Raw genomic sequence first — 52,446 nt, 5'->3', positions numbered from 1 at the left:
ACGTGATATCGGTGACCCACGCCCGATCAGGATGCGCCACATTGAACTGGCGTTGCAGCCGATTGGGCGCGACAACCGCAGGCTTACCGCCCTTGTAGCGACGCCGAAGCGGAGAGCGCACCGAACGTAGACCATGTTTACGCATCAATCGCTCAACACGCTTCCGACTGATGTGTTCACCGGCCTCGGTCAAGTCACGGTGCACGTTTCGACTGCCGTATACGCCACCTGACGCAAGGTAGGACTCTTCGATGTACATCATCAAGCGAGCGTCTTCCTTGGCGCGCGCTGACAGCGGTTGCTTTAACCATGCGTAGTAGCCGCTGCGCTCGACCTTGAGCACACGACACATCGTGGCAACGCGAAACTGCTGGCTGAGGGCCTGCATGAAGGCGTACTTCGCCCTTACCCCTTGGCAAAGTACGCGGCGGCCTTTTTTAAAATGTCGCGCTCCTCTTCGACGCGACGTAGCTCGGCACGCAGCCGGGCGTTCTCCTGCACCAAGTCGACTTCCTTCTGCGCTTTGCGCGCATCGCGGCTGACGCCGCGCTCACGAAGCCATGCATACAGACTGTGCGATGACACACCGAGGCGCTCAGCCACCTCCGTGACGGGGTAGCCGCGCTCGTTAACTTGTTTGACCGCTTCAGCTTTGAACTCGTCGGTGAAACGTTTGCTGGTCATAGATCCTCCGATCCTCAATAGACACTATCAGGTGTCTACGGAATCGGGGGCGTACCAACTCGTCGGTGAAACGTTTGCTGGTCATAGATCCTCCGATCCTCAATAGACACTATCAGGTGTCTACGGAATCGGGGGCGTACCACACACCCGATATTCGGAGCCAGGACGATCATGATTCCCGGCGTAACTGACAAGCGTGTCGGGCACGTAAGACAGAAGTCCCGGGGATACCTGCAGCCGAACAGGTTGAGGATCCCACCGCAGGACTAAGGGATCGAACTCAAGCAGGACGTAGAAGTCGCGCTCCAGCGACGACTCAAATTTGGCCACTGCCGGCTCTCCCTGCTTTCCCGTGGGCATCATTCCGGCCAAAGCGCGCCGTCCAAGGCCAATTTTTCGGATAGGCGGCAAGAGGCGCGGGAATCCAGTCGCGACGGTATGGTGAAAATTGTAAGGAGTCGCGTTGACTTTAGGGAAGACACGCGACGGCTTTGATAAGTACATGGCGTCGGGCCCTTGAGGCGACGGCACCAGGGTCGCGCGCACTTAGGGAATTGTCATCGGCGGCGGCTCGCAGCCGCGGCCGGGCGAGATTTCGCTGGCGCACCATGGCGTGCTGTTCCTGGACGAACTGCCCGAATTCAGCCGCCACGTGCTGGAAGTGCTGCGGGAGCCGCTGGAATCGGGCTCGATCGTGGTCTCGCGCGCGGCGCGGCAATCCACCTTCCCGGCGCAGTTCCAGCTGGTCGCGGCCATGAACCCGTGCCCCTGCGGCTACGCCGGCGACCCGCGCGAGCGCTGCCGCTGCACGCCGGACCAGGTACAGCGCTACCGCGGCAAGGTTTCCGGCCCGCTGCTGGACCGCATCGACCTGTGCGTGGACGTGCCGCGCCAGCCGCTGAGCGAACTGGGCGCCGCCCGCGGCGAGCACGACGAGGATTCCGCCACCGTCCGCGCCCGCGTGATGAAGGCGCGTAGCCAGGCCTTGCAGCGCGCGGGGCGCAGCAACGCCGAAATCAACACCCGCGAACTGGAACGCGACTGCGCCCTGGCCCCGGCCGAACGCGCCTGGTTCGAGGCCGCGCTGGAGCGGCTCGGCCTGTCCGCCCGCGCCTACCACCGCACCTTGCGGGTGGCCCGCACCATCGCCGACCTCGACGGCGGCGCCGCCTCGCTGGCCCGCGCGCACCTGGCCGAAGCGCTGCAATACCGCCGTTTCTAGCCTTGCTGGCGGGGCCGCCGGGCCGATCCGGCGAATTTGTGTACCGATCAGTATTGACTTGGGTCCGATACGGGCTAATATCTGCACCGACGAGTTCTCTTATGGACTACGTCCCCCGCCACCCCGGTATCGGTCCCTCCCTCCCTCCCCCGTCCGATACCGGGGTTTGGCCTTTCCCCGCCGAACCTTCTCGTTTCGTTCCGGAATACTCCTATAGCGTCCACGCCCGGTGGACTGGAGACTGCGCGCCCGGCTGGCGCCGCTACCCTTGCGCCGCACTCGACGAAGGAACGCGAATGAGCACGCTCCATATCAGCCTGATGCTCGCGGGCATGCTCGGCATCGGCTTTCTGGCGCAGTGGCTGGCCTGGCGCGTGCGGCTTCCGGCCATTCTGTTTCTGCTGCTGGCCGGCATCCTGCTGGGGCCGGTCTCCGGCGTGCTGCAGCCGGACCGGCTGTTGGGCGAGCTGCTGTTTCCGGTGGTGTCGCTGGCGGTGGCGGTGATCCTGTTCGAAGGCAGCCTCACTCTGCGTTTCGACGAATTGCCCGGCATCGGCCACGCCGTGCGTGGGCTCGTCAGCTATGGCGCCGTCGTGGCGCTGGTGCTGTTGGCCGTCGCCGGCCATTACTTCGCCGGACTGCGCTGGGAACTGGCCTGGCTGTTCGGCGCGCTCACCTGCGTCACCGGCCCGACCGTGATCGCGCCGATGCTGCGCACCTTGCGGCCGAACGCGCGCATCGCCAACACCTTGCGCTGGGAAGGCATCGTGATCGACCCGCTCGGCGCGTTGTTCGCCGTGCTGATCTACGAAGCCATCGTGTCCCGCCACCAGGGCCACACCATCGGCGTGTTCCTGGCCACCGTGGTGTGCGGCAGCGTGGCCGGCGCATGGGCCGCGTGGACCATGGGCTTCCTGCTGCGCCGCCAGCTGATTCCCGACTACCTGCAGAACTTCGGCGTGCTCGCCGCGGTGCTGCTGGCTTTCTCATTTTCCAATGCGATCGCGCACGAATCGGGCCTGCTCACCGTGACGGTGATGGGCATCGCGCTGGGCAATATGCGCGGCGTGCATATCGACGACATCCTCGACTTCAAGGAAAGCCTCACCACCTTGCTGGTCTCCACCTTGTTCATCCTGCTCGCCGCGCGGCTGGAATGGCCGCTGCCGGACGGCATGCTGTGGGCCGGCATCGCGATCTTCATTGCGGCGCAGCTCATCGTGCGGCCGCTTACCGTGGCCATCTCCAGCATCGGCAGCGCGCTGAACTGGCGCGAGCGCGCGCTGATCGCCTGGGTGGCGCCGCGCGGCATCGTGGCGGCTTCGGTGTCGGCGCTGTTCGCGTTGAAGCTGGAAGCGCTGGGCATGCACGATGCGCGCGCGCTGGTGCCGCTGGTGTTCATCCTGATCATCGGCACGGTGGTGTTGCAGAGCGCCACGGCGCGTCCGCTGGCGCGCTGGCTCAACGTGTCGGAGCCGGATCCGAACGGCGTGCTGATCGCCGGTTCCGACAACGTCGCGCGCGCCATCGCCAAGGCGCTGAGCGATGCGGGCTTTCGCGTAGTGCTGGCTGACGATGCCTGGGAGGGCGTACGCATCGCGCGCATGGAAGGGCTCGGCACCTTCTTCGGCAACCCCGCCTCCAGCTACGCGGAACGCAATCTCGACCTCACCGGCGTCGGCACCTTGCTGGCGCTGTCCACCCAGCGCGAGCGCAACTCGCTGGTGTGCGTGCACTACCGCCAGGAATTCGGCCGCGGCCAGGTCTATCTGTTGCGCGTGCTGCCGCCGCAGGAATCGAACGGCCGCGCCATGCTCGCCGGCACCTTGATGGCGCCACCGCTGTTTGCCGAAGACATGACCCATGCGCGCTTCGCCGAACTGCTCGCGCAGGGCTGGCGCATCAAGTCCACGCGCCTGTCGGCCACTTTCGACTGGCCGCATTTCATCGAGCAGTACGGCTCCGGCACGGTGCTGCTGTTCGGCGTGGACGAGAAGGGCGTGCTGCGCGTGGTGTCCGCGCATCGCGAGGTGGAGCCGCGCCCCGGCTGGCTGGTGATCGCCCTGGTGCCGGCCGACTGAGCGTCCCTGCATGGCGGGAGCCGGCGGGCGGACCCGCCGGCTCCCGCGCCAGCATCCCTGCCGGCGCCACGCCAAGTGGTGCTTGCGCGATCAGGCCGCCGAAGCGCGCCGTGCGTGGAACTGCGCTTCCTCGGTGGAACCCTTCAAGGCCGTGGTGGACGACTGCCCCTGCTGGATCGCCTGCGTCACCTGGTCGAAGTAGCCGGTGCCCACTTCGCGCTGATGCTTCACCGCGGTGAAGCCGCGCTCGGCGGCGGCGAACTCGCGCTCCTGCAGCTCCACGAAGGCGCTCATCTGGCGGCGCGCGTAGCCATGGGCCAGGTCGAACATGCCGTAGTTGAGGCTGTGGAAGCCGGCCAGGGTGATGAACTGGAACTTGTAGCCCATCGCGCCGAGCTCGCGTTGGAACTTTGCGATGGTGGCGTCGTCCAGATTCTTCTTCCAGTTGAAGCTGGGCGAGCAGTTGTAGGCCAGCAGCTTGCCGGGGAACTGCGCGTGGATCGCCTCGGCGAACTTGCGCGCTTCTTCCAGGTTCGGCTTGCTGGTTTCGCACCACACCAGGTCGGCATGCGGCGCATAGGCCAGGCCGCGGCTGATCGCCTGATCGAGGCCGGGGCGCACGCGGAAGAAGCCTTCCACGGTGCGCTCGCCGGTGACGAAGGGGCGGTCGTTATCGTCGATATCGGAAGTGAGCAGGTCCGCCGCATCCGCATCGGTGCGCGCCACCAGCAGGGTGGGCACGCCCAGCACGTCGGCGGCCAGGCGCGCGGCGGTAAGCTTGTCCACTGCTTCGCGCGTCGGCACCAGCACCTTGCCGCCCATGTGGCCGCACTTCTTCACCGAGGCCAGCTGGTCCTCGAAATGCACGCCGGAGGCGCCGGCCTCGATCATCGCCTTCATCAGCTCGAAGGCGTTGAGCACGCCGCCGAAACCGGCTTCGGCGTCGGCCACGATCGGCACCATCCAGTCGATCTCGTCATTGCCTTCGGCGTGATGCAGCTGGTCGGCGCGCAGCAAGGTGTTGTTGATGCGCTTGACCACCTGCGGCACCGAATTGGCCGGATACAGCGACTGGTCCGGATACATCTCGCCCGCCAGGTTGGCGTCGGCGGCGACCTGCCAGCCGCTGAGATAAATGGCCTTGAGGCCGGCCTTCACCTGCTGCATGGCCTGGTTGCCGGTCAGCGCGCCCAGCGCGTTGACGAAGTCTTCCTGCTGCAGCGATTTCCACAGCCGCTCCGCACCCTGGCGGGCGATCGAATGCTCCACCGGCACGGTGCCGCGCAGGCGCACCACGTCCGCGGCGGCGTAGTTGCGGCGCACGCCGTTCCAGCGCGGGTTGTTCTGCCAGTCGAGGGTGAGCTGGTCGGCGGTGGGCAGGGCGTTCTTCATGAGTGACTCCTGGTAACTAGAGGCTTCGAGACGTTCGCGCTCAGGCGAGGCGGTCGTAGGCGGGCAGGGTGAGGAAGTCGCCGAGCTGCGCGGCGTGCGTGAGCGAGGCGAGCAGCGCGGCGGCGTCGTCGGCGCGCGCGGCGCCGGGATGCGTGCTGGCGCGCAGGCGGTGCGTGTGGGCGGCGAGCGCCTGGTCGAACAGGGCGAAATCGATCGGCGCGTGGTCGGTGAATTCCACGCCGCCGTGATGCAGCCATTGCCACAGCTGCGCACGTGCGATCTCCGCGGTGGCCGCGTCTTCCATCAGGTGATGGATCGGCACGCAGCCCAGCCCGTCCAGCCACGCGGCGGTGTAGCGCAGCGCCACTTCCACGTTGTTGTCGAAGCCGGCGCGGCTGATGGTGCCGGCGCAGGGTGCGATCAGCTGGTCGCGCGACACCTGCACGTCGGCGCGCGCCACGTTGAGCTGGTTCGGCGAGGGCATGTACTTGTCGAAGATCTCGCGCGCCACCGGCACCAGCGCCGGATGCGCCACCCAGGTGCCGTCGTGGCCGGCCTGCACTTCGCGCAGCTTGTCGGCGCGCACCTTGGCCATGGCCGCTTCGTTCGCGGCTTCGTCGCCCTTGATCGGGATCTGCGCCGCCATGCCGCCCATGGCAAAGGCGCCGCGGCGATGGCAGGTCTGGATCAGCAGCTCCGAATACGCCTTCAGGAACGGCACCGTCATCAGCACCTGGCCGCGCTCGGGCAGCAGGCGGTCGCGGTGGCCGCGCAGGGTCTTCAGGTAGGAAAAGATGTAGTCCCAGCGGCCGCAATTCAGGCCCACCGCGCGCTCGCGCAGCGCATGCAGGATCTCGTGCATCTGGAACACCGCCGGCAGCGTCTCGATCAGCACGGTGGCCTTCATGCAGTTAGCCGGCAGGTCGAGTTCCTCCTCGGCGGCGGCCATCGCTTCGTGCCACAGCGCGGCTTCTTCCATCGCCTCCAGCTTGGGCAGGTAGAAGTACGGGCCGCGGTCGCGCTGCTGCAGGCTGCGGGCGTTGTGGAAGGCGTACAGGCCGAAGTCGACCAGGGCGCCGGACATCGGTTCGCCGTCCACCGTCAGGTGACGCTCCGGCAGGTGCCAGCCGCGCGGGCGGACCACCAGCACGGCCGGGTCATGGCCGACGCGGTAGGTCTTTCCCTCCGGCGAGGTGTAGCCGATGGTGCCGTTCACCGCGTCGCGCAGGTTGATCTGGCCGTCGAGCTGGTTGGCCAGCGTCGGCGCGCTGGAATCCTCGAAGTCGGCCATGAACACCTTCGCGCCGGAATTGAGCGCGTTGATGATCATCTTGCGTTCGACCGGGCCGGTGATCTCCACGCGGCGGTCCTGCAGGGCGGCGGGGATCTTGCCCACGGTCCAGTTGCCCTCGCGGATGGCGAGCGTGTCGGCGCGGAAATCCGGCAGCACGCCGGCGTCGTAGCGGGCCTGGCGGGCGCGGCGGGCGGCCAGCAGGTCCAGGCGGCGCTGGTTGAAGCGGCGGTGCAGGCCGGCCAGGAAGGCCAGGGCCGCCGGGGTCAGGATGCTCTCGTGGCCGGGGCCGGTCTTGCCCTCGATCCGGACGGACGGCTGGGGCAGGCGTTCTTGGGGGACGGCCATGGCGCTTCTCCATCGATGACGATGGGGCGACACTAGGTCGCCAAGCTTGGCTTTGACAAAGCGAATGTTTCAATTTTAGATATTGGCAATGCTAATGATCTTTCTAACTCATTGAGCCAAAAGCTATGCCGAAGGCGACCGACAAGCTGAACAAGCCTCGCAAAGGCCGAAAATCGACGCCGCGGCGCCGCGCCGGCGACGTCGCCCCGGCCGAGGGCACGGCGCGCTTCTACTACAAGGGCAACCGCCAGAAGCAGCTGCGCGCCTTCGTTTACACCGTGAAGCTGGGCACCCTGACCCGCGCCGCCGAGGCGCTGTACCTGTCGCAGCCCAGCGTGAGCCTGCAGCTGCAGGCGCTGGAGCGGGAGCTGGGCACGCGCCTGCTCGAACGCAGCCGCCGCCGCATCAACCTCACCGACGCCGGCGAAGCCCTGTACGAGCTGGCCCGCCCGCTGGTCGAGGGCTGGGAATCGCTGGACCGCGATTTCCAGGCCAAGGTGAAAGGCCTGCAGAGCGGCCGCCTGACCATCGCCGCCGGCACCTCCACCATCCAGTACCTGCTGCCGGACCTGGTGCGCCGCTACCGCGAGCAATACCCGGCCGTGCAACTGCAGCTGGCCAACGTCACCGGCAAGGACGGCATGGCCCTGCTGCGCGCGGACGAGGCGGATTTCGCGGTGGGTTCGATGCTGGACGTGCCCAACGACATCGCCTGGGCGCCGGTCTACCACTACGACCCGATGCTGATCACGCCGCCGGATCATCCGCTGGCGGGCAAGGACAGCATCCGGCTGGAGGATCTCTCGCCCTACGGCCTGATCCTGCCGCCGCAGCGCCTGTCGACGTACCGCATGGTCGACCTGGTGTTCCAGCAGCGGCAGGTGCCGTACCAGGTGGCGATCGAAGTGGGTGGCTGGGACGTGATCAAGGAATACGTCGCGATGGGCTTAGGGATTTCCATCGTCACGGGCATCTGCATCACCGAGGCCGACCGCGCGCGCCTGGCCGTGCGCAATCTGCGGCAGTACTTTCCGCAGCGTGCTTACGGTGTGGTGATGCGCAAGGGGAAGTTCTTAAGCGCGGAGGCGCGGGCGTTTATCGACCTGATCCGCCCGGGCTTGCTGACCCATCGCGATTACGACGAATCGGGGCATTCCGAACGGTAGGTCGGGGTGAGCGTTACTGCTGGCGCTGCATCGCCAAGCGGATGCCGAAGCCCAGCAACACCGTCCCGCAGGCACGATCCATCCACTGCCCGAAGTGCGGCCGCGCATCCAGCAGCCGGTGCACCTGGCCGCCCAGCATCGCCAGCACCATCGACCACACCAGGCCGACGCCGATAAAGCTCAGGCCCAGCACCGCCAGTCCCCATTGCGGATGCGCCGCCTGCATCGACACGAACTGCGGCAGGAAGGCGAGGAAGAACAGCGCCACTTTCGGATTCAGCACATTGGTGAGCATGCCCTGGCGGAACGCCGCGCCCAGGCCGCGGCCGCGCGTCACCGTCGGCTGCCGCGTGTTCTGCTTCGCCAGCAGCATGCGCACGCCCACCCACACCAGATAGGCCGCGCCCAGATACTTCAGCGCCGCGAACGCCAGCGCCGAGGTCATCAGGATCGCCGAGATGCCCAGCACCGCCGCCAAGGTATGCACCAGGCAGCCGGTATTGACGCCCAGCACCGCCGCCATGCCCACCGTGCGGCCTTCGCGGCCGCTGCGGGCGAGGATGTAGAAGGTGTCCAGGCCGGGTGTCAGCGCCAGCGCGATGCAGGCCAGGACAAAGGCGCCGAAATGCTGGATGCCGAGCGCTTCCATCGGGTCACTCCGTGTTGCGATGCTTGCCGCGATAGGGACGGAACAGGGCGCGGATTTTCAGCATGTCCGCATCGTGGTCGCCGGTGGCGTGCACCACCGGGCCGAGCGTGAAAGTCTTGCTGGGGTAGTCGATAAACAGCGTCTGGATCGGCACGTTCGCCTCGTGCGCGATGCGCAGGAAGCCGGACTTCCATTCCTTCACCTTTTTGCGCGTGCCCTCGGGCGTGATGCCCAGCCACATGCGCTCGTTCTGCTGGAAACGCTCCACCATCTGCCCCACCACGTTGAGCGCGGCCTTGCGGTTGATCGGGATCATGCCGATCGGGCGCAGGATGATGCCGAGCGGGCCGTCCAGCACCTCGCGCTTGATCATGATGTTGATCTCGGCGCCCACGCCGATCTTCATCAGCAGGCCCCACAGGCCGTCCCAGTACGAGGAATGCGGCGCACCGATCAGGATCAGCTTGGGCACGTCCGGCAGCTCGCCCAGCAGGCGCCAGCCGCTCAGCCGCAGCACGCCGCGCGACAGCCACGGCCAGAAGCGGCTCTTGAGCCTGGGCGCCGAGGGCGGCGTCGGCGGGACCACTGGCTGGCTCATTCGGGGCTCCAATGGCGCGAACGCGTCTGCTTGATCTTGCCGCGCTGCTGCTTGCCGACCAGCCGGCGCTCCTTGGAAGCGCGTGACGGCTTGGTGGCCACGCGGGGCTTGGGCGGCACCAGCACGTCGCGGATGATCTCGACCAGACGCTCGCGCGCGTCCTCGCGGTTGCGGCCCTGGTCGCGGAAGCGGCGGGCCTGGATCACCAGCACGCCGTCGTCGGTGAGGCGGCGGTCGCGGCGCGCCAGCAGGCGTTCGCGCACGGCGTCGGGCAGCGACGGCGAATGCGCCACGTCGAAGCGCAGTTCCACCGCGCTTTCGGTGCGATTGACGTGCTGCCCACCGGGGCCGTCGGCGCGCAGGAAGCGCTCGGTCAGCTCGGTCTCGGGCAGCGCTAGGGATCGGCTGACGATAAGCATGGCGCGCAGTGTAGCGGGGGCCGGGCGGGCCGCCCACCGGCGCTCAGGGAATCTCGGGCAAGGCCCAGCCGAAGCGTTCCAGCACGCCGGCGAAGGCGGCATCGAGCGGCGCTTCCAGCCGCATCGGCGCGCCACTGACCGGATGCGCGAAGCTCACCCGCCACGCATGCAGCAGCATGCGGTGGCAGCTGAAGTACTGCTTGTACAGGCGATTGTGGTCGCTGCGCCCGTGCTGGCAGTCGCCGATAACCGGATGGTGGATATGCGCCATGTGCTTGCGGATCTGGCGGAAGCGGCCGGTCTCCGGTTCCGCCAGCACCATCCCGTAGCGCTGCTGTGGATAGCGGCCCAGCGCGATCGGCACTTCCACCGTGGCCAGGCGGCGATAGCGCGTGCGTGCGTCGCGGCGCGGGCCGGTGTCGCGCGAGCCGGGCAGCGGGTAGTCGATCAGCGCTGCTTCCGGCTCCGGCCAGCCGCGCACCACGGCCAGGTATTGCTTGTGCACGTCGCGGCCCATGAACTGCTCGCCCAGTGCCGCGGCGACTTCCGCCGAGCGCGCCACCAGCAGCACGCCGCTGGTGGCGCGGTCCAGCCGGTGCGCCAGGTTCACGGTGCCGCCGACCTGCTCGCGCAGCAGGTCGATCAGGAACTCGTCGGCGGGGCCGACCAGCTTGGAACGATGCACGGCCAGGCCCGCGGGCTTGTTTACCGCGATCAGGGCGTCGTCCTGGTAGATCAGCTGGAGAACGGTCATGCGTGCTGCGCTGCCGGGTACGTCAGCGCCTCGGCCACGCGGCGGCGAACGCGCACAGGCCGGCCACGGCCGCGGCGATCGGCAGCCACGCGCCATGCTGCGGCGCCTGCGTCCATAACAAGGTGGCGCTGACCAGCAGCGCACCGCCGAGCAGGCCGGCGCCGAGCGCGCGCTGCTGCCGGCGCGAGGCTTCCTGGCGCTGCGCCAGTTCCAGCGGATCGGCCAGCCCGCGCTGTTCGCCGCGCGCCACCTGGCGCAGCGCATCGCGGATCAGCTCCGGAAACTGCGGCGCCGCATGGAACCATTCCGGCAGCCGCTTGCGCACTTCGCGCAGGGTGCGGCGCGGGCTGTAGCGCTCGCGCAGGATGCGCTTGAGCACCGGGTGCGCCACGGCCCAGATATCGATGTCCGGATCGAGCATGCGGCCCACGCCTTCGATATTCAGCAGCGTCTTCTGCAGCAGGATCAGCTGCGGCTGCAAGGTGAGCTCGAAGCGGCGCGCGGTCTGGAACAGCTTGACCACCAGCTCGGCCAGCGAGATCTGCGACAGCGGACGCGTGAAGTAGGGTTCGCACACCGTGCGCACCGCCGCTTCCAGTTCGTCCATGCGCACGGTGTTGGGCATCCAGCCGGCGTCGACGTGCAGCTGCGCGATGCGCGCGTAGTCGCGTTCGAACAGCGCGATGAAGTTCTGCGCCAGCCAGTACTGGTCCGCTTCCGGCAGCGAACCCATGATGCCGAAGTCCAGCGCGATGAAGCGCGGCTCGCCGGTGCGCGCCACGTCCACCCAGATGTTGCCCGGGTGCGCGTCGGCGTGGAAAAAGTTGTCGCGGAACACCTGCTCGTAGAACACGCGTACGCCCTTGGCGGCGAGCGTCTTGCGGTCCACGCCGGCGGCATCGATCGCGGCGATGTCGTCGCAGCTCACGCCGTTGACGCGCTCCAGCGTGAGCACGCGTTCGGCGGTGAGTTCCCAGTGCACCTCGGGCACGTAGAGATCCACGCCGCTGTCGAAATTGCGCCGCAGCAGGCTGGCGCTGGCGCCTTCGCGCTGCAGATCCAGCTCGTTTTCCAGCATCTTCTCGACTTCGGCCACCACGTCCAGCGGGCGGATCTTGTCGGCGTTCGGATGCCAGCGCTGCGCCAGTTCGCCCAGCGAATGCAGCAGGGCGACGTCGCGGGCGATGCGCGCATCGATGCCGGGGCGCAGCACCTTCACCACCACCTCGCGGCCATCCGGCAGCACGGCCGCGTGCACCTGCGCGATCGAGGCCGAGGCCAGCGGCGTTTCGTCGAAGCGCGCGAACAGCTGCGTCACCGGAGCTTTGAGTTCGCGTTCGACGATGGCGCGCGCCTCGGCGCCGGGGAAGGGCGGTACCTGGTCCCGCAGCAGGGCCAGCTCGTCGGCGATGTCGCCGGGCACCAGGTCGCGGCGGGTGGACAGCACCTGGCCGGCCTTGACGAAGATCGGGCCCAGCTCGGTCAGCGCCAGGCGCAGGCGCGCGCCGCGCGGCAGGTTTGCCACGTCCGCGCGCGGTCTGGCCAGGAACGGGCGCAGCAGTTTCAGCGGGCGGAACAGATGGGCGGCGTCGACCAGCTCGTCGAGCCGGTAGGCCAGCAGCACCGAGGCGACGCGCAGCACGCGCGGCACGACTTTCAGCGGCGTCACGCGGCGTTTCCTTTGAGCTTCTGTTCCAGCCGCGCCAGGCGCGATTCCAGGCGTTCGCTGCGTTCGCGCAAGTTGTCCACGCCATCGAGGAAGCCTTCCACTTCGCCGGGCGCCGCGGCCACGCGCACTTCGTCGCGCAGCCAGTCGGCGGTGTCTTCGGCCAGGTGGCTGCCGCTTTCGCGCGCATGCGCCAGCGCTTCGCGCACGGCCTTGGCCAGCGGCACGCCAAGCACGTCGCCGAAGGTGCGGGTGAAGGCTTCTTCGAAATCCGGGGCGAACTTCGCCGCCAGTTTTTCCAGGCGGCGCGCCAGTTCCGCATCGCCGGCGATATCCACCTTGCCCGGCGCCACGCCTTCGTCGTCGCGCCGCAGCGCCATCGCCAGCAGGCTGCCGGGCGTGGCGCGCACGCGCAGCTGGCTGTCGTCGCGGCCGGGGTCGACCTGCAGGCGGCCGTCGTGCACGGTGATCGCCAAGGTCAGCGCGGGGCCTTCCAGATGCAGCTGCACGCTGCGTCCGTCCAGCGCGGACAGGCGCTGCACGGTGTCGGGATCGAGCGAGAGCACGTGGTTCAGCGCGGTCTCGAGCGCGCGGCCGGCGATCACGCGCAGCGGGCGCGGCAGCAAGGGGCGGGGAGCGGGTGCGGTCATGGGCCGGCATTGTAGCGGCAGGGCGCGCGGACTCGCCCTGCGGCATCAGCCCGCGCCGTCGAAGCCCAGCTGGCGCCATGCCTCGTACACGGCGACGGCGACGGTGTTGGAGAGATTCAGGCTGCGGCTCTGTGGACGCATCGGCAGGCGCAGGCGGCAGTCCTCGGGAATCGCATCCAGCACGTCGCCGGGCAGGCCGGCGGTTTCGCAGCCGAACAGGAAGGCGTCGCCGGGCGCGTAGCGCGCATCCACATGGGCGACGCGGCCGCGGGTGGAGAAGGCGAACACGCGCGGATGCGCCAGGGCGGCGAGGCAGGTGTCCAGGTCGTCGTGTACCGCGAGGCTGGCGTACTCGTGGTAGTCCAGGCCGGCGCGGCGCAGGCGCGCATCGTCGAGTTCGAAACCCAGCGGCCGGATCAGGTGCAGCGAGGCGCCGGTGTTGGCGCAGAGGCGGATGACGTTGCCGGTGTTCGGCGGGATTTCGGGATTGAACAGGATGACGTGCAGCATCCGGCCATTATCTGTGCGGGGCGCCCGCCGGAACAGCGCCCCGTCCGGCGTTCAACCGCCCAGACGGGGACAGACCACGCCATCGGCCGGCAGCAGGCACTGCGCATGGGCGGCCGGGGCGAGCTGGCCGGCGCTGCCGCTGGCCGCCAGGCGGATCGCGTCCGGCGAGGCATTGACCATCGCCACCAGCAGCAGCGCGCACACCAGCAGGCAGCCGGCGAACAGACCGCGCAACATCAGGGCTTCGAATTTCATGGGGTGTCTCCGACAGAGCTTTGGGGTCCTACGCCCTTGGAATGGCAAGCGCCGTGCCAAGCCCGGCCAGATCACAAGGTCTTGATTTGGCGGAACTTAGGATGCGCGGCCGGATCTATTCCGCTGTCCGCGGACACTGTGCGCACGCCAGCGGACACTGTCCGGACGCCCGAGGTGTCCGATCGGCCGTCCTTTCGGGTCAATCGGCCGAAGGTCATTTGCGGTTCCCCCCATGCATGACTAGCCTCGGAGGTTCTGTGAAACAGGAGGTTCATCCATGCGCAAGCCCCTTGCCCTGCTTATTGCCGGGCTTCTGTCCGCCGGAGTCGCCATGACAGCGCCCTCGCCATCCCTGGCCGCCCCGGCCACGCAGACCGTCCCCGAGATCGCCTATACCCGCTTCAACCTGCCCAACGGGCTGACCGTGGTGGTGCACGAGGACCACAAGGCGCCGGTGGTGGCGGTGAGCATCTGGTACCACGTCGGTTCCGGCGACGAACCCAAGGGCAAGACCGGCTTTGCGCATCTGTTCGAGCACCTGATGTTCTCGGGCTCGGAGAACCACAAGGGCACCTACTTCGCCCCGTTCGAGCTGGCCGGCGCCACCGACATGAACGGCACCACCTGGTTCGACCGCACCAATTACTTCGAGACGGTGCCGACCACCGCGCTGGACATGGCGCTGTGGATGGAATCGGACCGCATGGGCCACCTGCTCGGCGCGATCGGCCAGAAGGAGCTCGACACCCAGCGCGGCGTGGTGCAGAACGAGAAGCGCCAGGGCGAGAACCGCCCCTACGGCCGCGTGGACCAGAACATCCTGTCCAACACCTACCCGGCCAACCACCCGTACCAGCACGACACCATCGGCTCCATGAAGGACCTCGATGACGCTTCGCTGGCCGACGTGAAGCAGTGGTTCCATGACTACTACGGCGCCGCCAACACGGTGATCGTGCTGGCCGGCGACATCACGCCGGCGCAGGCCAGGGAAAAGCTCACCAAGTACTTCGGCGACATCCCCGCCGGCCCGCCGGTGCCGCGCCAGCAGCCGTGGATCACGCCGCTGGCCAAGTCCAGCCGCGGCGTGCAGCACGACCACGTATCGCAGCCGCGCATCTACCGCACCTGGGTGGTGCCGCAGCTGGGCACCGACGACATGGTCTCGCTGGACCTGGCTTCCACCGTGCTCGGCGGCGGCAAGACCTCGCGCCTGTACCAGCGCCTGGTCTACCAGGACAAACTCGTCGACGACATCTCCGCCAGCGTCTCGCCGTTCGCCCTGGCCAGCCAGTTCCAGATCCAGGCCGACGTGCGCGAAGGCGTGGATCCGGCCAAGGTCGAAGCGGCGGTGGCTGACGAGCTGAAGAAATTCCTCGCCGACGGCCCGACCCAGGACGAACTGGATCGCGCCAAGGTCGGCAACCGCGCCTCCTTCGTGCGTGGCCTGGAGAAGGTCGGCGGCTTCGGCGGCAAGGCCGTGATCCTGGCCGAGGGCCAGGTCTATCGCGGCGATCCGGGCGCCTACAAGAAGGACCTGGAGCGCATCGACGGCGCCACTATCGCCAGCGTGAAATCCGCTTCGGCCAAGTGGCTGACCAAGGGCGATTACCTGCTCACGGTGCTGCCGGCCGGCGACGGTTTCGATCCGGGCAAGGAAGACGCCAAGGTCGTGGCGTTGCCGGATGCGCAGGGCCGCCCCGACGCCAAGCTGCCGGCCGCGCAGCAGTACAGCGTGGGCAAGAACGAAGTCGATCGCGCCAAGGGCGTGCCGCAGGTCAACCAGTTCCCGGACCTGAGCTTCCCCAAGCTGGAGCGCGGCAAGCTGAAGAACGGCATCGAAGTGGTGCTGGCGCAGCGCCACACCGTGCCGGTCACGCAGATCCATCTGCAGTTCGACGCCGGCTATGCGGCCGACCAGGGCCACAAGCTCGGCACCGCCAGCTTCGCCACCACGCTGATGAACGAGAGCACCAAGTCGCTGGACTCGGTGGAAGTGTCCAAGCGCAAGCAGCGCCTGGGTGCGATCACCAGCATCGGTTGCGGCCTCGACACCTGCACCGCCTCGCTCAATGCGCTCAACGATCAGCTGAAGCCGTCGCTGGAACTGTTCGCCGACATCGTGCGCAACCCGGCCTTCAAGGCCGAGGACATCGAGCGCGTGCGCGGGCAGTGGCTGGCCGGCATCGCGCAGGAGAAGACCCAGCCGACGGGCCTCGCGCTGCGCACGCTGCCGCCGCTGCTGTACGGGCAGGGCCATGCGTATGGCATCCCGTTCACCGGCACCGGCACCGAGGCGGCGATCAAGTCGCTCACGGCGGACGACCTGGCCGGCTTCCAGCGCAACTGGCTGCGGCCGGACAACGTCAAGATCCTGGTCGCCGGCGACACCACGCTGGAACAGATCATTCCGCAGCTCGACGCGGTGTTCGACGATTGGAAGGCGCCGGACAGCGCACGGCCGAAGAAGAACATCGCCAAGGTCGCCGCCCAGGCCAAGCCGCGCGTGTTCCTGATCGACCGGCCGGATGCGCCGCAGTCGCTGATTCTCGCCGGCCTGCTGGCGCCGTCCAGCAAGGCGCCGAACGACATCGACATCGACGTGGCCAACGGCGCCTTCGGCGGCAGCTTCACCTCGCGCCTCAACATGAACCTGCGCGAGGACAAGCGCTGGGCCTACGGCGCCTTCAGCTTCCTGCGCGATGCGCTCGGCCAGCGGCCGTTCCTGATGTATGCGCCGGTGCAGACCGACAAGACCGCCGAGTCCGCGCGCGAAGTGGAGAAGGAAGCCGTGGCCGTGGTCGGCGCCAAGCCGCTCACCGCGCAGGAAGTGGACAAGATCAAGTCGTCCAACGTGCGCGGCCTGCCGGGCAGCTTCGAGACCACCGCGTCGGTGCTCGGCGCGCTCAGCGAGATCGTGCAGTACGGCCGTCCGGACGACTACGTGCAGACGCTCAAGCAGCACACCGAGGCGGTGAACCAGGCCAGCGCGCAGAAGGCGATCGGCGAGATCGTCCATCCGCAGGCGCTGACCTGGGTGATCGTCGGCGACCTCAGCAAGATCGAGCAGCCGGTGCGCGCGCTGAACCTGGGCGAGGTGCACGTGATCGACGCCGACGGCAAGCCGGTGGCGGCCAAGGCGGCGCCGAAGGCCAAGGCCGGCAAGTAAGGCTGGCGGCGGGAGGCGCGCTGCCTTCTGCCGTTCAGCCGGGCGTGGGCTGCCGTCATCGCAGCACGTTACGATGGGGGCCGGGCAGGGGACTGCCCGGCCCTTCTTTCTGGACACCCATGGAGTCACCCATGCGCAAGACCCTGCTGCTCGTTCCCGTGGCCCTGCTGCTCGGTGCCTGCACCTGGGGCATCACCCTGGACGATGCCGCCAAGAACGTCCGCACGGTATGGAGCGGCGACACGTCCTCCTGCCATGAGCTGGGCAAGGTCACCGTGTCGGTGATGAACCGCGTGGGGCCGATCAACCGCAACGACATCAAGGTGCGCGACGAGCTGGAAGTGATGGCGCGCAACGAGGCGGCCAAGATGCACGCCGACACCGTCAAGCCGCTGGCCGAGCCCTCCGAGGGTTCGCAGCCCTGGGGCGCCTACCAGTGCGGCGCCAACCGCCCGTCCGCCGGCCGCCCCGGTGCGGTCCCGGCGCCGGCGCAGTCCGCCGGCGGCAATACGGAGACCTTCCCGATCAAGGGTTGAGCCACTCCGCAAGCCGTTGGAAATACGAGAAAAGCGCCCCCATCGTGGGGCGCTTTTTTTGTGCCCTGGAAAAAGCCGGTTGCGCCGGTTATCGCACAAGCATAATATTCACAAATAAGTTGTACATAAATGTACTAACTGATCGATCCCCGCCGAGATCCGCGCATGAGCAGCTTCGCCCCCACCGAGCAGCGCCTGGCCATCACCTGCCGCCGCTACCCCGAATTCCCGCGCGACCCGGCCGTGCTGGTGCGCCTGGTCAAGCACATCTACAAGCGCGTGCACGACGACGCCAACGCCCTGCTCAAGCCGTACGGCATCAACCATCCGGAATACAACCTCCTGATGATGCTGTACGGCACCGAGGGCTATACGCTCAATCCCTCGCAGCTGGCGGACGCGGCGGGGGAGAAGTCCGCCAACATCACGCGGCTGACCAACGAGCTGTGCGACAAGGGCCTGATCGAACGCACCGCCAGCGACGAGGATCGCCGCAAGGTCACGCTTACGCTCACGGCGAAGGGGCTGACGATGATCGAGAGCTTTCTGCCCGGCATCTGCGACCTGCTCGAGCGGCAGGCCGGCGGGCTGCAGCCGCGCGAATCCGCGCAGCTGGAGCGGCTGCTGAAGAAATTCCTCGACCACGTGGACCCGGCCTGAGGCCATGGCTCCCGCCGACTCCACTCCCGCGGCCGCCGCATCGCGTTGGGCCTGGCTGCCCGCCTTCCTCGCCGAGGAGCAGGTGTCGTGGGTGTTCGTGGCCAAGACCCTGCTGGCCATGTACGCCACCTGCTGGCTGGCCATGCTGTTCCAGCTGGAGCAGCCGGCCACGGCGATGATCACGGTGGCCATCGTCATGCATCCGCAGAGCGGCATGGTGCTGGCCAAGAGCTTCTACCGCGCGCTGGGCACCTTCGCCGGCAGCCTGTTCGGCCTGGTGCTGATGAGCCTGTTCCCGCAGCAGCGCGAACTGTTCCTGCTGTGCCTGTCGCTGTGGGTCGCCATGTGCGCCGGCGGCGCCACGCTGTACCGCAACTTCGCCGCCTACGGTTTCGTGCTGGCCGGCTATACCGCGGCCATCGTCACCTTGCCGGCGGTGAGCAATCCGCTCAACGTGTTCGACTCCGCGGTGATGCGCGTGAGCGAAGTGATGCTCGGCATCATCGTTTCCGGCGTGGTCAGCGACGTGATCCTGCCCGAGCGCCTGCGCCCCCTGCTGCGCCGCAGTGCGCGCGAGCATTTCGCGCACTTCATCGACTTCGCGCGCGGCAGCACCGGTGGCGCCATCCCGCGCCGCGAGATGGAGAAGGCGCATCTGCGCTTCGTGCGCGCCGCGGTGCAGCTGGAAGACCTGCGCGCCTCGGTGATCTTCGAAGACCCCGAAGCGCGCGCCCGCAGCAGCCGCATGCGCCTGCTCAATCAGCGCTACATGGCCGCATCCACCAGCTTCCAGTCGGCGCATCACCTGATCAACCGCCTGCAGCGCGCCGGCCGCGACAACGTCGCCGCCGCGCTGATCGCGCTGTACGCGCCGATCGGCGACGCGCTCTCGCCCGACCCCGCGCAGCAGCAGGACCCCGCCGTGCTCGCCCCGCGCTTGAAGGCCTGCGAAGACGTGCTGCCGCCGCTGGCCGCGCGCCTGCGCGCGGAGCTGCCGGCCGACGCCTGGCTGGAATTCGACACCGGCACCGGCCTGCTGCGCCGCTTCTGCAGCGAGATGCGCGACTTCACCGCGCTGGAAGCCTCGCTGCGCGAAGGCAATCTCAAGGGCACGGTGGAGATCGTGCACTTCCGCCGCGGCAACGACGTGCTCGGCGCCGCGGTGAGCGTGCTGCGCACCTTCCTCACCATGGCGGTGCTCAGCGTGTTCTGGCTGAGCAGCGGCTGGACCTACGGCTCCAGCGCCATGCTGCTGGCCACCATTTTCAGCGGCCTGTTCGCGGCATCGGCGTATCCGATGATCGCGGTGACCAACACGCTGGCCGGCTATGTCAGCGGCATGGTCGGCGGCTATCTGGTGACCTTCTACGGGCTGCCCGGCGGCGATGGCTTCGCCATGCTGATCATCGCCACGCTGCCGTTCCTGCTGATCGGCCCCTACCTCACCACGCGCAACCACACGCTGCCGGGCGTGGGTGCGGGCTACACGCTGGGCTATGTGTACATCCTCGCGCTGAAGAACCCGATGGTGTACGACCCCACGCGCTTTCTTAATGACGCCATTGCCCAGGTCGTCGGCATGGCCATGACGGCGGTGTTCTTCATCTTCGTGCCGGCGGTGACCGGATCGCTGTGGCAGCGCCGCCGCCAGCTGGTGCAACTGCGCCACCAGGTGGTGCTGGCGGCGAATGCGCCGCTGCCGGGGCTGCTGTACAGCTTCGAGAGCATCAACCGCGACATCGTCCAGCAGGTGGTCACTTACACGCGCCCCGACACCGACGAGTCGCGCAGCCTGCTGGCCTGGGCGCTGTCGGTGCACGAATGCGGCCGCGCGGTGATCGAGCTGCGCCAGGACGTGGCGCGCAGCGGCATGCCGCATTCGGTGGTGGGTCCGGTGCAGGACGCCGTGCACGCGCTCGGCGCGCTCTACGCGCAGCCCGGCGCCGAGCGCTGGCGCCAGGCGGACCAGAGCGTGACCCACGCCATCGCCATCACCAACGCCCACCTGGCGCAGTCGCCGTCGACCTGCCAGGCCGCGCTCACCCACCTCTACCTGTTGCGCAGCGCGCTGCGCGACGACGAATCGGCCATGGCGCCCTATATCGAGGCGAACAAGGCCGCGGAGACTCCCCATGCTGCATAGATGGATCCCCAATGAAGTCGCGCTCGCCGACGCCCTGGTGCCCGGCCTGCTGGTGGTCTTTATCGGCTGCCTGCTGGCGCTGTGGGTAGTCGACACCGTGGTCGGCCGCTTCGGCCTCTATCGCTTCGTCTGGCATCCGCCGCTGTTCCGGCTGGCCCTTTTCGTGTGCATGTTCGGCACCGCCGGACTGCTGCTGTTTCCCTGAGCCCGCAACCATGAAAATCACCTCGCTGCTCCGTTTCGCTCTTACCGCCGCCGTCGTCGTCATCGCCGCGCTGCTCGGCCATGCGCTGTGGCGCCACTACATGTACTCGCCGTGGACGCGCGATGGCCGCGTGCGAGCCGAAGTGGTGCGCATCGCGCCGGACGTCTCCGGCTTGGTCACCCGCGTCGCCGTGATCGACAACCAGCAGGTGAAGAAGGGCGAGCTGCTGTTCTCGATCGACAAGCCGCGCTTCGAATACGCCGTGGCCCAGGCCCAGGCCAATCTCGCCGCGGCCGAAGCCAGCGCGCGCGCCGCCGGCGCCAATATCAACGCGGCCCTGGCCAGCGCCGCCGCGCGCAAGGCCGACTACGAGATGGCTTCCTCGCAGGCGCAGCGCCGCCAGCGCCTGGGCGACGTGGTCTCGCAGGAAGTGCGCGCCGATGCGCAGTCCTCCGCCAACGCCGCGCGCGCCACCTGGCAGCAGGCCCAGGCCAGCGGCAACCAGGCCAGCGCCTCGCGCCAGCAGGCCGAGGCCGCGGTGGAACAGGCACAAGTAGCGCTGGACCGCGCCAAGCTCGATCTGGAACGCACCGACGTGCGCGCACCGGTCGACGGCTATGTCACCAACCTGGATATCCGCGTGGGCGACTACGCCTCCACCGGCTCGCCGCGGCTGGCCCTGATCGACAGCCACAGCTATTACATCTACGGCTATTTCGAGGAAACCAAGCTGCCGCACCTGCGCGTGGGCGATCCGGTGCGCATCCGCCTGATGGCCGGCGGCGCGCGCCTGGACGGCCAGATCACCGGCATCGCGCGCGGCATCACCGACCGCGACAACCCCACCGGCAGCGACCTGCTGGCCGACGTGAACCCCACCTTCAACTGGGTGCGCCTGGCCCAGCGCGTGCCGGTGCGCATCGCCATCGACACCGAACACCTGCCGCCGGACGTGCTGATCGCCGCGGGCATGACCGCGACGATCGAGGTGCAGCCGCGCGCGGATGAACGCAAGCCGGTCAACTGATCGAAACAGCGGGCCGGGGCAACCCCGGCCCGCTTCGTTATCAGCGCGGCGCCACGTCGCGCAAGCGCATGTCCAGCACCTTGCCGCCATCCAGCGTGAGCTTCAGCGGCGTGCCTTCCGGCAGATTCATGACGGCATCGCGCAGCTCGCCCAGCCCGATCGACTTCGCTGCTTTACCGTTCACCGCGACGATGAAGTCGCCCGCCTTCAGTCCGGCCTCGGCGGCGGGACTGCCGGCCAGCACCCAGCTCACCTTGTAGCGGTCCGGCTGCTCCGCCGGCTTGCCGGCGCGGAAGCCGGCCATCGCGTACTGCCGCGTGACGGCAGGCTTGCGCGGCAGCAGCACCATCTCGCCGCGCCGGTAATCGAAGTGCACGTTGAAGCGCGACAGGATGTCCTGCCCGATATTGCCTGCCTCGGTGGGATTGCCGGTGGCGCCCGCATCGGCGCGGGTCAGCATCGCCACCACGTTGTCCATGCGCTGGCCGCCGAGCTGCAGCGACTGCGCATGCGCGAAGTGCGCCGTGAACAGGCCTCCGACACCGCCGGTCGGCGCCGGCGCGCCATGCTCGTAGTGCGTGACGATGCCGTTGCGCTGCGCCCATTGCGGAAACAGCAGGACCATGCCGCTGTTGCCGGTGTCGATGCCGAACACGCCGGTCTTGCCATCGAGGCTGGCATGGACCAGCGGCATATCGTCGGTGAACTTCAGCGGCACCCGCTCGCCATGCTCCGCTGCCGGTGCCTCGCCGCGGTCGTAGGCCTGCAGTACCAGCTGTTGCTTGTCGTAGTCGAAGGTGACGGCGAAACGCTCGAAGATCTCCAGGCCAAGGATGCCGGCGATCGGCTCGCGGCCTTCGCCGCGTTCGTTGAACTCGTGCGGATACGGCATCACCAGGAAGGTGAGATCGCGGATATCCGCATCCCCCATGCCCAAATGCCCCACCCGCGCGTAAGCCGTGGACATCGAGCCGGGACCGGAGCCGGTGCTGACGCCGGCGCCTTGGGTAGCGATGCCGAGCTTCTTCGCCGCATCCGCGGTAAGGATGGCGTGGCCGCCGGTATCGAGAATGAAAGGCAGCGGCCCTTTGCCGTCGATGCTCGCCTCGACCAGCAGCGCGCCACCGGAAAGCTGCATCGGCACCGTAGTGCGGCGCGCGCCGCCGGCCATGCTCACGTCGCGCACGGTGTTGTCGGGACGGGCCAGCGCATCGGCGGGTGCGCGGTCGAGCCACTGGTAGTTCTGCACGATATCGACGCTGCTGCCGTCCTCGCCGCCAGCGACAGTGGACGCACTGGCCGTGATGCGGAATGGCAACGGCACGCCGTCGACTTCGCGATAGTCGGCATAGGCCTCGCTGGCCAGCAGGAACGAGCTGGCCCAGCTCGCGTGATCCAGGCGATGGGTGGACGGATCGATCCACAGCGTGATGGCGCGGCCATCTTTCGGCGTGGCTTCCAGGCGCTGATAGCGATGGCCGTTCGCCGCGGCATCCGGCAGGCGGCGGTAGCGCGTGCCGTTGTCGGCGGCGAGGAAGCCGAAGCGGCGCAGCCAGTCCTCGTTCGCCGCGACCACCAGGGCTTCGGCCGAGTCGTAGTCGTGGCTCAGGCCGGTGATGTCCTGATGCCAGCGACCCTGTCCGTCCCTGCCGTCGGCGCGGGCGAACAGCGGATTGCGTGCGTGCTCGGCGTAGTGGCCGCTGCGCAGGTCCACCGTCAGCTTCCATGCACCGGCGAGGCCGTCGGCTTCCTCGCGGCCTTCCGCGACGAGGGCACCGTGGCGGCGCCAGGCCTCGGCGCCATGCGCCTCGCGCAGCTGGCGCAGCAGGGTATCGGCATCGTCGGCGCAGGCGAGCGCGGGCAGCAGCAGGCCGGCGAGGATCAGCAGGCGGGGCAGGGATGGTTTGAGCATGGTTCGTCTCCGTGGCGTACGGAACGCATGCTGCCGGGCGGGTCGCGCGCCGACTAGGACGAACCTGAGGTATCAGGACGCGTGTTGCGTTTTATGCCGGTAGTCACGCGGCGTCTGGCCGGTGACGCGCTTGAACACGCGGGCGAAATGGCTCTGGTCGGCAAAGCCGGCGCCAGCGGCGATTTCGGCGATCGGCCGCGCGCTGCCCGCCAGCTCGCGGCAGGCCTGGCGGATGCGCAGCGTGCGCCGGTAGTCGCCCACCGACATGCCCTGCGCCTGCTGGAAGCGCCGCGCCAGATGCGCCGGATGCACGCCGGCCAGCCGGCCCAGTTCCGGCAGCGACAACTCGGCCAGTGGATCGTCGTGCAGGCGCTGCAGCACCTTGGCCAACCAGGCGGGGCGCTTGTCCTCGCGCTCGTTGCGGCAGGCCAGGGCGACCAGTTCGAACACCGCCGATTGCAGCGCCAGCGGCGCGGCATCGTCGTCGGCCGCCAGCTCGCGCTCGATGCGTGCCAGCAGGCGTGCGGCGTCGGGCAGGCGCAGCGCCCGGTAATCGCCGAGCAGCCGCTGCAGGCCGCCGCTGTCGGCCAGTTCCTGCGCCGGAAAGATGCTGAGGCAGCGCGCGCCGCGCGGCGAAAAACGGTTGGCGTGGCGATGGCCCTGCGGATGCGCCAGCAGCAGGCCGGGCGAGCAGTCGGTATCCGCGCCGGACGCCTGCTGCGTATAGGCGCCGTCGGCGACCAGGCACAGATAGGCCTCGTCATGCTCGTGCAGCGGCAACACGCCTTCGCCCGCATACGTAGTGGCGGTGACCAGCATCCCGCCGAACGACTGGCGGTGCTGCGGGGATCCGAAGTTGGCGCGCCCTAGGTGCTGCATGGCTTGCAGTGTACGGAGCCGCGGCGCCGCGCCGCGTGCCGTTGGTCAGGGGGCGAGATGGGCCGACGCCCAGGCGGCGACGGCCTGCGGGTGTTCCAGATGCAGGTGATGGCCGCCCTGCATGTGGCTGACCGCGATGCCGGCGACGCGGGCCGCGCGCTGCATCATCGGGCCGCTGGGCAGGTACGAGGTGGCCGGTTCGGCCAGCAGCAGCGCGGTGGGCGCGGCGATGCCGTGCAGCAGGGCATGCACCTGCGTTTCGGCGAGGCGCAAGGGCGAGGTGCGGGTAAGCCGCGGATCGCTGCGCCAGCACCAGCCGTCCGCCACTTCGGCCAGGCCGCGCTCGACGATCGGCCGCGCCAGTTCCGCGCGCAGGCCGCCGGCGATGGCGCGTGCGGCCACCGCCTGGTCGATATCGCGGAATACGCGCAGCCCCTTGCCGTTCGGCGCGGTGGCGATGCCGTCGCGGAAACGCTGCAAGGTGTGCGTGCCGTCGTCGCCCAGCGGCCCCAGCCCTTCGATCAGCAGCAGGCGATGGATGCGCGACGGCGCCGCGGCCGCCGACAGCGCGGCGATGCCGGCGCCGAGCGAATGGCCGAGCAGGTCGAAGCGCTCCAGGCCCAGTGCATCGGCCGCGGCCAGCACGGCACGCACGTAGTCGACGAAGTGGTAGTGCAGGCCCGGCGGCAGATGATCGGAGTGACCATGGCCCGGCAGTTCCAGCGCAATGACCTGGCGATGTTGCGCCAGCAGCGGCGCGAGGCGTGCATAGCTGCCGGCGTTGTCCAGCCAGCCATGCAGGGCCAGCAGCGGCGGCCGATGGTCGTCGCCCCAGACCAGCGCGCGCAGCGCCAGCGCCGGCAGTTCGATCGCGCGCTCGGCGGGGCCGCTCATGCGCCGCCGCGTTCCGGCCAGCCCTGCATATGGCGCAAGGCCAGTTCGGCCAGGCTGTCCACCTGATGCTGGCTGTGGTTCAGCGCGGGGATATAGCGCAGCTCCTGGCCGCCGGCTTCGAGGAAGAAATCGCGGTTCTGCATCGCGATCTCCTCCAGCGTCTCCAGGCAGTCGACCGCGAAGCCGGGGCAGGCCACGTCCAGCCGCTTCACGCCCTGCGCCGCCAGTTCGCGCACAGTGGCGTCGGTATACGGCTGCAGCCACGGCTCGCGGCCCACGCGCGACTGGAAGCTGACGATCAGCTGCGCCGGCTCCAGGCCCAGGCGCGCGCGCAGCAGCGCCGCGGTGCGCTGGCATTGCAGGAAATACGGATCGCCGGCTTCCGTGTAGCGCTGCGGAATGCCGTGGAAGGACAGCAGCAGCCGGTCGCCGCGCCCGTGTTCGCGCCACCCGTCTTCGATGCTGCGCGCCAGCGCTTCGATATGGCCGGGGTCGTCGTGATAGTCGTTGACCACGCGCAGCTCCGGCGGCCAGCGCAGCGTCTTGAAGCTGTCCGCCACCGCGTCCAGCACCGAGCCGGTGGAGGTGCCCGAGTACTGCGGATACAGCGGCAGCACCAGCAGCCGGCGCACGCCTTCGCGCATCAGCTGCTCGATCTGCGCGGCCACCGAGGGCTGGCCGTAGCGCATGGCCAGGGCCACCTTGACCGGACCGGGCATGCGCCGCGACAGGGTTTCCTGCAGCGCGGCGGCCAGCGCCTCGCTGCCCACCCGCAGCGGCGAACCCTGCGGCGTCCACACGCGCTGGTAGGCATGCGCCGAGCGCGGCGGGCGGATGCGCAGGATCACCCCGTGCAGGATCAGCCACCACAGCCAGCGCGGGTACTCGATCACGCGCGGATCGCCGAGGAACTCGGCCAGATAAGGACGCAATGCGCGCGCGGTCGGCGCTGCGGGCGTGCCCAGGTTGACCAGCAGCAATCCGGCCTTAACCGGCAGGTCATCGGAAAGCCCGGTCAGGCCGGTATAGTGGCTGAGAGGCATGGTGGCGAGGTGGCGAATGCGGCCCCGAAGTCTGCCACAAGCCAAGCGGCGCCCCCTGTGACCCACCGTCGCGGGCGCTACTTAAGGAAACCCCGTAACAGGAGTCACCCATGTTCAAAGCATCGCTGCGCCGCCTGCTGCTCGCCGCCCTGGTCCTGCTGCCGGCCATGGCCGTCCATGCCGAGGATCCGCCGCTGGTGCGCGCCGAGAACTCGGTGCGCGTGCTGAAGGAGATCATGGAGGCGCCGGACAAATCGATCCCGGTCGATCTGCTGAAGGAAGCCCACGCGATCGCGGTGATCCCGGACATGGTCAAGGCCGGCTTTATCTTCGGCGGCCGCCGCGGCGAGGGCCTGATCTCGGTGAAGAGCCCAGACGGCACCTGGTCCAACCCCAGCTTCATCTCGCTCACCGGCGGCAGCGTCGGCTTCCAGGCCGGCGTCTCGTCCACCGATGTGATCCTGGTTTTCCGCACCCAGCGCGGCGTGGATTCCATCGTCAACGGCAAGTTCACCCTGGGCGCCGACGCCGCGGCCGCGGCCGGCCCGGTCGGCCGCACGGCCACGGCTTCCACCGATTCGCAGTTCAAGGCCGAGATCTACTCCTACTCGCGCTCGCGCGGCCTGTTCGCCGGCGTGGCCCTGGATGGCTCCGCCCTGCGCATCGACTACGACGCCAACGAAGCCATCTACGGCAAGGGCATCACGCCGCGCCGCATCTTCGAAGGCGGCGTCAGCAATGTTCCCTCCCAGGTCGTCGATTTCCGCGACCGCCTGGAGGAGTACACTCAGCGATGATTCGGAAAGGCCGGCGTACCCGCGTGCGATCGTTTTCCGGTCTTCTTCCGACTTGAGGCCATCCCCATGAGCATGACCCATCTCCTTATCCTGCTGGTCGTCGTAGTGCTGATCTTCGGCACCAAGAAACTGCGCAATATCGGCTCGGACCTCGGCGGCGCCGTGCGCGACTTCAAGAAGGGCCTGGACGGCGGCGAAGAAGGCGCCGCCGGCAACAGCAAGCCCAAGGACGAGCGCCTGCAGGCCGACCCGCCCCCGGCGAGCGGCCAGAACCAGTCGCAGCACGACCACAGCGAAACCAAGTAAGCCCCGGCGGATCCTCAAGGCATGATCGAGATCAGCTTCGGCAAGCTGGTGCTGCTGGCGCTCGTCGCGCTGATCGTGCTCGGCCCGGAAAAACTGCCCCACGCCGCGCGCACCGCGGGCGCCCTGCTGCGCCGCGTGCGCCTGGGCTGGGACAGCGTGCGGGCCGAGGTGGAGCGCGAGCTGCAGCTGGAAGAAATCAAGCGCCAGGCGCGCGAGGCGGCGGACCGCGCCCAGGCGGCGCAGTCCGAGCTGGACGCTACGCTGCGCAAGGTGCGCGACGCCGGCGCCGAAACGGTCGGGCCCGCCACCATCGCGCCGGCTTCCGGCGAAACCGCGCCTGTGAAGGAGGAGCCGGCCATCGGCTCCGAGACGCCACCCAAGGATCCGAAGGACTCCCCGCATGGCGGCGCCTGAGCAAGAACAAGAACCCGACGCAGTCGAAGAAGGCCTGTTCTCCCACCTGATCGAGCTGCGCTCGCGCCTGATGCGCGCGATCGTCACCATCGCCCTGGTGCTGCTGGCGCTGATCCCGATCGCCAACCGCCTGTACGCGGAACTGGCCGCGCCGCTGGTGGCGCGTTTGCCGCAGGGCGCGCACCTGATCGCCACCGAAGTGGCCAGTCCCTTCGTCACGCCGCTGAAGCTGGCCTTCTATGCGGCGCTGTTCATCAGCATGCCGATGATCCTGTACCAGCTGTGGGCCTTCGTCAGCCCCGGCCTGTACAAGCACGAGAAGCGCCTGGCGCGTCCGCTGCTGGCGGCGGCGCTGGTGCTGTTCTACACCGGCTGCGCGTTCGCCTATTTCCTGGTGCTGCCGGCGGCGTTCCGCTTTCTTACCGCGGTGACGCCGGAAGGGGTGGAGATGATGACCGACATCACCCACTACCTCGACTTCGTGATGCTGATGTTCTTCGCCTTCGGCCTGTGCTTCGAGGTGCCGGTGGCGGTGGTGATCCTGGCCGCGATCGGCGTGGTGAACCTGCAGCAGCTGCGCGATGGCCGCCGCTACGCCATCGTCGGCGCCTTCACCATCGCCGCCTTCATCACGCCGCCGGACATCACCTCGATGATCATGCTGGCGGTGCCGATGTGCTTCCTCTACGAGGTCGGCCTGCTGGCCGTGCGCTGGCTGGTGAAGCCGGCGGCGGCGACGCCGTGAGCGGGTCCGGGCGCGCGGCGGAACTGATCGCCGAGCTGCGCCTGGAGCCGCATATCGAAGGCGGCCATTACCGCCGCTTCCACACCGCCATCGCGCCGCATGGCGAGCGGCCGGCGCTCAGCGCCATCCATTACCTGATCGCCGCCGGCCAGGTCGGCGCCTGGCATGCGATCGACGCCGAGGAAGCCTGGCACTACGTGGAAGGCGATCCGCTGGAGCTGCTGATCTACCACCCGGCCGAGCGCCGGCTGGAGCGCTACCGGCTGGGGCCCCTGGCGCAGGGCGCGATGCCGGTGTGCGTGGTGCCGGCGCATGCCTGGCAGGCGTCGCGTCCGCTGGGTGCCTACACCCTGGTGACCTGCACGGTGGCGCCCGCGTTCGAGTTCGGCGGTTTTCGCCTGCTTACCGACGAGCCGTTCGCCAGCACGTTGCGGCAACAGCTGGCGTAGGTTGGGGTGAGCCATAGGCGAACCCCAACGATGCAACGCGCCTGAAGGTGGCGACGTTGGGGTTCGCCTGCGGCTCACCCCAACCTACGATCAGAACTCCAGCTGCGCACCCAGCATCGCGGTGCGCCCGGGCGATGGTTCGTAATAGCGGCCGTTGCTCTCGTTGACGATCACCGAACCGATCACGCGGCGGTCGAACAGGTTGTCCACGCGCGCGCTCAGGTGCAGCTTCGCCGTGCCCAAGGCCAGGCCGTAGCCGATATCGGCGCCGGTCAGCACATAACCCGGCGCGCGTTCGCTGCCGCGGTCGTCGACCGTCACCGCGCCCACGCCCTGCCACTCCACACCCATGCGCCACCCGAGGGCGCCGCCGCGTTCGATGCGCAGCGAGCCGTAATCGTCGGGAACACCGGGAATACGCGTGCCGGCGGGAATACGCACCGCCGGCGTACCGCTCAGGAACGCATCGCGGAAACGCGCCTGCAGATGCGTCGCGCCCAGCACCATCCGCCAGCCGTCGCCGAGCTCGCCATGCAGCGAAAGCTCCGCGCCCTGCCGCCGGCTGCGCCCGATCGTGCGATAGCTGGAACGCCCGCCGCTGTTGCTGGCCACCGCCAGCTCGTGGCGCGTGTCGGCGCGGAACAGCGCCGCTTCCAGCTGCCAGTCCGCCGCGGCCTGCCATTTCATGCCCAGCTCGCCCTGGCGGCTGCGCGCCGGCTGCAGGTCGAAGGCCAGGCCGGCGCCGCCGTCGGCGCGGTAGCCCAGTTCGGCGAAGGTCGGCGTCTCGAAGCCTTCGCCGTAGCTGGCGTAGAAGCGCAGCCGTTCGCCGGGGCGGTACTGCAGGCCGAGCACCGGCGTGGTCGCGCCGTAGCTCACGCCGCCGCTGTCGTCCGGATTGCCGGGCGCGATGTAGTGATCGGTCGCGCGAAAGCGCACCTCGCTGTGGCGCACGCCGGCCAGCAGCGACCATGACTCGGCGAAGCGCCAGTAGAGCTGCGCGTATGGATCCAGATTCCACACCCGGTCGTCCTCGTCGCGGCGCAGCCGGCCGCTGACGCCGAGCACGCTGCCGGCGAAATTCTCGTAGCCGCGGCGGCGCTGCTGCTGGTCGTCCCAGGACAGGCCGAGCACGGCTTCCAGCGGGCGGCCGGCAAGTTCCATGCGGCGCGTCCAGCGCGCATCCAGGCCGCCGTAGCGGGTGTCCAGATCTACCACGCCGCCGGCACTGAGCGGATTGCGCTGCGCCGCCACCGGTACGGAAAGCATCTGCTGCACGCCGCGCTCGCCGTAGTAGGCCATCAGGCGCCATTGCGTATCGGCATCGGGCGACAGCTCGTAGATCGCGCCGCCCTGCGTCTGGTGCACGCTTTTGCGCGTGTCGAACTGATCGGCGGCGGCGATCGCCTGGCGCGGATCGGCCAGGGCCTGCGCGCGGGTCAGCCCCAGCGGATCCTGCGCCTGCGGCAGGGCCACGGTGTTGAGCACCACGGTCAGATGCCCGCGATTCCCAAGATCGAAACCGAGCCGCGCATTGCCGGATTCCCGCTTTGCGCGGCTGTGCTCGCGATAGCCGTCCGTCTGGAAATGCGACAGCGCGAGGTTGTAGTCGAAGCCGCCCTCCTTGCCGCGCGTCGACACGCCCACCCGCGCCGTGCCGTTGCTGCCGCCGAACAGGCCCACGCGCGTCACCGGCGGGTCGCTGCCTTCGGCGCTCCACAGCTGCACCACGCCGCCGGACGCATTGCCGTACAGCGCCGAGAACGGCCCGCGCAGCACTTCCACCCGCTCGGCCGCATCCAGGCTGAAATGCGAGACCTGGCCCTGGCCGTCCGGCATGCTCGCCGGAATGCCGTCCGCATACAGCCGCACGCCGCGCACGCCGAAGGTGGAGCGCGCGCCGTAGCCGCGCAGCGAGATCTGTTCGTCCTGCGCGTAGTTCTGGCGGTCGCGCGCCAGCACGCCGGGCACGCCGATCAAGGCCTCGGAAAGATTCACGCCCGGCTTGCCGCTGTCGCCCGGCGCCACCGCCACCACGCTGAGCGAGGCGGGCAGGTCCAGCGGCGGAATATCCAGCCGCGTGGCATTGACCCGCACCGGCGGCAGCTCGGTGGTGTCGTCCGCCTGTGCCACGCAGGCCAGGCACAGCAGCAGGGCGCCCGTGACTATCGACTTGCCGCTGCCGCGCATCGCCGCTCCCATCCCATCGATGACATCCAAGAGACCAGCCCGCGATGGTAGGGGATGCGCGGTGACCGATCAGTGGCGGCGGTCCGCCTCTCGCCACGTTCAGCCCGCCCCCGCATAATCGCGCGATGCCATATGCCCGCTGCTCCGTCCGCCTGATCGGCGCCATCGCCCTGTCGTTCGCGGCGCTCGCCGGCGTTCCCGCGCACGCGCAGGAAAAGACCAAGGCCGAACAGGCCGAGGCGCAGAAAAAGCTGGCCGAAGTGCGCAGCAAGATGGAGGAACTGGCCAGGGAGCAGGCCGAGACCGCGGGCAAGCGCGACTCCGCCAATGCCGAACTGGCCAAGCGCGCCAACGCCGTGGCCGGCGCCGCCAAGGCGGTGCGCCAGACCGACGCGGAGCTCTCTTCCAAGCAGCGCGAGCTGGAAAAACTGCAGCAGGACCGCGCCGCCCTGCAGAAGAACCTGGACGGCCAGCGCGCCGCGATTGCCGATCTGCTACGCGCCACCTACACCCTGGGCCGCGGCTCCGACCTGCGCCTGCTGCTGGGCGACGACGACGTGGCGCGGGTGGCGCGCGCGCTGGCCTATTCGAAGTACTTCCAGGAAGACCGCGTCCAGAAAGTGCAGAAGCTGATGGGCGACCTGGCCCGGCTGCAGGACCTGGAAGCGCGCATCGCCACCGAACAGCAGGCCCTGCAGGCCACCAAGGCGCAGCGCCAGGAGCAGGCCAGGACGCTGGAGCAGCAGCGCGCCGAGCAGGCGAAGCTGGCTGCCCAGACCGACGCCCAGTACAAGGACCAGGGCGAGCGCCTGGCCCAGCTCAAACAGAATGCGCAGTCGCTCAACAGCCTGGTCGACAAGCTGCAGAAGGCCATCGACGACGCCGCGCGCGAGGCGGCCAAGGCGGCCCGGGCCAACCCGGCCGCGCCCAGCGTGTCGCCGGGCAAGGGCAGCGCCAATATCCGCGGCAACCTGCCGTGGCCGGCCAACGGCGTGGTCAACACCTATGGCAACGGCGTGCTGATCAAGGCCGGCGGCGGCAGCGAAGTGCGCGCGGTGGCGCGCGGCCGGGTGGTCTACGCGGCCTTCCTGCGCGGCTACGGCATGCTGCTGATCCTCAACCACGGCGGCGGCTGGCTGAGCATGTACGGCAACAACGAGACCTTGCTGCACGGCGTGGGCGACGAAGTCGACGCCGGCCAGGCGGTGGGCACCGCGGCGGCGCCCACCGGCGTCAATACCGGCGTGTATTTCGAACTGCGCCAGAACAACAAACCGGTCGACCCGCGCAGCTGGTTGTCACGCCAGCGTTGACGCCGGGCGTACGCCGCAGCAGGCTAGCCTGCGTTGAATTCCGGTGTCCCCCTGCGGTCCAAGCGGCCTGTCGCCGTCCGCGGTGCACCCCCAAGCTTCCCCGGAGCAAGTTCATGCGGTTTTCCTCCCTGACCCTTGTCGCGCTGCTGTTGGCGGCCCCCGCGCTGCCGCTGCAGGCCCTGCCCGCGAAGGGCGCCAAGCCGGCGGCCGAGCCGGCCAAGGCCGCTTCCGCCGCCGCGCCGGACGCGGTGGACATGGACGACATCCGCAACTTCAGCCGCGTCTACGAGATGGTGCGGCAGGCCTATGTCGAGAAGGTCGACAACAAGACCCTGATGAAGGCCGCGATCAGCGGCATGCTCACCGGCCTCGATCCGCACAGCGAATACCTGGACAAGGACGGCCTGGCGGAACTGAGCGAGGACACCACCGGCCAGTACGGCGGCTTGGGCATCGAAGTGCTGCAGGTGGACGGCACCCTGCGTATCGTCGCGCCGATCGACGACACGCCCGCCTCGCGCGCCGGCATCAAGCCGGGCGACACCATCGTCAAGATCGACGGCACGCCGGTCGACTCGGAAAACATCGACGACATGTTCAAGAAGCTGCGCGGCGATCCGGGCAGCAAGATCGTGCTGAGCATCCTGCACGAGAAGAGCGACAAGCCGGTGGACATGAGCCTGGTGCGCGAGCGCATCTCGGTCACCAGCGTGAAGGTGCGCGAGCTGGAGCCGGGCTATGCCTACGTGCGGCTCAGCCAGTTCCAGGACGACACCACCGCGGACCTGGAAAAGAAGCTCGGCGAACTGGTCAAGAAGAACGGCGCGCAGCGCGGCGTGGTGCTGGACCTGCGTTCCAATCCCGGCGGCCTGCTCACCGCTGCCGTGGGCGTGAGCGACGCCTTCCTCGACAGCGGCACCATCGTCACCACGCGCGGCCGCCTGCAGGACGCCAACCTGAGTTTCAGCGCGCATCCGGGCGACCTGCTCAACGGCGCGCCGATGGTGGTGCTGGTGGACAACGGCACGGCTTCGGCGGCGGAGATCGTCTCCGGCGCGCTGAAGGACAACCACCGCGCCCTGATCATCGGCCGGCGCACCTTCGGCAAGGGCGTGGTGCAGACCGTGCTGCCGCTGGATGCCGAGCACGCGGTGAAGATCACCACCGCGCGCTACTACACGCCCAGCGGCACCTCGATCCAGGCCGAAGGCATCAAGCCGGACATCGCCCTGGCGGACCTGGCCGTGAACAAGGCCGACAGCGCGGCCAGCCTGATCGGTTCGGAAGCGGACCTGCGCAACCATCTCGCGAACGAGGACGGCAGCAAGGACCGCAAGGCGATCGACAACGACGGCAGCGCCGAGAACGCCGAGCTGGCCACCAAGGACTATGCGCTGTCGCAGGCGCTGAACGTGCTGAAGGGCCTGTCGCTGAACCGCGGCAAGGCTGTGCAGACGGCCAAGCAGTAAGGCTCCGGGGTGGCCGCAGCGTGAAAGAAAGCGCCGCTTGCGGCGCTTTCTGCTTGATTACGCCAACCTCCAGTGGGCACGCGTTACCATGCGGGCCTTCTATTGCCCCGGCGCGATCATGGCCAAGCTCTACTTCTACTATTCGGCAATGAACGCCGGTAAGACCACCACCTTGCTGCAGAGCGCCTACAACTACCACGAGCGCGGCATGCGCACGGTCATCCTCACGCCGGCGCTGGACAACCGCTACGGCGAAGGCGTGGTGGCCTCGCGCATCGGCCTGAAGGCCAACGCGCGGCGCTTCCGCCCCGACGAAAACCTGCTGGCGCTGGTGGAGGCCGATATCGCCGCGCGCGGGCCGCTGCATTGCGTGTTCATCGACGAGGCGCAGTTCCTCGCCAAGGCGCAGGTGTGGCAGGCCAGCGACGTGGTGGACAAACTCAATATTCCGGTGCTCGCGTTCGGCCTGCGCACCGATTTCCGCGGCGAACTGTTCGAAGGCAGCCGCTATCTGCTGGCCTGGGCCGACAACCTGGAAGAGATCAAGACCATCTGCCATACCGGCCGCAAGGCCACCATGGTGGTGCGCGTGGATGAACACGGCCGCGCCGTCACCGAAGGCCCGCAGGTTGAGATCGGCGGCAACGACCGCTATGTCTCGGTCAGCCGCGCCGAATTCAAGAAGATCACCGAAGGCCACGGCCGCATCGAATTGCAGCAGCCGGTTTTGCCGCTGGGCGAGCACTGACCCGCGGCGCGGCATGGCCGCCCACCACAAGGAATTCCCCATGAATGCACCGATCCGTATCCCCGCCTGGCAGCGTCCCCACTGGCATCCCGGCGGCGAGGAGATCTACCTGCACTACTACGTGTTCGGGAATTTCCAGAACGTGCGCGTGCCTTCCGCGCCCTATGGCAGCGACGGCCTGCCGCACGGCATCGAGGTGAGCAACCACCATCATTCGGCGCTGCGCTCGTGGGAGGGCTATCCGCTCAAGGGCGAACTCGGCCGTTTGTTCAAGGAAGAAGCGCCGGACGCCTACCGCGCCGCGGTGGATGCGCCGCAGGTGATGATCCTGCGCGGCACCCTGCCGGACCAGGGCGACGTGGGTTATCTGCGCGACACCCTGGGTGTGGTGGCGGGCCTGCTCGATATCGGCGGCGTGGCCGTGCTCGATCCGCAGATCGTCACGCTGTTCGGCGCCGATGCCTGGCGCAGCCATTACCTGGTGCGCGACGGCGCGCCGATCCGCAACCACCTGCTGATCCTGCGCGACGACGAAGACAACGGCGACGGCTACTGGATCCGCACCCGCGGCATGCGCAAGTTCGGCCGTCCGGACGTGAGCCTGCGCCAGGTGCCCGAGAGCGACAGCGACCGCGCCGGCATGCTGTGCGAGCGGCTGGCGGAGATGCAGGCGCTCGGTGCGCACTTCGCCGACGGGCAGTCGCTGGAAGCCGACGGCATGCGGGGTTTCGTGGCCAGGCTCGGCGGCAGTGCGGTGGAAGCGCCGTTCTACAACAGCTACGTCGAGTTCCGCTGGCCGCATTGAGCCTCGCCGCCGAGGTAGGTTGGGGTGAGCGCAGCGAACCCCAACGATGCGCTGCGTTTGAAGGTCGCCATGTTGGGGTTCGCTGTGCTCACCCCAACCTACGCCGGACGTTGCGGGCCGGAGTTTATTTCTGGCAGTGCGGGCACCAGAACGTTGAGCGCTGCCCCAGCACCACCTGGCGGATCGCCGTGCCGCAGGTCCGGCACGGTTCGCCTTCGCGGCCGTAGGCCTGCAGTTCGCGCACGAAGTAGCCGGGCATGCCGTCGGGATTGATGAAGTCGCGCAGCGTGGTGCCGCCGCGCTCGATCGCCCAGGCCAGGATGCGCTTCACCTCGGCGGCCAGGCGCGCATAGCGCGCACGCGAGACGGAACCCGCCGCGCGGCGCGGATCGATGCCGGCGGCGAACAGCGCCTCGCTCGCATAGATATTGCCCACGCCCACCACCACGGCGTTGTCCATCAGGAACAGCTTCACCGCCGCGGTGCGGCCGCGCGACATCCGCCATAGCAGGTCGCCGTCGAAATCGTCGGTGAGCGGTTCCGGGCCGAGGTTTTCCAGCAGTTCGTGGGTGGTGCCCGGCGCTTGCCACAGCAGGCAGCCGAAACGCCGCGCGTCGGTGAAGCGCAGCACGCGCGCGCCGGTGGTGGCGGCTTCCAGCCCGAGATCGACGTGATCGTGCTTGCCCACCGGCGCATCCGCCGGCAGCACGCGCAGCACGCCGGTCATGCCCAGATGCAGCAGCGCGCTGCCCACGGCGGTATGCAGCAGCAGGTACTTCGCGCGGCGCTCGACGTCCTCGATGCGCTGCCCCGGCAGCAGCTCGCCGATCTCCGGCGGAATCGGCCAGCGTAGATCCGGCCGGCGCAGCACCACCGAGGTGATGCGCCGGCCGATCAGATGCGGGGCGATGCCGCGCCGGGTGGTTTCGACTTCGGGCAGTTCAGGCACGGCGTGCGCTGCTCAGGACCAGTCGGCGTGGAAGCTGCCGGGACGGTCGATGCGCTCGAACGTATGCGCACCGAAGTAATCGCGCTGTGCCTGCACCAGGTTCGCCGGCAGGCGCTCGGCGCGGTAGCTGTCGTAGTAGGCGATCGCCGAGGCGAAACCCGGCACCGCCACGCCGGCCTGCACCGCGGCGGAAACCACGTCGCGCAGCGCCTGCTGGTATTGCGCGGCGATATCGCGGAAGTATGGATCGAGCAGCAGATTGGCCAGTGCCGCATCGCGCGCATAGGCGTCGGTGATCTTCTGCAGGAAGCGCGCGCGGATGATGCAGCCGGCGCGGAAGATCTTCGCGATGGTGCCGTAGGGCAGGTTCCATTTGTACTCGTCGGAAGCCGCGCGCAGCTGCGCGAAGCCCTGCGCGTAGGAGACGATCTTGCTCAGGTACAGCGCGCGGCGCACCGATTCGATAAACGCCGCGCGGTCGCCGGTGAACGGCTTCGCGTCAGGACCAGCCAGCACCTTGCTCGCGGCGACGCGCTCGTCCTTCAGCGCGGAAAGCAGGCGCGCGAACACCGATTCGGTGATCAGCGGCAGCGGCACGGCCAGGTCCAGCGCGCTCTGGCTGGTCCACTTGCCGGTGCCCTTCTGCGCGGCGCGGTCGAGGATGATGTCGACCATGGCCTTGCCGGTGTCCGGGTCTTTCTTGCCGAAGATGTCGGCGGTGATGGCGATCAGATAGCTGTCCAGTTCGCCCTGGTTCCAGTCCGTGTAGACCTGGCCCAGCTCTTCGTTGGACAGGCCCAGCACCTGCTTGAGCACGGCGTAGCTCTCGGAGATGAGCTGCATATCGCCGTACTCGATGCCGTTGTGCACCATCTTCACGTAATGGCCGGCGCCGTTCGGGCCCATGTAGGCCACGCAGGGTTCGCCGTCCGGTGCGCGCGCGGCGATCTCGGTCAGCACCGGCGCCACCAGGTCGTACGCATCGCGCGGGCCGCCGGGCATGATCGACGGACCGCGCAGCGCGCCTTCCTCGCCGCCAGATACGCCGGTGCCGATGAAGTGCAGGCCGGCATCGTTCAATTCGCGCTCGCGGCGGATGGTGTCCTGGAAGAAAGTGTTGCCGCCGTCGATCAGCACGTCGCCTTTGTCCAGCAGCGGCTTCAGTTCCGCGATGGTGGCGTCGGTGGGTTCGCCCGCCTTCACCATCAGCAGGATGCGCCGCGGCTTCTGCAGCGAGTCGACGAAGTCCTGCACGCTGTAAGTGGGCACCAGGCGCTTGTCCGGATGCTCGGCCATGACCTCGTCGGTCTTCTCGCGGCTGCGGTTGTAGATGGCCACGGTGTGGCCGCGGCTCTCGATGTTGAGCGCGAGATTGCGGCCCATCACGGCCATGCCGACGACGCCGATGACGGGTTGCTCGACCGAACGATTCATGCGGATGCTCCCAGGGAGGATGACGGGAATGCCTCGGATATGGGGAGGTCGCCGGGGCATGCAAGGTGCCCCGCATCATACGCAGGCCGGTGCTCGCTCAGGGCGCCTTGGCGGTGTTCGCCTTGGCCGGGCGCGGCGTGAAACGCACCGAGACCAGGGCCACGCGATCGCCCGCGCGCACATAGCGCAGCGGGCCGGTGACGGCGACTTCGCCGAAACTCAGCGCCTGTCCGTCCAGCGTCAGCACCACCGGCGGCGGCGCCAGGCCGATCTTCGCCGGATCGAATTCCGCCAGCGGCCGCCAGCTCTGCACCGGTGCGGTGGCGGTGGCGGCGAGATCTTCCAGGCGGCCTTCGTCGACCGGCAGGGTGGTGCCGTCGACGGCCTGCCAGTGGCCGTCGTGTCTGGCGTAGTGCTCGGTGACGCCGCCGTGCCAGGCCAGGTCGATGCGCTGCACCGTGGCCGGATCGAGATCGAGCAGGCTGCCCAGCGCCTGCGCGCGGTCGTGCCGCCATTGCCAGCCGGCGCCGGCCAGCAGCGCCGCGGCGATCACTACGAACACCACCGTGCCGCGCTTCATGCGCGGCGCCGGCGCCAGGCGATCAGTCCGCCGAGCACCAGCAGGCCCAGCGGCAGCACCAGCAGGAAGCCGAACGTGACCGCGTTCAACTGGCCCTGGCTGAGCTGCATCGCGCGGTCCGGCGCGCCGCGCGGCGGCAGGTTGACCAGGGCGTCGTCGCCCAGCAGCCAGTCGAACACGCGCTCGCCCAGCGCGCGGTTGCCGCCGTTGCCGAGGAAGGTGTTGGAGAGGAAGTCGCCGTCGCCGATCATCGCCACGCGCTGCTCGCTCTTGTCCGGGCTGGGCGAGAGGCGCGCGAAGGTGAGGCCGAAATCGAGCGGGCCTTTCAGCTCGCCGGCATCGGCGTCGTAGCGGATGCTGGTGCTGCCTTCGTTGTCGATCGGCTGGAACTCGGTCCAGCTCTGCGGCCCCGAGCGCAGGAATGGCTGCACTTCCCACTCGCCGCGGCGCGCCAGCGCCAGCGCCGAGACCTGCGGGAACAGCGTGGTGAGCGTGAGGCCGCGGGTGATCGCATGCACGGGATAGCTGCCCACGGTGATCAGGCGCGGGTCCTTCAGGCCCAGCGCGGCGCCCTGGCCGTCCACCAGCACGCCGGGCAGCACGTGCACGCCCAGCGTATCGGCCAGCGGCTGCAGGCCGAGATCGTCGTTGGAAGGTTCGGTCAGCCACAGCAGGTTGCCGCCGGCGGCGACGTAGTCGGTGAGGGCCTTCACCGCGCCCTGCGGCAGCGCCAGCGTCGGCCCGGCCAGCACCACCAGGTCGGTGTGCTGCGGCACCGCCGTCACCTGCGCGAAGTTCAGCGGCACCGCGCGCATGCCGCGGCTTTCCAGCTGCGTCATGAACATGCCCATGTCCGCATTGGCCTTGCCGTCCGCGCGGCGCTCGCCGTCGCCGGTGACGAAGGCGACGATGCGCTCGCCGCCGCGCGCCAGGCGTTCCAGCGCATTGGTGAGGCTGCGCTCGGACAGCTCGTCCAGGCGCTCCTCGCGGTTGCCGTAGTGCAGGATCAAGGCGCCGTCGACGGTGATGCCGAGCTCGCGCATCTTCGCCGGGTCCTGCTGCGGATCGACGAAGCGCAGGGTGAGGTCGTGCTTGAAGCGGCGGTAGCGCTCGATAAAGCTGCCCACCGTCTGGCGCAGGTCGCCCTGCGGGTTCGCATAGCTGACGATCTCGACCGGGCCCTTGACTGCGTCGAGCACGGCGCGGCTTTCGGGCGAGAGGCTGGAGCGGCTGTCGTGGCTCCAGTCGGCGACGTAGTCGTGGCGATAGGTGAGATAGCCGGCCGCGCCCGCCGCGGCGAACAGCGCCAGCGCGAACAGCCAGCCGCGCAGGGTTCCGGTCAGGCGCATCAGCCACGCTCCTTGTCGGCGGCGACGCGGCGTGTCGCCAGCGTCAGCGCGATGGCGATCACCAGCGCGAACCAGGCCAGGTCGGCGCTGGACACCAGGCCGCGCAGCAGGGCTTCCAGATGCGTGCTCAGCGACAGCCAGTTCCACAGCCCGTTGCCGATGCCGGCCTTCTGCGCGGCCAGGTTGGCGGTGAACAGCGCCAGCCCCAGCGTGAGGCTGGCGGTGGCGGCCACGGCCGGCAGCGAGGCGAACGCCGAGCAGGCCACGCCGAGCGCGCCCAGCGCGGCCAATGTCAGCGCCAGGCCCAGCACGGCGGCGGCGAACTTGCCCCAGTCCAGCTGGGTGCCGTGCGCCAGGCTCAGCGGCATGGCCACCGTCAGCGCCAGCCAGCCCAGCAGCCACAGCAGCACGGCCAGGTACTTGCCCAGCACGATGGCCGCGGGCGAGGTGCCGCTGGAGGCCAGCAGGGGCAGGGTGCCGTTGGCGCGGTCGCCGGCCAGGGTCGACATGGTGAGCAGCGGCACCACCAGCAGGGCCAGCTCGGTGAGGCCGAACGGCAGCACGCCCATGGTCAGCGTGCTGCCCAGCAGCGGGACGCCGACCAGGTCGGTATAGCCGGGGCCGCCGGGCAGGGCGGCCAGCTTGATCTGGTTGTCGAGGAAGCTGCCCAGCAGCAGCACGAAGCGCCAGGCCAGCTGGGCCAGGGTGAGCGCGGCCAGCACCCAGGCCAGCGGACGGACCAGCAGGCGGCGCAGCTCCAGGCGGGCCACGGACAACATCGAACTCATGCGGCCTGGTCCTTCCCGCTCATCGCGATCTCGAAAAACGTGTGTTCCAGCGCTTCGTGCCCGCCGTCCAGCGCGGCATCGTGGCGCAGCTGGCCCTCGTGCAGGATCGCCACGCGGTCGCACACGGCGGTGGTCTCGGCCAGCAGATGCGTGGACAGGATCACCGCGGCGCCGCCGGCGGCTTCCTCGCGGATGATCTTGCGCAGCGCGGCCACCTGGACCGGGTCGAGCGCATTGCCGGGTTCGTCCAGCACCAGCAGCTTCGGCTTGTGCAGCACCGCGCAGGCCAGGCCCAGCCGCTGGCGCTGGCCCTGCGACAGCACGCCGGCCAGGCGGCGCAGCAGCGGGGCCAGTTCCAGGCGCTCGATGGTGGACTCGCAGGCTTGCTTCAGTCCGCTGGCGCGCAATCCACGCAGACGGCCATGCGCCTTCAGATGTTCCAAAACGGTCAGTTCCGGCCAATGCGGGGCACGTTCCGGCAGCCAGCCGATCAGGCTGCGGGCCCGTTCCGGGTGCTCGGCGAACACCTCGCCGTCCAGCTCGATATGGCCTTCGTGCGGCTTGAGCGCACCGGCGATCATGGCCAGCGTGGTGGACTTGCCGGCCCCGTTGACGCCCAGCAGGCCGAGGATCTGCCCCCGGTCCAGCGTCAGGCTGAGACGCTCCACGGCCGGGCGCCCGGCGCGGAGGCGCCGAACCTGATCAAGCTTTAACAGGGGGTGTGGCAGAGTCATTGCATGATTGTCACGGCGCCCCCACCGTTTGAACAGACGGCGGGGGCGTTCTTGCGCGCTGAAACACGTTCTGCGGCATCGCTACGCAGGCATGATTTCCCATGCTGGTGGGTACGGAAACCCTCGATTAGACTGACTTTTCACCCTACTGAGTGTTTCCCATGCTCGACGCAGTGCTGAACTTCCTGTCCAACGGCCTCACCGGGGCCGGCTGGGTCGCCATGCTGGTCTACCTGCTGGTGATGACGCAGCTCACCATTTTCACGGTGACGCTGTACCTGCACCGCAGCCAGACCCATCGCGGCGTGGACTTCCACCCCGCCCTGGCCAACTTCTTCCGCTTCTGGGGCTGGCTCACCACCGGCATGGTGGTGAGGGAGTGGGTGGCGGTGCACCGCAAGCACCACGCCAAGGTGGAGACCGAGGAAGATCCGCATAGCCCGCAGATCTACGGCATCAAGAAGGTGTTCTGGGACGGCGTGTCGCTGTACCGCGACGCCAGCTACATCAAGGAAGACCTGGAGAAGTACGGCCGCGGCACCCCGGACGACTGGATCGAGCGCAAGCTGTTCGGCGGCCACCCGTACTGGGGTCCGACCCTGATGCTGCTGATCAACCTGGCGCTGTTCGGTGTGATCGGCGCGGCCATCTGGGCGGTGCAGATGATCTGGATCCCGTTCTGGGCCGCCGGCTTCGTCAACGGCATCGGCCACTGGTGGGGCTACCGCAACTTCGAGAGCGCCGACACGGCCACCAACCTGGCGCCGTGGGGCGTGTGGATCGGCGGCGAAGAGCTGCACAACAACCACCACGCTTTCCCGAGCTCCGCCAAGTTCGCCCTGCGCAAGTGGGAGTTCGACATCGGCTGGGCGGTGATCTGCGCGCTGCGCACGGTGGGCCTGGCCAAGGTGATGCGCGTGGCGCCCACGTTGGACATCCGCCCGAACGTGCACCTGCCCGACGCCGAGACGCTGAAGGCCGTGCTGACCCATCGTTTCCAGGCGATGACCGACTACTACCGCGGCGTGATCGTGCCGACCCTGCGCGACGAAGCCCAGCACGCCGGCGAAAGCCTCAAGGCGATGCCGCGCCGCATGCGCCGCTCGCTGGCCGACGGTGGCCGCTGGCTGGACAGCGAAGGCCGCGAGCGCCTGCAGGCCGCCCTGGCCAAGCGCCCGACCCTGCGCACCGTGTGCGATTTCCGCACCCGTCTGGCCGAACTGATGGAACAGCGCGGCGCCGAGCAGAGCCTCAAGGGCCTGCAGCAGTGGATCGCCGAGGCCGAGCAGAGCGGCATCCGCGTGCTGCAGGATTTCGCGCAGCGCCTGAAGGGTTACGCGGTGAGCAGCGCGGCTTAAGCGCAGCGCCTGTCGAAATTAAAAAAGCCCGCCGATCGGCGGGCTTTTTTTATGGGCGCTTGTCCGCCACGCACAGGCCACGGATGATCGCGCGATGCCCGAGCCTCTCTTCCCCGCCTTGATCGGTCCGACCGATTGGCCGTTGCTCGCCGAACCGGTGCAGCGCATGCACGGCGGCACGGTTTCGCTGAGCGCGCACGGCGTGGCGCAGGTCGACGGCGCACGCCATCCGTTCGCGCGCCTGCTGCGCCGCGTGCTCGGCCTGCCGGAACCCGGCGCGGACCAGGCCATCGCGCTCAGCATCGAACGTTCGGAAGGGAGCGAAACGTGGACGCGCAGCTTCGCCAACGGCCGCATGCGTTCCACCCTGGAACGCGCCGCGGACGGCATCCATCTGCGCGAACGCCTAGGCCCCGTCTCGCTGTACTTCGCCCTGCGCCGCGACGGCGACGCGATCGATTGGCAGCTGCAGCAGGGCCGACTGCTCGGCCTGCCGTTGCCGCGCGCCATGTTCGGCAGCGTGTTCTCGCACAGCCTCGCGGAAGACGGACGCTACGTATTCCATATCGATACGCGCCTGCCGCTGCTCGGGCAGTTGATCGCTTACCGCGGCTGGCTCGACATCGACTGACTCACTCGAACGCTTCGACGCCCGTGCGCAGCGCGTAGCCGTCGAAGCCCGCTTCGATCTGCTCCAGCGTCAGCAGGCCTACGCACGGCGTCGCGCCTTTGGCGTCGATCCATCCATCCGCCATGCGCCGCGCCAGCACCACGGCCGGCGTCACCGGCACCTGCGGGCCGTCGCCCTCATCCGCGCTCAGCCACCAGCGCAGCTTCAGCACACGCCCATCGGCGGCGATGCCGCCCAGCTCCACCGTCATGCCGCCCACCTCGGAACCGAAGCGTAGAAACAGCTCGCTGAAGCGACGCAGTGCGGGTGCATACGCAGCAAGGTTGCGGATCAAGCCTAGCCGCACAAGCACCGCCGCGCACCAGGTGCCGCCTTGCAGCAGCGGCAGTTCGAGGCCGGCGCGGAACATCACGGTGCGTACCTGCGGATAGCGCGCGGGGAACAGATCCAGGTCCGGAATCTCGCACGCGCCCACGCGCCGCCGGCCGAACGGAAAGCGCTGCATGCGGCTGTCCATCCAGCCATGTGTCACCTGCCAGCGTCCGTCGCGCCATACGCGGATCGGACGGCCGCAGTAGCCCAGGATCGACGCCACCGTGGCGTCGCCGCGCGGTGTCCGGTTGCCGGGATTGATGGTGTGCTCGATCGTTTCCAGCATGGCGAAGCGCGGCAGCAGCGCATCGACGGCGGCGGCGCTCAAGGCCGGCACGCTGGAGGCGCCGGTAACCAGCAGTCGCCCTGCCGCCAGCGCGCGTTCGTGCAGGCGTTCGATGCCGGTGACGAAGCCGCGGCCATCGGCCAGGTCGACATAGTCGCTGCCTGCCGCGAGGCACGCTTCCGCCACGCGATAGTCCTGGCCCTGGAACGGGCCGGCGGTGTGGATCACCAGCTGCGGCTGCAGTGCGGCGAGCGCCGCGGCGAAGCCGGCATCGCCGGTGTCGAGCGTGGCGATGCGGACGGATGGATCTTCAAACGACGCACGCATCGCTTCCAATGCATCGCGCCGCCGCCCGGCCAGTACCAGCTCGAAGCGCGCATCGCGCGCCAGCCGCTGCGCCACGCGCGAACCGAACACGCCGGTCGCGCCGATCACCACCACCCGCAAGGCCATCCCTGGGCTCCGCTCGCCAAAGCGGGCATTACAGCATGACCTGGGGGTGGCCCTAGGTAGGGATCGACCTAGCTAGGCCCGGCGGGAGCGCATCGGGTCTTATGCGATGCACAGGGTTTCCACGGTTCGGAGCAAGCCATCATGTCCAGCGTCAACGTCGCGTTCGCCGGTGTCGATATCCAGCGCTTCCTCGGCCTGGCCGAACACAACCCGGTGCTGGATCCGAAGATCGGCCCCGACAACAGCGCGCCGAACCGCTCGCTCTACAACAACGCCAACGGCCAGCCGGACTTCTCCAACAGCAGCCAGCCCAATCCGAACGATGTGAAGCAGGAAGGCTACGGCGACTGCTATTTCGACGCCAGCATCGCCGCGCTGGCGCAGCAGCATCCGGATCAGATCAAGAACATGATCCACGACAACGGCAATGGCACCTTCACCGTGACCTTCCCGCACCAGAAGGACAACAGCGCCGGCAATCTGTGGGGCCTGTTTGGCGACGACTATCACGACGTGAAGATCACCGTCAGCGACAAGGACCTGCCGTCCAACGGCACCAGCTCCAGTGATGGCACCGCCAAATGGCCGGAAGTGCTGGAAGCGGCCTACGCCAAGATGCAGGGCGGCTACGACGCGATCGGCAACGGCGGCCATCCCGCCGACGCCATGACCGCGCTGACCGGCAAGAGCGCCGACGCCTATTCGCCCCAGGATGGCGCCGGCAAGATCGAGCAGGCGCTGAAGGACGGCAAGCTGGTGACCATCGCCACGCCCGAATCCGACGGCAACCAGGCGGGCATGGAAGCCGGCAAGAATCCGCACGGCCTGGTGGGCGGCCATGCCTACACGGTGACCGGCGTGTGCACCGGGCCGGACGGCAAGAAGTACCTGGAGCTGCGCAATCCCTGGGGCTTCGATCAGCCGCAGAACATCCCGCTGGACAAGATCAACGACGGTTCGGTCGATGAAGTGGAGATCGGCAACGCCTGAGCCATGCGCCGCGCTGTGATGGCGGTCATCCGCCATCGACAAACCGCGTGGCAAGCTCGACCGATGAACAGCATCGATGCAGGCCAGTCCAAGGCGAGGCGCCCCAGCGCGGGGCGCCTTGTCGCGTTCGCGGCGCTGCTGCTACTTTCGGCCGGCACTTCCGCAGGGTCGACGCAGGCAGGGAAATCCATGTCCAGCTCCAGCGATCAGCACCAGGCCGCTTCGGCCGAAGTCCCCGCAGAAATCGAGATCCTCCGCGGCCGCGCCGGCGTGATCGGCCGCTCGCGCGTGGGCGTGTCGTCCATCGTCGCCACGCCGCCGCCGTTCCAGGGTGCGATGCCCGGCGCGCGCGCCACCTTGATCGAAATGCGCGACGCGCCGATGCACGTCGAAAGCACCATGGTGCTGGGCGAGAAGATGCTGCTGCCGCTGGCCGACGGCCTGCACCGCGTGAGCAAGCTGGCCATGCCCAGCGAAAGCGATCGCCAGGGCCATGTGGCGATCGACGCCGAAGCGGTGCGCGCGGGTTCGCCCGGCCACGTGTTCGTCAGTGAAGAAGGCCGGCTGCGCATCGGCGGGCCGGAAGTGAAAGCCGCCTACGACCTGCGCGTGCTGGCGTGGACGCCGGACAAGCACGCGCCGCAGAGCGCCACCGTCGAATGGCTGACCGCCGCCTTCCCGCGCGACAGCGTGCCGCCGCAGCAGATCCGGCAGCAGGCGGTGAAAGCGGGCGACCGGCTGCAGGTCGGCGGCGCCACGCTCACGGTCAAGGCCGTCGAAGGACAGACGCAGGACCACCCGGCCTGGATCGAATTCGAGCTCACGCCCGGCGCTTGAACGCGCCGCCGCGGCTTCCCCCTACATGACTAACAGCATGGCGGTGCCGCTGCTTGCAGCGGTGTAACTTCCTACGGTCGCGCCCGCCACTCGGGGCGCCCCTTCAGGAGACCGCACGATGCCGTCCGCCAACCCCAGGGCACTCGCCCTTGCCGCCGCCTTGCTCGCCTGCCTGCCCGCCGCCGTGCTGGCCGGCTACGACAAGCCGCCCGAGCCGCTGCTGGGCCTGATGCATGCGCCGCTGCCGGCGATCCCGATGCTCGATCCCACCCGCTCGCGCATGTTGCTGGTCGAGCAGTCGCAGTACCCGCCGATCGCGCGCGTGGCCGAGCCTTATCTCAAGCTCGCCGGCCTGCGCATCGAGCCGGCCAATCATGCACGGCACGATGCGTCGAGCGGCTACGGCATCCGCACCTGCCTGAAGAGCTTCACCGTGGAAGATGTGGCCAGTCACAAGCAGCTGCCGGTGACGCTGCCGGCCGACGCCTGCCCGAGCGTGCCGCAGTGGTCGCCCGACGGCCGCCGCTTCGCCTTCGCCAACACCACCAAAGAACGCACCGAACTGTGGCTCGGCGATGCGCTCACCGGCCAGGCGCGCCGCGTGGAAGGCGTGTGGCTGAACCCGGTGATGGAAGACGACGTGCAATGGCTGCACGGCAGCGATTCGCTGCTGGTGAAGCAGGTGCCGGCAAATCTCGGCGCGGCGCCCAAGGTGAGCGAGACCTCCGGGCCGGAAATCAAGGAATCGATCGGCGGCAAGGGCGAGAGCAGCACCTACGAAGCCCGCGACACGCTGGGCAGTCCCGAAGACGAAGCGCTGTTCGAGTATTACGGCACCGCGCAGCTCGCGGTGGTCGACGCGGCCAGCGGCAGCGTCAAGGCGGTGGGCAAGCCGGGCGTGCTTGCCGGTGTTTCCGGCGCGCCGGATGGCGAGCACGTGCTGGTGGAAACGCTGAAGAAGCCGTACTCGTACGTCACCACCTACGAGCGTTTCGCGCGCGACGTCAGTGTGCTCGACGTGCGCACCGGCCAGTCCACCGCGATCGCTTCGCTGCCGGTGGCCGACCGCGTGCCGGTGCGCGGCGTGCCGGTGGGGCCGCGCGATTTCGACTGGCGCGCCAATGCGCCGGCCACCCTGGTGTGGCCGGAGGCGTTGGACCAGGGCGACTGGAAGGTCAATGTCCCGCAGCGCGACAAGGTGATGCTGTGGAGCGCGCCGTTCAACGGCAAGCCGCAGGAAGTGGCGCGCACCACCCAGCGCTACAGCGGCATGCGCTGGCTGGCGCAGGGCGACGAGCCCTTCGTCTACGAGTACGACGCCAACAAGCGCTGGATCCATATCGCTCGCATCGACGTCGCGCATCCATCGAAGCCCGCGCGCACGGTGTGGGATTACTCGATGGACGAGAACTACAAGCAGCCCGGCTCGCTGCTGATGCAGCAGCTGCCGAACGGCGCGCGTGTGGTGCGGCAGGAAGGCGACTATGTCTACCTGGCCGGCACCGGCGGCACGCCGCAGGGCGACCGTCCCTTCCTCGATCGCTACGCCTTGTCGAGCGGGCGCACCGAGCGCCTGTTCCGCGGCGACGGCGCGGACCACTACGAAAGCGCGCAGGCAGTGCTGGCTGGCGGCGAGCGCTTCATCACCGCGCGGCAGTCGCCGGCCGAGCCGCCGAATCTGTTCCTGCATGCGCTGGGCGCGCCGGTGAGCGACGCCAAGCCGGGCGAAGCGGTGTTCGCTTCGAGCAGCGAGGCGATCACGCATATCGCCGACCCGACGCCGCAGGTGCGCGGCATCGCCAAGCGGCTGGTCACCTACAAGCGCAAGGATGGCGTGGAACTCTCGTTCACCCTGTACACGCCGCCGGGCTACAAGGAAGGCACGCGCCTGCCGGCCGTGCTGTACGCCTATCCGCAGGACTTCGCCGATCCGAGCAAGGCCGGGCAGGTGAGCGGATCGCAGCAGAAGTTCGATCTGCTGCGCGGCTATCGGCTGCTGCTGCTGTCGGGCTACGCCATCATCGACAACGCGTCGTTCCCGATCGTCGGCGACCCGCGCACGGCGTACGACACCTATGTCGAGCAGCTGGTGATGGACGCGCAGGCCGCGGTGGACAAGGCGGTGGAGCTGGGCGTGGTCGACCGCGAGCGCATCGGCGTCACCGGCCACAGCCATGGCGCGCTGATGACCGCCAACCTGCTCGCGCACACCGATCTGTTCCGCGCCGGCGTCGCCACCAGCGGCGGCTACAACAAGGACCTCACCCCGTTCGGCTTCCAGAACGAACGCCGCTCGCTGTGGCAGGCGCCGAAGGTGTACGAGCAGGCCTCGGCCTTCTTCAACGCCGACAAGATCAAGTCACCGCTGCTGATCATGCATGGCATGGACGACGCCAACCCCGGCACCGAGCCGGTGCAGTCGCCCAAGCTGTTCCAGGCCATCCGCGGCCTGGGCGGCACCACGCGCCTGGTGATGCTGCCGCACGAGCCGCACTGGTACACGGCGATGGAGTCGAACGAGCAGGAGGTGTACGAGATGCTCACCTGGTTCGACAAGTACGTGAAGAACGCCGCGCCCAAGGCGGCGGCGAAGGAGCAGGGCAAGGCTGCTCCCTGACTCTGGCCTCGGCGCGGACGTCTCGTCCGCGCCGGCATCCTGCCGCCATGCTTGAAGGAGCGCGGATCCCGCGCTCCGATTTCAGTGCTCGCCGTAGTGGAACTTGCAGCTGATGATGAAGATGCACTCGCCATCGAAGGCGTAGACCAGGCGATCCTTCATGTTGATCGATCGGGACCAGAAGCCGGTCAGATCGCCGCTCAGCGGGTGAGGATCGCCCAGGCCGTCGTTCGGAGTCCTTTGCGCCTCTTTGATGAGCGTATGTATCTTCTTCAGGGTTTTCTTGTCTTCGGCCCAGTCCTGGTAGTCCTTCCAGGCTTCGTCCGTGAACTTGATACTTCGTGCCATCAAGCGCGCTCCTTTCCTACTCCTCGATCAGCGTGCGCTTCCTGGCCTTGCCCGCCTTGAACTGAGCGATGGACCTGGCGAGGTGATCGCGGTTGGCCTGGTTGCTGAGCAGGTGCACGGTGTCCGCCATCGAGTTGTAGTCCGCCAGGGACATGACGACGGCGTCTTCGTGATCGCGGCGATGGATGATGGTGATGGAGCAGTCGCTTGCCACGGTATCCAGCACCTCTTTGAGGTTGTTACGGGCGTCGGAAAAACTGACGACTCGCATAGGGTTCTCCTGTCTTGCCGCTGGCTCGGATGCTTTTCTTGACTTGTGCATGTTCTTGCACAAGTCGAGTTTAGGGCATGTCCTGAAGCCGCAACAAGCAGTCAGCTCAGACCTGTCCAGACACCCATGGCAATGACTTTCTTGATTCCCTATGGCTTGCCCAGGCTATCCGCCAGGCCTGACCTCAAGCCAGCTTTGCGGCCGAAATTCAGACAAAAGGAGGCTCCGCAAGGCGAAAAAAAAACCCGCCACATGGGCGGGTTTTTCATGGAGCGCAGATCAATTACTTGATCTTGCCTTCCTTGTAGATCACGTGCTTGCGGACCACCGGATCGTACTTCTTGAACTCGAACTTGTCCGGGGTGTTCTTCTTGTTCTTCTGCGTGGTGTAGAAGTGGCCGGTGCCGGCGGAGGAGATCAGGCGGATCTTGTCGCTCTTGCTCTTGGACATGGCTTAGGGCTCCTCAGATCTTCTCGCCGCGGGCACGCAGGTCGGCGATCACGGCCTCGATGCCCTTCTTGTCGATGGTGCGCAGCGCCTGGTTGGAGACGCGCAGTTTCACCCAGCGGTTCTCGCTGGCGACCCAGAAGCGACGCTCATGCAGGTTCGGCAACCAGCGGCGACGGGTCTTGTTGTTGGCATGCGAGACGTTGTTACCAGTCTGCACACCCTTTCCGGTGACTTGGCAAATACGGGCCATGATGACCTCCGTGGATTCTGTAGACCGCCCGTTGGCCAGGGCGACATCGGCCCAGCGGCGCCATGCGCCACGCGATGCTGGAGGGTGCTGCTTTCCGGGGGCTGCCGTGAGGTCCGCATCGCGTCGCGGACGTGCCCGTAAGGCCGGGCCGGCATGGCCGAGCCGAGAATTCTCTCAGAAACCCGGGGGCTTGCGCAATCTTTAAGCAGTTCCGGGGCTTGGGGGGCGGTCCGAAAGTCCGGATAGTTCGCATGGCGGCCTGCCGGGATGTATGGAACAATCGGCCTCTTTGTCCTTTTCCGTAATCCAGATCGAGGGGTTTCACAGATGGCAGACGTCAACGCCAACGGCCAGGCCGGCCAGCCGCAGCTGGTGCTGCAGAAGATCTACGTCAAGGATGTGTCGTTCGAGGCGCCCAACGCTCCGCACATCTTCCAGGAGATCGGCGAGACCGACCAGCAGCCGCAGGTCCAGCTCAACCTGGGCCAGCAGGCCACCGAACTGGGCAACGACCTGTACGAAGTGGTGCTCAGCCTCACCCTGACCTGCACCCTGGGCGAGCGCACCGCCTACCTGGCCGAAGTGAAGCAGGCCGGCGTGTTCGGCGTGTCGGGCTTCAGCGAGGCGGACCACGCCGGCATCATCGGCAGCTACTGCCCGAACCTGCTGTTCCCCTACGCCCGCCAGGTGATCTCCTCGCTGGTGATGGAGGGCGGCTTCCCGCCGTTCCTGCTGCAGCCGATCAACTTCGACGCGCTCTACGCCGAGCAGCAGCGCCGCAGTGCCGGCGGCGACGAGGCTCCGGTCCTCAACAGCTGAGCCGCTTCCATGGCTGAACGTCCGACCCTGGCGGTCCTGGGAGCCGGCTCGTGGGGGACGGCGCTCGCCGCCCTCACCGCGCGCAACGGCGTGCCGACCCGTTTGTGGGGTCGGGACGCCGCGGCGCTGGCGGCCATGGCCGAGAGCGGGCAGAACCGGCGCTACCTGCCGGACATCCAGCTGCCCGCGGAACTGCAATACGAAAGCGACCTGGCCGCCGCCGTGCGCGGCGCCGGGATCGTGCTGGTCGTGGTGCCCAGCCACGCCTTCGCCTCCATGCTGGACGAGCTGGCGCCCCTGCTGGACGCCGGCGCTGGCGTGGCCTGGGCCACCAAGGGCTTCGAACCCGGCACCGGCCGCTTCCTGCACGAACTGGTCGACGAGAAGCTGCCCGGCCGCGCCGCGGCGGTGATCACCGGCCCCTCGTTCGCCAAGGAAGTCGCCCTGGGGCTGCCCAGCGCGGTCACCGTGCATTCGGACGACGAAGCCTTCGCCCAGCAGCTCGCCTCCATGCTGCATGCGCCGAATTTTCGCGCCTATTCCGGCGGCGACGTGCTCGGCGCGGAGCTGGGCGGCGCCATGAAGAACGTGCTGGCGGTGGCCACCGGCGTGGCCGACGGCATGGATCTGGGCCTGAACGCCCGCGCCGGCCTGATCACCCGCGGCATGAACGAGATGCTGCGCCTAGGCGTCGCGCTCGGCGCCCGCCCGGAAACGCTCATGGGCCTGTCAGGCCTGGGCGACCTGGTGCTGACCTGCACCGGCGATCTCTCGCGCAACCGCCGCCTGGGCCTGGCGCTCGGCCGCGGCATCGCCATCGACGAGGCGGTGCGCCAGATCGGCCAGGTGGTGGAAAGCGTGGTGACCGCCGACGAAGTGGCCCGCCTCGCAGCCAAGCATGGCCTGGACCTGCCGATCAGCGGCGGCGTGCGCGCCGTGCTGCACGGCGAGGTGACGCCGGTGGAAGGCGTGCGTGCGCTGATGTCGCGCGAGCAGAAGCCGGAATATCCGCAGGGACTTTTCGGGGTCGCTTGACCCATTTCATGCATCGCTTTCACGCCCGGAGAAAAAATCGGGCGTGAAGGCGCGCATCTGCACATCGGCCTTGCTAAGCTCGGTCTTTTGGTCTTCCCGGCGGACCGCACGCGCATGCAGCAACCCGACGAGAAACGCCTCGCCGAACCGGTTCCTCCGCACCACGAGGAGCACGCGGAACCGCTGCCCGCCGTCTGGCGCCGCCTGCTGGACGAAAGCACCGCGGCGGCGGCCGCCGAGCGCGGCGTGCTGGGTTTCTTCCTCGACGCCATTCCGGAAGAAGGCTCGCCCTACGTGCGCCTGGAACTGGCGCCGGTCCTGCTGACCGTGGCCGAGCAGGGCCGCTTCGCGCGCCCCGCGCCGCTGGACAGCCGCCATCTGGCCAACCTGCCGCTGGAACCGCCCGAGCAGCGCCTGGCCGCCACCGTGCTGGGCCTGCCGCAGACCGTGCGCAAGAGCCGCAGCTATGCGCGCCTGGCCGGCCATGTGGGCGACACCTTGCTGGCCG

Annotated in this window: 53 protein-coding genes and 1 pseudogene (1 of these 54 cut by a window edge); 26 read left to right on the top strand and 28 right to left on the bottom strand. The window is 68.5% G+C overall.

The features are described 5' to 3' along the window. Together KK141_RS03830 and KK141_RS03825 are read right to left on the bottom strand one after the other, a co-directional pair. Nucleotides 1–388: IS3 family transposase (locus KK141_RS03830; RefSeq protein WP_214571243.1), on the bottom strand; the 388-nt coding region annotated here is incomplete at its 3' end. A 17-nt stretch (nt 389–405) separates the two neighbouring features. Beyond that, nucleotides 406–684: a transposase gene (locus KK141_RS03825; protein ID WP_214571242.1), complete on the bottom strand. Its 279-nt coding sequence runs from the start codon at nt 682–684 to the stop codon at nt 406–408. Nucleotides 685–1,240: 556 nt separating this feature from the next. Between KK141_RS03825 and KK141_RS03820 the strand changes: the two are divergent. Then, a pseudogene (locus KK141_RS03820) lies at nt 1,241–1,906 on the top strand (ATP-binding protein); the annotation flags it as partial. A 296-nt stretch (nt 1,907–2,202) separates the two neighbouring features. Next, entirely contained in the window at nt 2,203–3,987 is a 1,785-nt protein-coding gene (locus KK141_RS03815; protein ID WP_214572824.1) for a sodium:proton antiporter, read from the top strand. 90 nt (nt 3,988–4,077) lie between these two features. Here the strand turns inward: KK141_RS03815 and aceA are convergent, their stop codons facing one another. After that, the gene (gene aceA, locus KK141_RS03810; protein WP_214572823.1) at nt 4,078–5,379 is read right to left on the bottom strand and encodes an isocitrate lyase; all 1,302 of its coding nucleotides are present in this window, start codon (nt 5,377–5,379) and stop codon (nt 4,078–4,080) included. Nucleotides 5,380–5,419: 40 nt separating this feature from the next. Then, nucleotides 5,420–7,018, bottom strand: a complete 1,599-nt coding sequence (gene aceB / locus KK141_RS03805) for a malate synthase A (RefSeq protein WP_214572822.1) — start codon at nt 7,016–7,018, stop codon at nt 5,420–5,422. A gap of 125 nt (nt 7,019–7,143) precedes the next feature. Between aceB and KK141_RS03800 the strand changes: the two genes are divergently transcribed. Beyond that, entirely contained in the window at nt 7,144–8,184 is a 1,041-nt protein-coding gene (locus tag KK141_RS03800) for a LysR family transcriptional regulator (RefSeq protein ID WP_214572821.1), read from the top strand. Between the two features lie 13 nt (nt 8,185–8,197). Here the strand turns inward: KK141_RS03800 and KK141_RS03795 are convergent, their stop codons facing one another. The 8 genes from KK141_RS03795 to KK141_RS03760 are packed head-to-tail and all read right to left on the bottom strand — an operon-like array spanning nt 8,198 to nt 13,685. Next, on the bottom strand, nt 8,198–8,833 hold the full coding sequence (locus KK141_RS03795; RefSeq protein WP_214572820.1) for a LysE family translocator: 636 nt from the start codon (nt 8,831–8,833) through the stop codon (nt 8,198–8,200). 4 nt (nt 8,834–8,837) lie between these two features. Then, nucleotides 8,838–9,431: a 1-acyl-sn-glycerol-3-phosphate acyltransferase gene (locus tag KK141_RS03790; protein WP_214572819.1), complete on the bottom strand. Its 594-nt coding sequence runs from the start codon at nt 9,429–9,431 to the stop codon at nt 8,838–8,840. Continuing rightward, nucleotides 9,428–9,850 (bottom strand): alternative ribosome rescue aminoacyl-tRNA hydrolase ArfB, encoded by a 423-nt coding sequence (arfB, locus tag KK141_RS03785; protein WP_214572818.1) that lies wholly within the window; start codon nt 9,848–9,850, stop codon nt 9,428–9,430. Before arfB ends, KK141_RS03790 begins: the two co-directional genes overlap by 4 nt. Before the next feature lie 43 nt (nt 9,851–9,893). Then, nucleotides 9,894–10,604 (bottom strand): pseudouridine synthase, encoded by a 711-nt coding sequence (locus KK141_RS03780; protein WP_214572817.1) that lies wholly within the window; start codon nt 10,602–10,604, stop codon nt 9,894–9,896. Nucleotides 10,605–10,626: 22 nt separating this feature from the next. Beyond that, complete coding sequence (ubiB, locus tag KK141_RS03775; RefSeq protein WP_214572816.1) at nt 10,627–12,273, bottom strand: ubiquinone biosynthesis regulatory protein kinase UbiB; 1,647 nt, start codon at nt 12,271–12,273, stop codon at nt 10,627–10,629. Further along, nucleotides 12,270–12,920 (bottom strand): SCP2 sterol-binding domain-containing protein, encoded by a 651-nt coding sequence (locus KK141_RS03770; RefSeq protein WP_214572815.1) that lies wholly within the window; start codon nt 12,918–12,920, stop codon nt 12,270–12,272. Before KK141_RS03770 ends, ubiB begins: the two co-directional genes overlap by 4 nt. A 45-nt stretch (nt 12,921–12,965) precedes the next feature. Beyond that, nucleotides 12,966–13,430, bottom strand: a complete 465-nt coding sequence (trmL, locus tag KK141_RS03765) for a tRNA (uridine(34)/cytosine(34)/5-carboxymethylaminomethyluridine(34)-2'-O)-methyltransferase TrmL (RefSeq protein ID WP_214572814.1) — start codon at nt 13,428–13,430, stop codon at nt 12,966–12,968. Between the two features lie 51 nt (nt 13,431–13,481). Next, nucleotides 13,482–13,685 carry a hypothetical protein gene (locus KK141_RS03760; protein WP_167253359.1) on the bottom strand — a complete coding sequence of 68 codons (204 nt, stop codon included), beginning with the start codon at nt 13,683–13,685 and terminating at the stop codon, nt 13,482–13,484. A 277-nt stretch (nt 13,686–13,962) separates the two neighbouring features. Between KK141_RS03760 and KK141_RS03755 the strand changes: the two genes are divergently transcribed. From KK141_RS03755 to KK141_RS03730, 6 genes are all read left to right on the top strand, one after another. Further along, a complete protein-coding gene (locus tag KK141_RS03755) occupies nt 13,963–16,854 on the top strand; it encodes a pitrilysin family protein (RefSeq protein ID WP_214572813.1) in 2,892 nt (963 codons plus the stop codon). 131 nt (nt 16,855–16,985) lie between these two features. Further along, nucleotides 16,986–17,390 (top strand): DUF4156 domain-containing protein, encoded by a 405-nt coding sequence (locus KK141_RS03750; RefSeq protein WP_214572812.1) that lies wholly within the window; start codon nt 16,986–16,988, stop codon nt 17,388–17,390. A gap of 165 nt (nt 17,391–17,555) precedes the next feature. Further along, nucleotides 17,556–18,050, top strand: a complete 495-nt coding sequence (locus KK141_RS03745) for a MarR family transcriptional regulator (RefSeq protein WP_214572811.1) — start codon at nt 17,556–17,558, stop codon at nt 18,048–18,050. A 4-nt stretch (nt 18,051–18,054) separates the two neighbouring features. Further along, the gene (locus tag KK141_RS03740; protein ID WP_214572810.1) at nt 18,055–20,193 is read left to right on the top strand and encodes an FUSC family protein; all 2,139 of its coding nucleotides are present in this window, start codon (nt 18,055–18,057) and stop codon (nt 20,191–20,193) included. After that, nucleotides 20,183–20,398, top strand: coding sequence for a DUF1656 domain-containing protein (locus KK141_RS03735; RefSeq protein ID WP_214572809.1), 216 nt, complete (start codon nt 20,183–20,185; stop codon nt 20,396–20,398). Before KK141_RS03740 ends, KK141_RS03735 begins: the two co-directional genes overlap by 11 nt. A gap of 10 nt (nt 20,399–20,408) precedes the next feature. Continuing rightward, nucleotides 20,409–21,425, top strand: coding sequence for an HlyD family secretion protein (locus tag KK141_RS03730; protein ID WP_214572808.1), 1,017 nt, complete (start codon nt 20,409–20,411; stop codon nt 21,423–21,425). 40 nt (nt 21,426–21,465) lie between these two features. Here the strand turns inward: KK141_RS03730 and KK141_RS03725 are convergent, their stop codons facing one another. From KK141_RS03725 to hemH, 4 genes are all read right to left on the bottom strand, one after another. Further along, the gene (locus tag KK141_RS03725) at nt 21,466–23,337 is read right to left on the bottom strand and encodes an aspartyl protease family protein (protein WP_214572807.1); all 1,872 of its coding nucleotides are present in this window, start codon (nt 23,335–23,337) and stop codon (nt 21,466–21,468) included. Between the two features lie 72 nt (nt 23,338–23,409). Continuing rightward, on the bottom strand, nt 23,410–24,216 hold the full coding sequence (locus tag KK141_RS03720) for an AraC family transcriptional regulator (RefSeq protein WP_214572806.1): 807 nt from the start codon (nt 24,214–24,216) through the stop codon (nt 23,410–23,412). Nucleotides 24,217–24,261: 45 nt separating this feature from the next. Further along, on the bottom strand, nt 24,262–25,110 hold the full coding sequence (locus tag KK141_RS03715) for an alpha/beta hydrolase (protein WP_214572805.1): 849 nt from the start codon (nt 25,108–25,110) through the stop codon (nt 24,262–24,264). Next, nucleotides 25,107–26,153 (bottom strand): ferrochelatase, encoded by a 1,047-nt coding sequence (hemH, locus tag KK141_RS03710; RefSeq protein ID WP_214572804.1) that lies wholly within the window; start codon nt 26,151–26,153, stop codon nt 25,107–25,109. The genes KK141_RS03715 and hemH overlap by 4 nt, the downstream gene beginning before the upstream one ends. 110 nt (nt 26,154–26,263) lie before the next feature. Here hemH and KK141_RS03705 point away from each other — a divergent pair, with 110 nt between their 5' ends. From KK141_RS03705 to KK141_RS03685, 5 genes are all read left to right on the top strand, one after another. Next, a complete protein-coding gene (locus KK141_RS03705) occupies nt 26,264–26,950 on the top strand; it encodes a lipid-binding SYLF domain-containing protein (RefSeq protein ID WP_167253380.1) in 687 nt (228 codons plus the stop codon). Between the two features lie 66 nt (nt 26,951–27,016). After that, complete coding sequence (tatA, locus tag KK141_RS03700) at nt 27,017–27,256, top strand: Sec-independent protein translocase subunit TatA (protein ID WP_214572803.1); 240 nt, start codon at nt 27,017–27,019, stop codon at nt 27,254–27,256. Between the two features lie 21 nt (nt 27,257–27,277). Beyond that, on the top strand, nt 27,278–27,670 hold the full coding sequence (gene tatB / locus KK141_RS03695; RefSeq protein WP_214572802.1) for a Sec-independent protein translocase protein TatB: 393 nt from the start codon (nt 27,278–27,280) through the stop codon (nt 27,668–27,670). Beyond that, nucleotides 27,657–28,415, top strand: coding sequence for a twin-arginine translocase subunit TatC (tatC, locus tag KK141_RS03690; RefSeq protein ID WP_167253386.1), 759 nt, complete (start codon nt 27,657–27,659; stop codon nt 28,413–28,415). Before tatB ends, tatC begins: the two co-directional genes overlap by 14 nt. Beyond that, nucleotides 28,412–28,864: a cupin domain-containing protein gene (locus tag KK141_RS03685; protein ID WP_214572801.1), complete on the top strand. Its 453-nt coding sequence runs from the start codon at nt 28,412–28,414 to the stop codon at nt 28,862–28,864. The genes tatC and KK141_RS03685 overlap by 4 nt, the downstream gene beginning before the upstream one ends. 90 nt (nt 28,865–28,954) lie before the next feature. Here the strand turns inward: KK141_RS03685 and KK141_RS03680 are convergent, their stop codons facing one another. After that, complete coding sequence (locus tag KK141_RS03680; protein WP_345777618.1) at nt 28,955–31,081, bottom strand: TonB-dependent receptor; 2,127 nt, start codon at nt 31,079–31,081, stop codon at nt 28,955–28,957. 95 nt (nt 31,082–31,176) lie between these two features. On the opposite strand from KK141_RS03680, the gene KK141_RS03675 reads away from it, so the two are divergent. From KK141_RS03675 to KK141_RS03660, 4 genes are all read left to right on the top strand, one after another. Beyond that, the gene (locus KK141_RS03675) at nt 31,177–32,364 is read left to right on the top strand and encodes a peptidoglycan DD-metalloendopeptidase family protein (RefSeq protein ID WP_214572800.1); all 1,188 of its coding nucleotides are present in this window, start codon (nt 31,177–31,179) and stop codon (nt 32,362–32,364) included. A 113-nt stretch (nt 32,365–32,477) separates the two neighbouring features. Beyond that, nucleotides 32,478–33,833 (top strand): S41 family peptidase, encoded by a 1,356-nt coding sequence (locus KK141_RS03670; protein WP_214572799.1) that lies wholly within the window; start codon nt 32,478–32,480, stop codon nt 33,831–33,833. 118 nt (nt 33,834–33,951) lie between these two features. After that, nucleotides 33,952–34,581, top strand: a complete 630-nt coding sequence (locus KK141_RS03665; protein WP_214572798.1) for a thymidine kinase — start codon at nt 33,952–33,954, stop codon at nt 34,579–34,581. A gap of 40 nt (nt 34,582–34,621) precedes the next feature. Next, entirely contained in the window at nt 34,622–35,386 is a 765-nt protein-coding gene (locus KK141_RS03660) for a hypothetical protein (RefSeq protein ID WP_214572797.1), read from the top strand. Nucleotides 35,387–35,510: 124 nt separating this feature from the next. On the opposite strand, the gene mutM is transcribed toward KK141_RS03660, so the two are convergent. The 6 genes from mutM to KK141_RS03630 form a co-directional block, all read right to left on the bottom strand. Continuing rightward, nucleotides 35,511–36,335, bottom strand: a complete 825-nt coding sequence (mutM, locus tag KK141_RS03655; RefSeq protein ID WP_214572796.1) for a bifunctional DNA-formamidopyrimidine glycosylase/DNA-(apurinic or apyrimidinic site) lyase — start codon at nt 36,333–36,335, stop codon at nt 35,511–35,513. 12 nt (nt 36,336–36,347) lie between these two features. Further along, nucleotides 36,348–37,769, bottom strand: coding sequence for an NADP-dependent phosphogluconate dehydrogenase (gene gndA / locus KK141_RS03650; RefSeq protein ID WP_214572795.1), 1,422 nt, complete (start codon nt 37,767–37,769; stop codon nt 36,348–36,350). Nucleotides 37,770–37,866: 97 nt separating this feature from the next. Beyond that, complete coding sequence (locus KK141_RS03645; protein WP_214572794.1) at nt 37,867–38,349, bottom strand: DUF4340 domain-containing protein; 483 nt, start codon at nt 38,347–38,349, stop codon at nt 37,867–37,869. After that, entirely contained in the window at nt 38,346–39,698 is a 1,353-nt protein-coding gene (locus KK141_RS03640) for a GldG family protein (protein ID WP_214572793.1), read from the bottom strand. The genes KK141_RS03645 and KK141_RS03640 overlap by 4 nt, the downstream gene beginning before the upstream one ends. Continuing rightward, nucleotides 39,698–40,486, bottom strand: a complete 789-nt coding sequence (locus KK141_RS03635) for an ABC transporter permease (RefSeq protein ID WP_214572792.1) — start codon at nt 40,484–40,486, stop codon at nt 39,698–39,700. Before KK141_RS03635 ends, KK141_RS03640 begins: the two co-directional genes overlap by 1 nt. Next, complete coding sequence (locus KK141_RS03630; protein ID WP_214572791.1) at nt 40,483–41,220, bottom strand: ABC transporter ATP-binding protein; 738 nt, start codon at nt 41,218–41,220, stop codon at nt 40,483–40,485. Before KK141_RS03630 ends, KK141_RS03635 begins: the two co-directional genes overlap by 4 nt. A 161-nt stretch (nt 41,221–41,381) precedes the next feature. Between KK141_RS03630 and KK141_RS03625 the strand changes: the two genes are divergently transcribed. Next, nucleotides 41,382–42,578, top strand: coding sequence for a fatty acid desaturase (locus tag KK141_RS03625; protein ID WP_214572790.1), 1,197 nt, complete (start codon nt 41,382–41,384; stop codon nt 42,576–42,578). 94 nt (nt 42,579–42,672) lie between these two features. Continuing rightward, nucleotides 42,673–43,209, top strand: coding sequence for a DUF4166 domain-containing protein (locus KK141_RS03620; RefSeq protein WP_214572789.1), 537 nt, complete (start codon nt 42,673–42,675; stop codon nt 43,207–43,209). Nucleotide 43,210: 1 nt separating this feature from the next. On the opposite strand, the gene KK141_RS03615 is transcribed toward KK141_RS03620, so the two are convergent. Then, complete coding sequence (locus tag KK141_RS03615; protein ID WP_214572788.1) at nt 43,211–44,320, bottom strand: saccharopine dehydrogenase NADP-binding domain-containing protein; 1,110 nt, start codon at nt 44,318–44,320, stop codon at nt 43,211–43,213. Nucleotides 44,321–44,461: 141 nt separating this feature from the next. Between KK141_RS03615 and KK141_RS03610 the strand changes: the two genes are divergently transcribed. From KK141_RS03610 to KK141_RS03600, 3 genes are all read left to right on the top strand, one after another. Next, nucleotides 44,462–45,310 (top strand): C2 family cysteine protease, encoded by an 849-nt coding sequence (locus KK141_RS03610; RefSeq protein WP_214572787.1) that lies wholly within the window; start codon nt 44,462–44,464, stop codon nt 45,308–45,310. Between the two features lie 189 nt (nt 45,311–45,499). Beyond that, nucleotides 45,500–46,147, top strand: coding sequence for a hypothetical protein (locus KK141_RS03605; RefSeq protein ID WP_214572786.1), 648 nt, complete (start codon nt 45,500–45,502; stop codon nt 46,145–46,147). Nucleotides 46,148–46,265: 118 nt separating this feature from the next. Next, on the top strand, nt 46,266–48,764 hold the full coding sequence (locus KK141_RS03600; RefSeq protein ID WP_214572785.1) for a prolyl oligopeptidase family serine peptidase: 2,499 nt from the start codon (nt 46,266–46,268) through the stop codon (nt 48,762–48,764). A gap of 81 nt (nt 48,765–48,845) precedes the next feature. Here KK141_RS03600 and KK141_RS03595 read toward each other — a convergent pair whose 3' ends face one another. The 4 genes from KK141_RS03595 to rpmB all read right to left on the bottom strand — a co-directional run bounded on the left by KK141_RS03595 (nt 48,846) and on the right by rpmB (nt 50,084). Beyond that, nucleotides 48,846–49,112 carry a Txe/YoeB family addiction module toxin gene (locus KK141_RS03595; protein ID WP_214572784.1) on the bottom strand — a complete coding sequence of 89 codons (267 nt, stop codon included), beginning with the start codon at nt 49,110–49,112 and terminating at the stop codon, nt 48,846–48,848. 16 nt (nt 49,113–49,128) lie between these two features. Further along, on the bottom strand, nt 49,129–49,383 hold the full coding sequence (locus KK141_RS03590) for a type II toxin-antitoxin system prevent-host-death family antitoxin (protein ID WP_214572783.1): 255 nt from the start codon (nt 49,381–49,383) through the stop codon (nt 49,129–49,131). Between the two features lie 283 nt (nt 49,384–49,666). Continuing rightward, nucleotides 49,667–49,834 carry a 50S ribosomal protein L33 gene (rpmG, locus tag KK141_RS03585; RefSeq protein ID WP_026635435.1) on the bottom strand — a complete coding sequence of 56 codons (168 nt, stop codon included), beginning with the start codon at nt 49,832–49,834 and terminating at the stop codon, nt 49,667–49,669. Nucleotides 49,835–49,847: 13 nt separating this feature from the next. Further along, entirely contained in the window at nt 49,848–50,084 is a 237-nt protein-coding gene (rpmB, locus tag KK141_RS03580) for a 50S ribosomal protein L28 (protein ID WP_167253427.1), read from the bottom strand. A 327-nt stretch (nt 50,085–50,411) separates the two neighbouring features. Here rpmB and secB point away from each other — a divergent pair, with 327 nt between their 5' ends. The 3 genes from secB to KK141_RS03565 all read left to right on the top strand — a co-directional run. Further along, complete coding sequence (gene secB, locus KK141_RS03575) at nt 50,412–50,903, top strand: protein-export chaperone SecB (RefSeq protein ID WP_167253429.1); 492 nt, start codon at nt 50,412–50,414, stop codon at nt 50,901–50,903. A 9-nt stretch (nt 50,904–50,912) separates the two neighbouring features. Continuing rightward, nucleotides 50,913–51,938 carry an NAD(P)H-dependent glycerol-3-phosphate dehydrogenase gene (locus KK141_RS03570; protein WP_214572782.1) on the top strand — a complete coding sequence of 342 codons (1,026 nt, stop codon included), beginning with the start codon at nt 50,913–50,915 and terminating at the stop codon, nt 51,936–51,938. Nucleotides 51,939–52,052: 114 nt separating this feature from the next. Then, a protein-coding gene (locus KK141_RS03565; protein ID WP_214572781.1) for a DEAD/DEAH box helicase crosses the window boundary here: on the top strand, nt 52,053–52,446 show its 5' portion. It continues 2,633 nt past the right edge of the window; only the first 394 of its 3,027 coding nucleotides appear in the window; the start codon lies at nt 52,053–52,055; its stop codon lies beyond the right edge, outside the window.

Origin of the sequence: Dyella sp. LX-66 (genome assembly GCF_018599165.1) — a bacterium.
Lineage (GTDB): Bacteria > Pseudomonadota > Gammaproteobacteria > Xanthomonadales > Rhodanobacteraceae > Dyella_D > Dyella_D marensis.
This window is presented reverse-complemented; position numbering and strand designations above follow the sequence as displayed.

Coding starts and splice junctions, on each gene's coding strand:
- KK141_RS03825 (WP_214571242.1), bottom strand. CDS start 684: ATGACCAGCAAACGTTTCACCGACGAGTTCAAAGCTGAAGCGGTCAAA.
- KK141_RS03815 (WP_214572824.1), top strand. CDS start 2,203: ATGAGCACGCTCCATATCAGCCTGATGCTCGCGGGCATGCTCGGCATC.
- aceA (WP_214572823.1), bottom strand. CDS start 5,379: ATGAAGAACGCCCTGCCCACCGCCGACCAGCTCACCCTCGACTGGCAG.
- aceB (WP_214572822.1), bottom strand. CDS start 7,018: ATGGCCGTCCCCCAAGAACGCCTGCCCCAGCCGTCCGTCCGGATCGAG.
- KK141_RS03800 (WP_214572821.1), top strand. CDS start 7,144: ATGCCGAAGGCGACCGACAAGCTGAACAAGCCTCGCAAAGGCCGAAAA.
- KK141_RS03795 (WP_214572820.1), bottom strand. CDS start 8,833: ATGGAAGCGCTCGGCATCCAGCATTTCGGCGCCTTTGTCCTGGCCTGC.
- KK141_RS03790 (WP_214572819.1), bottom strand. CDS start 9,431: ATGAGCCAGCCAGTGGTCCCGCCGACGCCGCCCTCGGCGCCCAGGCTC.
- arfB (WP_214572818.1), bottom strand. CDS start 9,850: ATGCTTATCGTCAGCCGATCCCTAGCGCTGCCCGAGACCGAGCTGACC.
- KK141_RS03780 (WP_214572817.1), bottom strand. CDS start 10,604: ATGACCGTTCTCCAGCTGATCTACCAGGACGACGCCCTGATCGCGGTA.
- KK141_RS03770 (WP_214572815.1), bottom strand. CDS start 12,920: ATGACCGCACCCGCTCCCCGCCCCTTGCTGCCGCGCCCGCTGCGCGTG.
- trmL (WP_214572814.1), bottom strand. CDS start 13,430: ATGCTGCACGTCATCCTGTTCAATCCCGAAATCCCGCCGAACACCGGC.
- KK141_RS03760 (WP_167253359.1), bottom strand. CDS start 13,685: ATGAAATTCGAAGCCCTGATGTTGCGCGGTCTGTTCGCCGGCTGCCTG.
- KK141_RS03755 (WP_214572813.1), top strand. CDS start 13,963: ATGCGCAAGCCCCTTGCCCTGCTTATTGCCGGGCTTCTGTCCGCCGGA.
- KK141_RS03750 (WP_214572812.1), top strand. CDS start 16,986: ATGCGCAAGACCCTGCTGCTCGTTCCCGTGGCCCTGCTGCTCGGTGCC.
- KK141_RS03745 (WP_214572811.1), top strand. CDS start 17,556: ATGAGCAGCTTCGCCCCCACCGAGCAGCGCCTGGCCATCACCTGCCGC.
- KK141_RS03740 (WP_214572810.1), top strand. CDS start 18,055: ATGGCTCCCGCCGACTCCACTCCCGCGGCCGCCGCATCGCGTTGGGCC.
- KK141_RS03735 (WP_214572809.1), top strand. CDS start 20,183: ATGCTGCATAGATGGATCCCCAATGAAGTCGCGCTCGCCGACGCCCTG.
- KK141_RS03730 (WP_214572808.1), top strand. CDS start 20,409: ATGAAAATCACCTCGCTGCTCCGTTTCGCTCTTACCGCCGCCGTCGTC.
- KK141_RS03725 (WP_214572807.1), bottom strand. CDS start 23,337: ATGCTCAAACCATCCCTGCCCCGCCTGCTGATCCTCGCCGGCCTGCTG.
- KK141_RS03720 (WP_214572806.1), bottom strand. CDS start 24,216: ATGCAGCACCTAGGGCGCGCCAACTTCGGATCCCCGCAGCACCGCCAG.
- KK141_RS03715 (WP_214572805.1), bottom strand. CDS start 25,110: ATGAGCGGCCCCGCCGAGCGCGCGATCGAACTGCCGGCGCTGGCGCTG.
- hemH (WP_214572804.1), bottom strand. CDS start 26,153: ATGCCTCTCAGCCACTATACCGGCCTGACCGGGCTTTCCGATGACCTG.
- KK141_RS03705 (WP_167253380.1), top strand. CDS start 26,264: ATGTTCAAAGCATCGCTGCGCCGCCTGCTGCTCGCCGCCCTGGTCCTG.
- tatA (WP_214572803.1), top strand. CDS start 27,017: ATGAGCATGACCCATCTCCTTATCCTGCTGGTCGTCGTAGTGCTGATC.
- tatB (WP_214572802.1), top strand. CDS start 27,278: ATGATCGAGATCAGCTTCGGCAAGCTGGTGCTGCTGGCGCTCGTCGCG.
- tatC (WP_167253386.1), top strand. CDS start 27,657: ATGGCGGCGCCTGAGCAAGAACAAGAACCCGACGCAGTCGAAGAAGGC.
- KK141_RS03675 (WP_214572800.1), top strand. CDS start 31,177: ATGCCATATGCCCGCTGCTCCGTCCGCCTGATCGGCGCCATCGCCCTG.
- KK141_RS03670 (WP_214572799.1), top strand. CDS start 32,478: ATGCGGTTTTCCTCCCTGACCCTTGTCGCGCTGCTGTTGGCGGCCCCC.
- KK141_RS03665 (WP_214572798.1), top strand. CDS start 33,952: ATGGCCAAGCTCTACTTCTACTATTCGGCAATGAACGCCGGTAAGACC.
- KK141_RS03660 (WP_214572797.1), top strand. CDS start 34,622: ATGAATGCACCGATCCGTATCCCCGCCTGGCAGCGTCCCCACTGGCAT.
- gndA (WP_214572795.1), bottom strand. CDS start 37,769: ATGAATCGTTCGGTCGAGCAACCCGTCATCGGCGTCGTCGGCATGGCC.
- KK141_RS03645 (WP_214572794.1), bottom strand. CDS start 38,349: ATGAAGCGCGGCACGGTGGTGTTCGTAGTGATCGCCGCGGCGCTGCTG.
- KK141_RS03640 (WP_214572793.1), bottom strand. CDS start 39,698: ATGCGCCTGACCGGAACCCTGCGCGGCTGGCTGTTCGCGCTGGCGCTG.
- KK141_RS03635 (WP_214572792.1), bottom strand. CDS start 40,486: ATGAGTTCGATGTTGTCCGTGGCCCGCCTGGAGCTGCGCCGCCTGCTG.
- KK141_RS03630 (WP_214572791.1), bottom strand. CDS start 41,220: ATGACTCTGCCACACCCCCTGTTAAAGCTTGATCAGGTTCGGCGCCTC.
- KK141_RS03625 (WP_214572790.1), top strand. CDS start 41,382: ATGCTCGACGCAGTGCTGAACTTCCTGTCCAACGGCCTCACCGGGGCC.
- KK141_RS03620 (WP_214572789.1), top strand. CDS start 42,673: ATGCCCGAGCCTCTCTTCCCCGCCTTGATCGGTCCGACCGATTGGCCG.
- KK141_RS03615 (WP_214572788.1), bottom strand. CDS start 44,320: ATGGCCTTGCGGGTGGTGGTGATCGGCGCGACCGGCGTGTTCGGTTCG.
- KK141_RS03610 (WP_214572787.1), top strand. CDS start 44,462: ATGTCCAGCGTCAACGTCGCGTTCGCCGGTGTCGATATCCAGCGCTTC.
- KK141_RS03605 (WP_214572786.1), top strand. CDS start 45,500: ATGTCCAGCTCCAGCGATCAGCACCAGGCCGCTTCGGCCGAAGTCCCC.
- KK141_RS03600 (WP_214572785.1), top strand. CDS start 46,266: ATGCCGTCCGCCAACCCCAGGGCACTCGCCCTTGCCGCCGCCTTGCTC.
- KK141_RS03595 (WP_214572784.1), bottom strand. CDS start 49,112: ATGGCACGAAGTATCAAGTTCACGGACGAAGCCTGGAAGGACTACCAG.
- KK141_RS03590 (WP_214572783.1), bottom strand. CDS start 49,383: ATGCGAGTCGTCAGTTTTTCCGACGCCCGTAACAACCTCAAAGAGGTG.
- rpmG (WP_026635435.1), bottom strand. CDS start 49,834: ATGTCCAAGAGCAAGAGCGACAAGATCCGCCTGATCTCCTCCGCCGGC.
- rpmB (WP_167253427.1), bottom strand. CDS start 50,084: ATGGCCCGTATTTGCCAAGTCACCGGAAAGGGTGTGCAGACTGGTAAC.
- secB (WP_167253429.1), top strand. CDS start 50,412: ATGGCAGACGTCAACGCCAACGGCCAGGCCGGCCAGCCGCAGCTGGTG.
- KK141_RS03570 (WP_214572782.1), top strand. CDS start 50,913: ATGGCTGAACGTCCGACCCTGGCGGTCCTGGGAGCCGGCTCGTGGGGG.